A 57671-nucleotide genomic window follows, 5' to 3' on the forward strand; every position below is an offset into this window, starting at 1 on the left:
CTGTCATGGAAAACCAACTGGGATAACCTGACCAGCTATTTTGATTTTCCCATGGAGATCAGGAAAATCATTTATACCACCAATACCATCGAAAATGTGAACCGGGGCATCAGGAAGTACATCAAAACTAAAGTTCAGTTTACTGATGATATGGCCGCCCAAAAAGCGGTTTACCTGGCGCTCATGAATATCGAAAAGAAATGGAATGCGACCCTTCACAACTGGGGGCTTATTCTTCATCAGTTCTTAACTATCTTTGAAAACAGATGCCGGCTCTAAGCAGTTACTTGCGCCTATTTACACAAAGTATTTTATACTCTCTTAATAAATTCATCGATAGAATCTTCATAGTACTCTCTTATACATCGAACCACAGTGGCATTCGTTCTTTTCCCCATCTCCAGTTGTTGAATATCCGCTTTTAGCTTTGCATTCATCTCTTTGTAAGCAAAGCCTTCATATTTAATTTCCCGGCTGGCGCTTTTCAAATCCTGCCGACCGAATGAAAATATTGCGGAATAAGCTGGATTCATATATAACATTTGAAGTTCCATTTCCAGCTCTTTTGCCTGGTCTATCAACAAATGGATATATGCGTTCAATGTAGTTGCATCAAGGTTATTGAAATGATCATCGTGCTTTGTAATCCACACTATTTGAAGTTGCAATAATTGCATCAGATCTTTATTTTCATATGCAACCGTAACCAGCTTCATCATTTCTTCTTTTTCCATTTTCAATGTTACATTCTGCTCAGTATCTGGATGCAATATTTTCGCCAATGCAATATAAATGCTTCGAATATTTTTATGTTTCAACGCAGCCTTTTGCGTTTCTAATTCCTCTTTTGCAAGTTGCTTTTTAGTTTTGGGCTTTGCCTTTTTTCCACTTTCTTTTTGTTGCCACTGCTTTTTTAATTCTTCTTCAATTTTATCAAAATCAGGACTTCCGGTAAGTAGTGAGGGATCAAGCTTTAGTCCAAAACGATTATAAAGCATATCTCTAAGCTCTTCCTGCATAGCCTGCTCCTGATTTAATAGCTCTTCTTCATAATTGGAGCTGCTATATTTAGAATAAAGATCTTTTGTTGCATCATCAGGTTCTACCACACCAAAAGCATCGTCTAAGAAATCAAACAGCAAGTCATCCAACTTTTTGTTCTGACTAGCCGACAACTTTATTTCCTGTCTTTTATTATGCAGCAGGTGGCACAACTGTATTTTCAATTTGGCCTGTTCCAACACGTTTGGATAAACTTCAACGCTATATAAGCGATTCAACTGTTCCAACTTATCTGTTTCGCTTAGTAATTGCGTTTTCAATTTTTCAATACGCTTCACGAACCTGTTGAAATTTTGCTGCTCCTTTGATAAAGGAATTTTACCAGGTTTAATATATACAGGCTTATTCTGCATAAGATATATTAAAGTGAATTTAAATTATGATACCTAAAAAAACGCCAAAAGCCCTCCGATAAATCGAAGGGCTTCTAACCTTAATCTGTACCCGGGATGGGAGTTGAACCCACACTAGCATTGCTGCCAACAGGATTTTAAGTCCTGCGTGTCTACCAGTTCCACCACCCGGGTAACTTATTTAAATCTACACCAAATACCTGATCCCGGTACATCACCTTAGGACCTTAGTGAAACAAAAAATTCCACCTTATGGATGGAATTTTGAGCGGAAGACGAGGCTCGAACCCGCGACCTCAACCTTGGCAAGGTTGCGCTCTACCAACTGAGCTACTTCCGCATGTCGTCCTGATTTTTCAACCAAGACGATAAGTATTTTAAAAAGAACTTTTCCTATTTTACTTCGCAGCTTTCGTTTTCGTTAGCCGCTTTCGTTATTGGGAGTGCAAAGATAGGAATTACTTAATACTGACCAAATTTTTCTTGAAAAACTTTTTATTTATACTGCGGAGTGTACTGGGTATTCGCAGGAATTTCCACTTTGGGTTTTCCTTTATAACGATGGGTGTACAGGCTATAGCAGCCACCCAATACGAATGCCAGGATACAAAATACTTGCAGGTAAAACAGAAATACGGATGAATTCACCCAACTTCTTTTAAAGTCTTTATCGCGGGGGTCTTTTTCCAGTTGTTCCATAACTCTAATTGATTGCGGTGCAAAAATAATAGTTCAAACTAAAAGTTCACGCTTTATTATCAACAATTTCTGTAAAAGTCTTTTTCCCTTTAACAAAATAGCTCCACACAACGCTTTTATGCAAATATCCGTGCAGCTCATTTTTCTTTTTTGGCGGAAAAAGACCTTTCTTCCGGATCACGAACAGCCATTTCAAAAAAGCGCCATGCGCTTTCATCACCGACCGGTAATATGTTTTCTCGCCTGCCAGTAAAGATTTAAAGGCAGAAACATAATCAAGCACAAAACGATAACTGATCTTCCATATTGCCTCATACCTCGGAAGATTCTTTGCCATCATCACCAGGTTGTTCCTGAAATTCAGTAAAACCTTTCTTGCATTCCCCTTTGGCAGGGTTCCGCCGCCAACGTGATAAACAATTGACTGCGGACAGGCAAATACCTTATATCCGGCCAGTTGCAGGCGCCAGCAAAAATCTATCTCTTCCTGATGGGCAAAAAAGTATTCATCCAGTCCACCCAGGGCATGATACAAATTGGCGCGCACAAACATGGCCGCCCCACTCGCCCAGAAAATGGGTTCCGCAGTATCATATTGCCCTTCATCTTTTTCGCACACATCAAAGATGCGGCCGCGGGCAAAGGGATAACCGAGGTGATCAAGCCAGCCGCCAGCGCCACCGGCATATTCAAACAGTGTTCTATTGTCGTATTGTAACAATTTGGGCTGACAGGCACCGATGGTCCTGTCCTTTTCCATTAACTCCACCATTGCATTCAGCCAGTTGGGGGTTACTTCCACATCAGAGTTCAGCAGCACATAGTAGTCGGCCTGAATATGCTTCAACCCTTCATTATACCCTTGTGCAAATCCAAAATTGGCTTCGTTTTGCACTATACGCACCGTTGGCCAGTGCTGTTGCAAATAGGCGATGGAGTCGTCGGTAGACGCATTGTCTACCACCACTACCTCTTTATTATTATAGGTAGTAGCCACCACGAACGGCAGAAATTTTTGCAGGAAATTTCTCCCATTCCAGTTCAGGATCACTATCGATACGAGTGGTGTTGACATACTGGTGTAAAAATAATCAACCAAATAAAGGATGCAAAGGAACGGTTTTTATAAATTAGTTGAATGATTCAACCGCTTTTTAACTGGAGAACCGGATTAGCCCTCATTGCCATCGCAATTGTAAGCGGTACTGTCTTTTATTCCCAATACCTGGCCCGTAAAATTGGCCGCGAAGAAAGGCAAAAAGTAGAAGAATGGGTAGAAGCTACCAAATTATTACTGCACGACACTACCGGGCTCAGCGATAAACTGGTAGGCATCATCATTGCTGAAAATAATACCGTACCCATTATTGTTACTGACGAAAAGGGACATATCCTCGATCATGTGAACCTCGATTCGGCCAGTGTAGTCAGTGATAGCAATTACATCCGTAAAAAATTAATCGAATTCAGGTCGCAAAACCCCACTTTTGAATGGATTGATCCGTTGAATCCGAAAGAAAGAAACCTGTATTATTATGGACATACCTCGCTGTTAATCCAGGTACGATACTACCCGCTGGTGCAATTGTTTATCGTGAGCATGTTTATTATAATTACCCTGCTGGCGCTTACTACCAGTTTCCGGTCATCGCAAAACCAGGTTTGGGCGGGCATGGCCAAGGAAACGGCCCATCAGTTGGGCACGCCTTTAACGTCATTGCAGGGTTGGGTGGAAATCATGAAGGAAAATTACAGTGGCGAAAAGATAGTGCAGGAGATGGAGAAAGATGTGAACCGGCTAAAACTGGTAAGCGACCGCTTTGGCAAGATCGGCAGTACACCCCACCTCGAAAAGCATAATGTTGTGGCCCAGGTATCGAGCATGGTAGAATACATTCGCAAGCGCGCCCCGGGTAAAGTACAGTTTGTGCTGAACACCCGTAATATAAATGAGATCTTTACGATGCTCTCCCCTCCCCTGTTCGACTGGGTTATTGAAAACCTGCTGAAGAACGCCCTCGATGCCATGGAAGGAAAGGGCATGATCACCGTAAACATCTGGCAACAGGATGGACAAACTTTTATCGATGTTACCGATACAGGCAAAGGCATAGCCAAACAAAACATCAGCAAGGTGTTTAAACCCGGCTTTACTACCAAAAAACGCGGCTGGGGACTGGGCTTAAGCCTGTCGAAACGCATTATAGAACAATATCACAAGGGACAGCTGTTTGTAAAAAGCTCTGAACCGGGTAAAGGGACGACTTTCCGAATTGTTTTGAAATAGCTTGGGCAAACCACTATCTAAATAATATAGCCCCGACGTTACAGTCGGGGCTTTTGTGCCCAGGACATGAATCTCAATATCCTGAGTATCAATTATTTTACGCTTTTTGCCGCATGCTGTCTGTCAAGGCAAATATAGCACTCCTGAGAATACTATAACAAGTAGCAAAATTCTGTCTGTTGTTATGGTCTCAACCTTTAGATAATTATCAGTATTCGCGGAGTTTGGCGAAATGATTATTTGGGTCTACATAATAGTAACCCAATTTAGCGACAGAGTCCACGCCATAAGGCCTCTCATCTGTTATTAGCAATTCATTCTTTTTGATTGTCAGAAATACCCAGTTATTTATAAACTGACTTAAAAAGTGATGCGCTTGAGCGTCGGTTCCTCTGTAAAGAACGCAATTGGTGGATGAATCTTTATTGTACCATTGTTGTACTTCACTGACTGTATAGCTTTTTTGAATCGGACTGGAAACTTTGCAGCTTGCAATAATAGACATGATGAGGAGCACGATAATAGTGTTTCGTTTCATTGGTAATGGATTAAATGATGAATACCTTATTCAAAAGGATTTCCATCTTAGGGCAAAAGGAATGCCAGACATTTGAAATAATGATATGTGTTTATTCGCGATTCTGGTGTGATAATACTACTTCGTATAACCACAGCCATTGCCAAGGAATAATCACGAAAGATGAAAATTGTTTCCAGTTCAAATATGCGATCAGTCATTGATGTCAACTATAAATAGGCCATTTTTTATGACTCCTACAATAAGCCTCCAAAAAGCAAAAACAGTCCCCAAAGGGACTGCTTTACTACATTTGTTAAACAGTGCTAGTACTATTTGTTATGAGCTGGAGAAAAATATGCCGCAAATATAATATTTTAAATACATGCGACAATAAGGGCTAACACTTATAACATTTTTTTGTTATTAGTTGGTTTAGTTTTTGATATTGTTGCTGACATGCATCATACTTACCAGCAATTAGATTTGCAAACGTTAATTGACTTGCTGGCGGAGGAAACAGAAAAATATACAAAGGCTTTTATTATTGGCGGTTTAAAAGAAAGTAGCCAACAACGAGATATCATCAATGCTCTTGTTGAGGAAATTAACATTCGCAAACGCGAAATTATAGCTGTTAAAGCAGATCAAGATGGTTCAAGAATGGCAAATGATTTTCCGTGCTGCTAATAACTCATGTTTCCTATGCCTGTGAACAGGCACCACAGCTCTGATTAGGTTAAAAAAAGTCAACAGAAAAAGGGGAATGCCCCTTTTTTCTGTTTGGAAATGGTTTTAAGGGAATCTACTTGAGTTTTTAAAAACAGGTAGCAACTTGCCATCCCTGATAGTTTAGTGGTAGGGTAACCAGCTGTTGAAAGAATAGATATGGCTTACAAGGCTGGCGCTTTCAAATATTATCATAAACCCGGCTCCATTGATGAATTTCGGAAAATTATCAGGGAGATCCTCACAACTCCAATTAAAGGCCTCTGACCTAAGGGGTTACATTTATTTATATATAAGTAATAAATGTTTTATGATTGGCGTCATTTTTGTTCCATTAGATTAAATCATAATTTAAGTACTGTTTACAAAAATTCTATATCCTATGTGGAAACCTCTTATCTCAATGCAAAGAGTTAATAGCGGAGATAAAATAAGATATCTGCATCCTGACGTTAAAAAAGCGGAAACTTTATTTAAAGTAGTAAAGACCGATGAACATTATTTTGAACTTCTTCCGGCAGTAGACGAGGCTGATCTTCCTCGAAGTCTTTTTGCAACAAAAATAGTTAGGTACTTCGATATTGGCTATACTATCCAAATTGAAGTTTGGGATGACTGTGTATAAGTTTTGCAGTCTTTATTTATTAAAATGACGGTAACCATTCTTAGGTACCAGTTTCTCCCCTCTGGTTATAGGTAGCGGTCAATGCCATTTCTATTGCATTGAAAAGCCTTATGCGTCGCATTCTGCGGTGTATTTATTTTTATAACCTGAATACATATTTCCAAAATTGTCGATTACAAAAACAGTGTATGATCCATTAGGTAATGCGATTATACTTTCAAGCGATTTGTTACAGTTAATTTGTATACCAAATTCAGATCTATGCATTGATGCAACTTTGGTGATTACACATCCTGCAATGATATTTGAAAGTACTGATGGCAGCTTAGAAAAATACTATTTGCGAACCGTTGAATGGGATAACTTCATTTTGATTGCAGTAAAAAAAGTAGGTGAAAATTTTATTTCGGATTATTTCCAAGTTAATCCGCCCCGTGAACGAATACTAGGCCTAATTAAAAATTGCCGACAAATTAAATAACGGTAAAAGGCATACTTAGTTAAGACATTAGTTCCTCCTGTTTCCCTTTAAAGGAGAAGTATTTCTTGTATTATTTTTCGGAACTCCTCAATTGTAAATGGTTTGACAAAATATCTATGTGCCCCATCCTCATAGGCCGTTTTTATTGCAGTCGGACTGTCTCCTGTAGATAAAATAGCCACCGGAATATGGCACCAGTACACCTCTTTCTTGAGGATTCTTAAACAAGTTGGACCGTCTATTTTCGGCATGTTCATATCCAAAACAATAATGTCAGGCAATTCATTACCAGTTTTCAGATATTGCAATAAGTCTTCTCCTGTTTTGAACCAGGTTAGTTTATTGGAGTCACTAATTTCTCCCAATATTCTTGAAAATAGGTAATAATCATCTTGATCATCTTCGGCTAAGCAAATATGTCGTTTCATTGAAGACATGCGGAAACTAATTTGCAAATTATGTTCCAATTGCATATCGCAACTATCAAAGAGATGAAGGAACTGTATCAGAAGGAGAGTTGTGTGAAACTTCAATCCTGATGTGGATTAAATCGTTCTTTCCGCTGATTAATTTCTGCAATGATGGTATTAACCTTTGTACGGTAATATGCAGTCTCGGTTGAATCCCCCCTTATAAAAGCCTTTGTATATTTTTCCGTTTCCTCTGCCAGCAAATCAAGTAGTGACTGTAAATCTAATTGCTGGTAATAGACATCCATGTAACCGTTAATGCAAATTTGCTTCCATTATTAATTAAATTTTATGCAACCTTACTTATTGAATATTAAAGCTTTAATTAGCATTGTAAATTACATGTATCTATTGATTTGATAATAAGTGTTGTGGAAAAAAATCCACACCTCATTTCTATTTTGATCTCGTAATAGTTTTTGACAGTCCGGTGAGTAAATTACTTACATTACACCCGGAACATTAATATTTCCCCTTGACTAGAAAATTTCTACTGGTAGACGATGATATTGATGATGCGAATATATTTTGTGAAGCTATTAATCAAATAAGATGCATTGAATGTATTACTACAGAAAATGGAATGGAATTATTTGACCTGCTATCAAAGCATAATTTCGTTAACTCGGACGTGATCTTTTTGGATATAAATATGCCTAAGATAGATGGTTGGGAATGTCTGAAACAATTAAAGAATAACCCTGATTACAATAGCATACCTGTTATCATTTACTCAACGTCTTCCGCCAAAAAAGATATCGAAACGGCTTATAATTTAGGTGCGCAATTATTTCTATCAAAACCAGAGGACTTTAGAGAGTTAACCAAAATTCTTGAGGTTGTGGCGACAAGTTCACAAGATTCTCTTCTACGTAATCTCAAGGGATATAAGTGCGTAAAAATTATTTAGATGTAAAGCATTGCTCTGTTAAATTTCCATACAGTTATTAAATTCTGGTTTATGGATGATAATCAAAAAGTTGCCTATACAAGTGATGAGTATAATAGCAAACTATTCCCGAGCAAAGAGCAACTGGAAGTAGAATTGGCTGATGCCCAGCTTTTACATAGACTTAGTATCGAACTGATCCAGGAAGATGGAATAACCGGTCTATATAAAAAAATTGTTGAGGCTGCAGTTGCAATAATGCGTTCGCAATATGCAACCATGCAGTTACTTTATCCGGAAACAGGAAGCATCGGAAAACTTCGGTTACTTGCTTGTAGCGGATTTACGCCGGAAGCAGAAAAATACTGGGAATGGGTACATAGTTATACGGGCAGTTCGTGCGGCCAGGTTCTAAGAACGGGTAAACGTGAAGTTGTTCCGGATTACCGGATATGTGAGTTTGTGCAAAACGAACCGACCCTACCTGTTTTTTTGGAAGGCGGAATTTTCGCAGCCCAAAGTACTCCACTTTACTCCAGGACAGGAAAACTGCTTGGTATGATCTCGACCCACTGGAATTATCCCTACAATCCTCCGCAAAGCCACCTGGATTTACTCGATATCCTCGCACGTCAGGCCGCTGATCTCATTGAACGTACACAAAATGCCGAATCATTGAGAGAAAGTGAAGAACGTTTGCGTGCGCTTACCGCTGCTTCAAATGAGGTGATATATAGAATGAATTCCGATTGGACAAAAATGTATCATCTTGACGGTAGAAATTTCCTTGATAGTACAGATGAACCCAATACAAATTGGCTACAAAAATATATTATCCCGGAAGATCAGGAACAGGTATTGTTAGCAATCGAGCAGGCTATTGCATCCAAAACTGTATTTCATTTGGAACATCGGGTATTAAAGATCGATGGCACCATAGGATGGACAAGTTCGCGTGCAATACCAGTGATTGATCCCGATGGTAGTATTTCCGAATGGTTTGGCGCAGCAAGTGATATAACTGAGAAGAAATCACTTTGGATGCAATTAGAAAGGATGGTAGATGAAAGAACGAAGGAACTCCAACGTTCAAATGAAGATCTTCAAAAGTTTGCTCATGTTGCAAGTCACGATCTTAAAGAACCAGTACGAAAGATCAGGACCTTCGGACTTAGATTAAAGAATGAGCTAAGCGATATTTTAAATGAGGATTCCAGAATATATACTGAAAAGATCCTGGAATCGGCCGGCCGGATGTCAACAATGATAGATGGTGTTTTGAATTATTCGTCGCTGAATGGCATTGAGCAAAAAATGGAGATTTTGGACATTAATAAAATATTGTCTGATATTAGACAAGATTTGGAAGTGCTGATAGAAGACAAAGGAGCTATATTTCAATATGACAAACTGCCTGCAATTGAAGGTGTTCAGGTTTTAATTTATCAACTGTTTTATAATCTAATCAATAACTCTCTTAAGTTTTCAAAGGTATCTGTGCCCCCGGTAATTACTATTAGCGCCGATACTATTTCTAACGATAAGATCACTTATTTAAAGATTGAGGTATCAGACAATGGAATAGGGTTTCCTTCCGAGTACAATGAAAAGATATTTGATACATTTACGCGCCTTAATTCAAAAAGCAGGTATGATGGTACCGGTCTGGGACTTTCATTGTCGAAGCAAATTGTAGAACGACACAAAGGGCTTATTCGAGCCCATGGCGCGGAAAATGAGGGTACTATTATCACTATAAATCTCCCTTTACAACAATATTGAATTTTAAAATAGGGAAAAAGCAAAAAAACTGACAAGCACTAAATAAAAAAGCCTTGTAAATCAGAGACTTACAAGGCTATAATGTGCCCAGGACAAGATTCGAACTTGCACGCCGTTTCCAGCACCACCACCTCAAAGTGGCTTGTCTACCAGTTTCAACACCTGGGCACTTCAATTGGGGTGCAAATTTAATTGATTTACTGATATGTAGAAATTTTTTCTACTCCTGGTTGTAGAGAAGTTGGATTTTTTTTGATTTGTTGGCTACAGCCCTTAGTCCGGCATTGATGAAATAGTCAAAACATCAGAAAACACGGTTTCAGATTCATCATTAATAATATCTGTTGTAATCCTCAGTTTTACCGGTATTCCTTTTCGCAGCGGTATTCCTTTCACTATAAATGTCAGCAATCTTTCAGAGTAGCCTTCCAACTCATAGGTTCTAAGTTTATAATCCGGAAGTACGTAGGGAAGCTTTTCCTTTTTTGAAAGCTTTTTCGATGCTTCCAGCTTTTGGAAAAACGAGTTATCGTTATTAAAGAAAGCAGAATAGACAGCGCTCTCGTAACCGGGCTCTTTATTCATCGAAACGGCTTCAATGGTAAACCCACGACTAGCCGATGACAAATTCCTAACCTTCATCAGGATGGTATCCCCTGCCGTAATTGTCCTCTTTGTTAAAAAATCGACAGCTAATATGTTCGTCCTTCCGCCATTTGAGGCTTGTCCGTAAAAGATGCTATGCAGAGACAGCAAAGCAATTGTTACAGCTATTCTGATCATCTTATACTGTTTGTTTCAAGGTACAACCAAGTTCGCGCATTTAACGCTTTAAGATAGATATGCTTAATATATATTATAAAAGGCAAACCTGTTTCAATATGTTACATCATAATCACATCTTTGTTACCCTGTTATTTGCCGTGAGTTCAGGCATTTGAACGTTTAACAAGCATTTATTACATACATCTACTTAATCCTGTCCTTTCAATATTATCTTTAATACAGAACCCTCGTTTAATCAATTAATAAATAAAAGAACAGGCCGTGAAATCTACTTTTATATTTCTCATTCTATTAATTGCTGGTCAGTTTTGCAAAGCCCAGGAATTAGCCGAAATAAATGTCAGGATCAAACCAGTAAGCTTCACCATTCATTCTATTGTTTTTACGTTGACCGGGATTGATTTTCGTATCAGTTCTACTGGCAATATTTATCCTGTAAATACCAATGGTAAGAGGAAAGGATGGCAGGATTATAACCAGGATTCATCAACTGATGAATATTATGACCACTTCGATGGTGATGAAAAAGCTGGTAAGATAAAATCCATAAACGGAGTTGCCATTGATTACTTTGACAGATTTAGTAATAAGACGAAAATTGGCAAGATCAAATCCATTGGGAATATAGCCATTGATTACTATGACAACTTTGACAATGAGCAAAAAACAGGAAAGATAAAGTCGATAGGAAATATTTCCATTGATTACTATGATACGTTTGACCGTGATGAAAAGAAAGGAAAAATGAAGTCATTCGGTAATTATACTATTGATTACTACGATACTTTTGCCGGTGCTGAAAAAAAGGGTAAAATGAGTATGTTTGGACCAGTCAATATTGAATATTACGACAGGTTTAATAATGAAAGTAAGATAGGCAGGATCAAGTCTGTTAATGGAAATACACAAGATCTTTACGTTACTGTGATTGGAAACTTTTATTGATCCAGCCGCCGGGGCTGGAATGAAAATTGTCATTATGGAATAAAAAAGTCCTTATGGAATTACGTATTCAACAGTTCTCTGCAGCCCAGCTTAAGACCTTAATTGTTCATGAAATGCGCAAGTTCGCTTCAGCGCTGGAATATGGCTCCACTATCAGCGATCTACATGAAATAAAAGAACACCTGAGGTCGCTTTTAGATACGCTTACTCTTAAAGAAGAAGAAGACATACACAAAATTGCTGCGGAATTTATTCCACAATCAAAAAGGTAGTCGTAAATATACCAGTCACATATATTGAGATAAATAATTATAGGAATTCACCCTCGTTTTTAATGTTCAATGTTTATCTTAGTGTCGTTTCGCCAGGCGAATGACTCCTTTGGTTAGGCCGCATTGTTTCATTACAAGACCGGATAAACATGGATTTTCCAAAAAAAGTGTTACTTATCGATGACGACTATGATGAATTCGATATATTAAATTCTGCCCTGAATGAATGCTGTAAAGAAGTAGATTTAATATACGAGAAAAACGCAAACTCCGCACTCACCAGAATGGCAAATGACAATGCCGATACCGTTGCAGAAATTGTGTTTCTTGACTGGCGTATGCCACGGATCAGCGGCAAAGATGTATTGATCAGCATTCGAAAGCTGCCCCAATACATGCAAATCCCCGTTGTTATTTTTACCGGCAATCTTGATCCCGCTTATCTTAATGAAGCAAAAGAATTGGGCGCCACCTTTCTCATGGAAAAACCTTTTGACCTATCGGATTTATACCAGAAACTGGAGTACCTCTTTTCTCTTGACTGGCGGCATATAAAATCTCCCGGCCAACGGATTTAGAAACGGCGGAATACTACATTTGCATTTATCTTAAATAAGCTTAGATGGAAATAACAAGAGTTGGCTCACAGGCTTCTGCCAAAGGACCGGAAGAATGGTTTACAGGTGCTGTACGCATTGATCCCTTATTTCAGCCAAACGAAACCCGGCGTGGTGCCGCCGCCAGCGTTACCTTTGAACCAGGTGCAAGAACTGCCTGGCATACCCATCCGCTGGGTCAAACATTGATCATTACAGCAGGTTCCGGCTGGGCTCAAAAAGAAGGCGGACCAATTATGGAAATACATCCAGGTGACGTAATTTGGTTTGAACCAAACGAAAGACACTGGCATGGCGCCACCGCAACAACCGGCATGACGCATATTGCGATCCAGGAAAATTTGAATGGAAAGGTCGTTGACTGGATGGAAAAGGTAACCGAGGAAGAGTATCTTAAGACTGGCCGTTAACCATTTTTCACCCAGGCTATAATACGCAATGGACCCCCACTCCCGTTTTTTATTTTCATGGGTAATGCTATTATATAGGCTCCCGTCACTGGCAACTGATCCAGATTGGCTACGTTCTCAAAGGCGGGGATGTCCTTAGCCAACAGTATCTGATGTGTTTTAAAATCCTTCGATTGACCATAATCGATGCTCGGCGTATCCAGCCCGACTGCTTTTATTTTACGCCGGGAGCTTAGCCATTCCGCAGCAGCCGGATCAATACCGGGAAAATGCAAATTCGCTATCGCGCCTGCGCCTTTTTCATTGGTACCAAAATACGTTTTCGCATCAGGATAATACTTCCCATATCCGGTTCGAAATAAAATAATGGCACTATCGGGTAGTGTACCATTTATTTTTTCCCATGCTTCTATATCCTGAACCGAGATGAGATAATCCACATTCTTTAACGCCCGCTCACTCACGTCTATAACTACTGCCTGGCCGGTTAGGTGTTCCAGTGGTACCTGATCGGTTGTTTGATGCCCCTGGGCAAAATGCACAGGTGCATCAAGGTGCGTACCTCCATGCTCCGGAGCGGAAAAAGCATTGGAAGCATAATAAAAACCAGCTGGGGTAATACCATTCACCTGTGTATCCAATTTAAAACCGGTGGGATTATTGGGCCAGTACAAAGTTTGTTCGCTGAAACTGTAAGTAAGGTCAATCCATTTGCCAGATGAAAATATTTGAGCAATACGATTATCATGCTGAACTGGCTTACATGCCCCCATAATGAGAAAATAGGCAACAGTAACCATGAGACACCCTTTCATGAACGTAGTTTTAAGTACCAAAAGATACAAAAAACCATTTTCACCAAAAAATCGCGTTGTTTTTTACGTAACCACACAAAAAAGCGGCACCCCATTACAGGATGCCGCTCCGTTACTCAACCCATTTCTATGGTTTAGAAAACATTCACCTTTACACCGATCTGTGCTGTTGTACCGGTGACAAGGTTATAATATGTGTATTGCGGTTGCCACATATACCGGCGCTGGGATTGATTCAGCAGGTTATTGGCATTGGCAAAGATCACCCAACGCTTCGACAGGAAATAGTTCGCATTGGCATCCAGGTAGTATACCTTATCGTAATAAATATCTCCCTTTCCATCTGGTAAAGCACCAGTAACAGTTGAGAAATCGGAGGTATTGTTAAATGATACGCGGGCATTGAACTTTGGTACTTCGTAGGCAAGCGACAGGTTCACAATGCTGTTAGCAGTTCCTGGCAATGCTGGTTCTCCTTTTTTGGTAAAGATCCAGTTGTGGGTATAGTTGGCGTACACGTTTAAATTACCGAGCATACCAGGCAGGAAAGACAACTTGCGCTGGAAACCGATTTCTACCCCTATCAAATTGGCCACACCCGCATTCATTGGTTTAGTACGTGCCAGGATATCATCTTTTGACTTCAGTGGATCGTAGTACTTTTTATAATCCGTGATAGTTGCAGGCAGCGCTCCTTCAGCGACCAGTTCATCCGGCGTTGTAACATATTTTTCTACATCAGAAAATCGCACCTCGTCTTTTTTGATGATGGAGTAACTGGTAATATTCTTGTAAAACACCCCTGCAGAGATCAAACCGGTACCACCGGTATAGTATTCACCCAGCAGGTCGAGGTTATTCGACAAGGTTGGTTTCAGATTGGGGTTACCTTCTGAAACAGTTTTATCTTTTATGCTCACATTCATGCGGGGTGCAATATCGCCATAAGCCGGGCGGCTGATGGTACGCGTAAAGGCAAAACGGTATACCATCTTGCTGGTAGGCGTGTACTTGATATGAAACGCCGGCATCAGGTTCAGGAAATCGGAATTAGAAACTACTTTATCACCCAGGGCATTCAACTTTTTATTGTAGTTGTTGCCTTCATAGTGCAGCGTGCTGTGCTCAAGGCGAAGGCCGCCTATCAAGGTCCATTTATCACCAAGGTTCTGCGTGCTCATTACATAAGCGGCTGTAATAGTTTCCTTACCGGTGTAATTGGCAGCGATGGCATCTGTTTTATCTTCTACCTTTGAAAACTCATCGGTATTGTTGTTGTAGCTCACATTCCGGGTACTCACCCATTCTGTAGTTGTTGTATTACCTACCTGGTAACGGGAATTATGAAAGAGCTGTTCGCTTACGTTTTCCATATTATTACCGAAACCTGTCCAATAACCACCCCAGTCCATATAATCATCCGGGTTCACCGTTTGCCCATTGGCAATTTTCTGATTGTATTCATCACGACGGGCAGGATCTATGCCTGGTTTCCAAACTGTGCTGTTCAGGGTGAGGTTCTCTTTCTTCATGCCACGATACTTACCACCGAACTTAATGGTATTTCCAAACTTGCCACCCCACAAGGGAACGGTAAGGTCAAGTTGAGCCAGGTATTGACGGGTATAAGCTACCTTGTCATTACCATTGTAACTGTCAACATACCAGGTATCAACAGTATCGCTGTTGCTTGTTCTGCGGCCTTTCAGGTTTTCCAGTACATTGTCGATACCGGTACCTCCTACTGCTTTAATGTAACGTGGATCGGTATAATCCATCTGTGCCGATTTTTCCATTTCGCTTTCCAGCTCCAGGTTTCTGGCGTTGGGATTATCGCCCCGGTTTTTCATGAACGACGCTTTCCATTCCACTTTCACTTTTCCAAAAATGTGCTGGCCATCCAACCCAAGGTTGATGATCTTTTGTGCAATCTCGGCGCCATTGCGTTTATTTACCCCGCCTTCAACATGGCGCTCCAGTTCCGGATCATATTGGGGATGCAACGGATCATTATCCAGGTCTACATAGTATTCTCCGGTTACATCATCTTTAAGGTCTTTATTAGCATCTTTAACGGCTTTACCTTTCGCTGATGTTCTTTCATACCCTTTTGCCCGTTTCCAGTTGGTAGGATAATCCGGACCAATATCATCTACTTTCAACGTATAGCGTTCGCGCCAATCCTTATAGTTATTGTAAATACCAGTAAGGGTTATGGTGTGCTTTTCATTGAATTTATAGTCGAGACCAATCGTATAACTCTGCCTGATGCGCTCAAGAAAGATCTGTTCCATACTCAAATACTTAGGCATGTAGTACGTATTGCCGTCTACCCATTTGGTATCACCCCAGTCGCTGCTGTGTACATTGGAACCCAGGAACTGACGGTAATAGGAAGCTGATGCCATCACGCCTAGTTTTTTGTCTTTACCATAGCGATCGCCAAATACAATATTGCCGTTCACCATAGGCTTCTGCACCATAAAGGAATAACCTGTTCCCACCGTTACCGACAACAGTTTGGTATAAGGGGCTTTACGGGTTACCAGGTTCACAACACCACCAATAGCGTCGCCATCCATATCGGGGGTAATGGCTTTCGTTACTTCTACCATTTGAACCATGTCTGATGGTACCGCATTGATCCCTACCTGCCGTGCATCACCCGTGCCCGACATATTGGTACCGTTGATATTAATAGTGCTTTTTGAAGGATCAGTTCCGCGGATACTTACCAACGATGCTTCCCCCTGGTCTAATTGCACGTAAATACCAGGCACCCGTTTTAACGCGTCGCCAATATTGGGATCAGGAAAACGGCCAATCTGATCGGCAGAGATTACGTTTACAATACGGTTGGAATTCTTCTGCTGGTTCAATGCTTTGAGTGCAGAACCGGTACTGCCTGTCACAATCACACGCTGCATGCCTTTATGGGCTTCGGGACTCATAACAATGTCCAGTTGCTGGGTTTTGCCTCCTGAAATGGTTATGGTTTTATGCACCAGCTTAAATCCAATATAAGTAAAATCAATTTCGTGTGTCCCATCGGGTATTCCCAGCAGTTTATAGTGCCCGGTTTCATCGGATACTGCCTTCTTTGAAAGCGCTTTTATCTCGATGGTGGCGCCCGGTAAACTCAGGCTGTTCGAGTCAATGATGCGCCCCGACAGCAAACCCTGCGCCAGCGCCCCAAACGGGATGACCAGGAATAGCAATAATGTGGTGATGGTTGTTCTCATAACGTTTATGTTTTTTGGTATTTCAAGCTCCAAACTATGGAGGTAACTTTATCAAATCTTTTCGATCGTATTAACTAAACAACAATTCGGTTTACGTACACACAACGACATACCTTCCCCGTTCAGTCCTGCCTTGTTTTTTGAAACGGCATAACTGTTCTGCATAGCGGCACAAGTGATTTTGCCGCTATGTCCGCTTTATTTTATAATTGACTGTTATTGGGTGACTACTTCAAAAACATCTTTCACACAGCTGTACGCATCTCTAACTTCATAATTGGTTTTACCGCCTCCTGCTTTTACCGTGATGCTACGGGTGCTTTCCTTGCTTTTGTTCCAGCGGTAATCGCCCACAAAGGAAGCGGTGAGGGTTACGAGCTCTCCTTTCTTTGCCTGCACACGCGTGGTTTTGTTTACATCTTTCATCATAGTGAACTGGTCCCTGATCACGCCATCGGAACAGATCCATTTCAGATCGAGGCGATTGCCACGCACTTCAATAATGGAGGCACCGCCTACTGAATCGTTGGCGTATTGCATGGCGTTGTGCGGGAAACCGGCAGACCGGCCACCAAGTTGTCCGGCAGATCCACTTACTACATATACAGTTCCCTGGTTACTGCCTGACTGTTTAATATACGGGCAGTTGCCAGCACCATCGTAACGGCCTGATGAATTGCTAAGGTTATGTTCGGCCGCATTAAAGCTTGCTTCCGGCCCGTAATGACCTTTCATCAGGCTGCTTCGTTCATAATCATGACTATGGCCGCATAGTACCAGGTCAACTCCATATCTTTCCAGTATCTGAATAAAATTCTGTCTGATCTTAGCCAGCTCACCCACTCCATCTGAATTATGTGATCCCATTGTATAGGGCGGATGGTGCCAGTATGCAACCACCCATTGTTTGTTCCTGTTTGCTTCCAGGTCTTTTTTTACCCATTGCACCTGTGGGCCAAGCGTATCATACATGCGAAAGTCACCACCTTCTTTGCCATAAGAATCGAGGGAAAGAAAATGTACGTTTCCTATATCATATGAATAAAAGGCCTTGGTGTGTGAAGGCACTCCACCGGCCTCTCCTTCCTGTGGCATAGAGAAATTCTGGTAATAAGCAACTTCATGGGTGCGTTGCGCTACTTCTGCTGAAAATTCTATATCATGGTAATCATGATTGCCAGGCGCGGGGAACAAGGGATATTTTTTCAACAGATCATCTTTATAGATATTGAAGAACTTGGCCTGTAATTCTGCGTCGGCCCCATCGGGATAGGAATTGTCGCCTAATAAGATCCAGGCATTCAGGTACTGATCGCCCAGGTATTTTATAAATGCGTTGCGCACATTGCGCTGGTTCACCGAATTATTGCCGCAATCGCCAAACGCCCCGATCCGATATACACCTTCTGTACCCGGCACAGGCAGGGTATAAAAGTAATTGCTGCTATCGCCCTGCAATACATCTTTCATTCCACCAATTGAATAAAAATACCGGGTGTTTGGAGTAAGCCCGGTAAGCTTTACCTGATGTTCTGTAGTCAATGCAGAATCAGCCGCAGTCATATCAAGCCGGGCGGGTGCAGCGCCATAACGAACACGGCTGCGTGCAAATGCATCGGTCCGCCAGCGGATGACGATGCTGTTGGTAGTGGCTACCTGTAAATAAGGACCGCGGATCAATTGGGGCGCCACGTTTATCTTACCAGCCGGGTCTTTTTTAACCAATCGGTTGTTATCGCCCTGCGCATTAATATGGAAACCTGCAAGCATGATGCAGGCACATAGCATCCCTGCTTTCACATTCAATGAAAGAAATGGCATTGTTATTTTATTATTTTAGTTGGGAATTTTGTCTTCCAGGGTATGCAGGAAGCTCACAATATCTTTTACTTCTTCTTTGGAAAGGTTCAATGGCTGAGCGGATAAAGTTTGGTTCGGCAATGGCAAGCCCATACCAACAGCGCCACCCTTATTGTAGAATTCGATCACCGCTTCCAGTGTTTTAAAAGCGCCGTTGTGCATATACGGTGCAGTGGCCGATACATTGCGCACCGTTGGTGTTTTAAATGCTTTGTCGTAAAAGGCTATTGGAAATATTTTGAGGCGGCCTTCATCACTGTCCAGTGCTGGTTTTTCCAGGTTATCGGAACTGGTAGTGCCCAACACTTCCAGTTCTGACAGGTTATATAAAGGCGGGGTCAATCCATTGAAAAGCGGCGCAAAATGACAGGTACCGCATTGGGCTTTGCCCATGAATAAATTGAAACCATTGATCTCCTGCGTAGTCATTACGGTAGTATTGCCCTGCAGGTACTGGTCGAAACGGGCATTGCGCGGATTCAGGCTGCGCACATACGCTGCCACAGCCATGGCTACTTCTTCAGTAACAGTAACACTGTCATGTGTAAAGGCGCTGAGTTGGGTTTTATAAGATGGTTTGCGCGTAAGCAAACTCGTAATAGTAGTTTCTCCCCCATTCATTTCCTCTTTATTGTTCATCACTGTTTTCACCTGTTCTTCAAGACTTTTGGCCCTGCCATCCCAAAACTGACCATACTGGTAACCTGCATACAGCAGAGAGGAAGCATTACGTTGTACATGAGAATGGCCATCGAAGGCAACACTCTGCGCCAAACCATCGGTAAAATGTTTGGCAGGGTTGTGACAGGTGGCACAACTCACTTTGTTATTGCCCGACAGTCCGGGTTCAAAAAACAGTTGTTTGCCCAACTGTACCCATGCTGCACCTGAATGCCCTTCACCACCGGGAAAGGCCTGCAGGTTCAACGCATCGGGGCTAAAAAGATCAGCGGCCTTGTAATTAAGTACACCACTGGTTGTATTCAATTCCAGTTGAGCATCGCTTACCAGTTTGCCAAAATACCGTTGTAGTGGCAACGCCCATTGCGACAAAAAGTTCAGCCGGTTGAACCGGTCAAAATCAGGATGCTGGTGCAGGTAAGCGATGCTGCCCGACAGGTATTTTGCTACACTATCGCCCTGCGCAGCCGTATTATTGACGAAAGGATTGATTGTTTCCTGTATCGCTTCCAGTGCTGCCGCCGCTTCTGCAATCCCCGATTTCAGAAACGGTGCATCGTAACCACTGATATGCAGGGTGATCACGCGGATCAACTCCAGCCGCATACTTTCCAGCAATTGCCTGTCTGTAGCCTTAAACCCATATAATAATGCCCCGAGGTCTGCCGCAGAAGATTGCACGGCATCCGCCTGTTGCAGCAGTTCCGTTTTCTTTTCAGCCACCTCTTTTTCATACAAGAGGCTTTCTATCACCTGCAGCCCAACCGGTTCCTGGTACTCCATATAAGGTTCTTCGATCTCGTATTTGGGGGCCCGGTTGTAGATCATAGCCGAGCTGGTAAAGAAATACTCCAGGAAATATTCTATCCGTTTATAATCGATGCGGCATTGAATAAGTGTATTGCGTGCTTTTATCACCGACAGGGAGTCGTTGGGCCTGATGGCAGTAACAGCCGACTGCAATTGTGCGGCGGATAAGGCAAACAGGCGGGATTGTTCCCTGAAGTAAGCCACGGCAGGCTCCACTCCTTTATCGCGGGCTCCGGGGTTTATTAAACCCTGCAGCACCGCCAAACAAAAACAAATACCCAATATGCCGCGTACCAACCTCATATATTTTTTACTGATTAACTGATTGCGAAACAAAATTGCGTTTATGCCGTTACATTCAGCCATCCGGGCCTGTAATAAAAAGGAAACAAAGCTGTAACGGGTATATACAAAAGGTATACAGGATTAACAAAACACCTTCAACTCGTTGATTTACAAATGTACTTATGGAAACAACCTGTCCATTAACAAAATATTAAGCACCGGTGCGCCTCACAACGATTGAATGAACATCGACAGGTTTTCCCCCTGCTGCAGGTTGAGTTTTTTGCGTAACCGGTACCGCATAACCCGTACACTATCCTGCGAAATGCCGAGAATAGCAGCAATTTCTTCAGAACCCCGGTTCATTTTCAACAAAGCTACCAGCCTCAGGTCACTGCGGGTAAGCGCATCGCCACACAACTCTTTTAATTTTTGAACAAAGGTTTCATGCACCTGGTCAAAAATGCCGTTGAATTTTTCCCAGTGCTGATCGTGGTTAAAATTCTGGTTGATCTGTAGTTGCAATTGCTTGAGTTGTTTGCGCTGGTCGCGGCGATCGTCCTTTAGCATTTCATCCAGCTGGTTATGCAATTTTTCAAGGAATTGATTTTTCTGCATTATGTGTAGCATATGGGCACTTAGTTCCCGCGATTTTGATTCCAGTTCCTGCTTCAGGTTCTCTTCCTGTAATTCCATCAGCGCTTTCTGAGCTCCTGCTGTTTGCTTCTCCTGTTCTACCAGTAACCCCGCATTCCTGATCCGCAATCGCTGGCGGCTGATCACCAGGGCACCCAGTAATAGCAAAAGGATACCGATAACAACAAAGGCCGCAACGGTTTTACGGGCGGCCTGCAGTTTTTCGATCTCTGCATTTTTCTTTTCCACGTCGTACATGGTTTTTAGTACGGCCAGCTGGGTACCATTTTCACGCCAGTAAAGGTCCTGGGCATACGCCTGCCCCGTGCGTTGGTAAAAATAAGCGCTGTCGTTATCGCCCATTAAATGGAAAGTTTTGGCAAGATCACGGTAAGCACTGCCCAGGTGAAACAATTCGTTTGTGCGCAGTGCTAATACCAGCGCCTGTCGGGTGAGGGGTAAGGCTTCTTTATAGTTACCGGTTTTTCTGAACACATCGCCCATATTGTTGAGGGCTTCAATAAAAGCTGTGGTATCCTTTGTTTCGCGACTCAGCTCCAGGGAGCGGCTAAAATAAAATCGGGCTGAATCGTAATTTTTCAGGTCTTCATAGATGTTACCAATTTGTCCGCTTACGCGGGCAATGCCCTGCTTATCTTCCAATCGAAGGAACTCATGCAGTGCGATCCGCTGGTAAAAGAAACCACTGTCATAATGATGCAGGCTCATATGCCATTGACCTATTTTGCCATGGGTGAAAGCAATGCCGGGTTCGTTGTGAGAAATTGCATAGATCGCAAAGGCTTCATCGTATTGCTGTTTGGCCAACTCTGTTTGTTTATATGCCTGAAACACCATACCGATGTCGTTGAGGTTTTCGGCCCGCATCAGGTCCTGCTTTTGCTGGCGTAACAATTTATCGGCCTGCAAATAATATTCGAGCGATTGAGGGAAATTGGTGAGGTGAAAACAGATCCTACCCATTTGCCGCAAGCAGCTGGCGGCCTTCACCTTATCTCTATCAGCCAGCGCTTGGGTGAATGTTTTCTTCAGCATAAGAAAAGCCGTGTCGGAATACAGCCGTTGAAAGGCGGCTGTACGTTTGGTAGTGCCTGGCATGTCTGTATTGCCCTGCTGCGCATATATTGCTGTTGATAATAAACCTGCATAAACACATAAAAGAAGCCGGAATGCTAACATAGATACCATATAAGGCTCCAAAGAAACAGATACAGTGTTATGTTTTTATTACCGGAATTATATTTATGTGAAATCATTCATTAAATGAAAAGCCTCCCCTCAACTGTGCCGGGGGAGGCTTTTTGAAATGAAGTCCGGGAAACTTATTTTTTAATGAATTTATAATGGGCACCATCTACAGTCAGTACATACATACCCTTTGATAAAGCACTTACATCAATACTGCCGGTACTTTTTATGGTCCCTTGTTTCAGCACTTGCCCACTCATCGTTTTCACCTGGAAGGCACTGCCACCAGTCGCACCTTTTACAAACAATTGCTCAGTTACGGGATTGGGATAAATTGACAGGCTGTTTCTTTCTTCCACTTTTAAGGTTGCTATTTTCGAGTATTCGGTATAACCATTCAGGTCAACCATTTTCAACCGGTAAGGGTTAGGGAATTTGTTTTCCGGCACAAGATACTTGCTTAAGTAAAACAATGCAATACACTATGGTTATTAAGTAGTTCAATGGGATATTTTTTTCAGAAGCGAGTATCCCGCACTCAATACAGTACCGGGATAGCAGGATTTTTTCATTTCCCCATACAAGAAAAAAAAATTATTTTTGTACCTGGTAAGCATCACATATCCCTGAAAAATCCGACTTTATGAAAAAACCTGGTATCCTTGACAAAACAGATACTACTACGCCTAAACGTTCCCTCCGCTGGATCATTCTCATTCCATTTATTATTGTACTGGGTGTGTTAGCCGCCGTTGTAAGAGGTGGTGAATCTACCGATACCATTAATACCATCCGATCTACCAAACCAGGCATTTCAGCCGCCAGCGACGCCAAGCTAAAAAAGATGGTGCACGATAATATTATGGAATTGGTGAAAGTTGAAAGTAATGACTACGAATACAAGAATCTTGGTGGAATTTCGGGCCTGAAGATCACCGTGATCAATTCAACCGATTTTATGCTTAACCGCGTACGGGTAAAAGTCACCTACATAAAAGCCAATGGCAGTGTTTGGGATACAAAAATGAAGGACTTCTATGGTATAAGACCCAAATCTGCCGAAACCCTTAAAATGCCCGACAGCAAACGGGGTACCAGCATTAAGTACGAGATCGTAACTATTAAGTCGAAAGACCTGGACTTATAAAAAGAGAGTGTATCAGACCTTGATACACCCTCCGATTGCTCTTGCGGTTTCCACCGCTTTCATCTATGGTCCCGTTATAATCAACATGCGTTTTAATTCAACATTGTCTTTAGTTTACTTTCATTGATAATGGTTATGTACCCTTCGGTAATATCGATCAGCTTTTCCTGCCTGAACTCACCCAGGGTCCTTATCAATGATTCCGTAGCCGTACCGGCAATAGCGGCCAGATTATCCCGGCTGATCTTTATAGCATCTTTGTATTTACGGCTTAATAAGATCAATGCCTCTGCCACCTTTTTACGAAGGGAATTATAGGCCAGTCCCAACAACAGCTGTTCTTTCTCGGTAATATCTTTTGCCAGCAGATTTATGAATTTACGGGCCACCTGCCGGTCGGTTTCCATCATCCCTTCAAACTCATCTTTTGGGATCACCGCCAGCTCGGCATATTCAACGGCTACTGCTATATCTTTATAAACTGTTTCTTCGAGCAACGCCACATAACCCAGGTACTCTCCTTCGCTATAAATGCCGGTAATCAGTTCTTTCCCTTCTGAATTACATTTATAGGTTTTTACAATTCCTTTCTTTATATAGTATAACTGCACGGGGTGATTGCCTTCGGCATAGATCACCTCTTTCTTTTTATACTTGTTTACATTGGTGTTTAGGTTAAATAATGTGGTTAGCCTGTCGGCAGACTTTCGGGCGAAAGTGGTAGTTCCACTTTCGAAAATGGGCATAGCTTCCATTAGCTTATGGCTTTGGTTATTGTTGTTAACAACAAGCAATCTTTTCATTGTTAGTAAGTTTTATAATGGTCATGGCGGTATATACCGGCAACAAACGGGACAATGCGTACCAAGAACGGAATAAAATGTTTTCAGAGAATTTCGAACGTCAATGCTCACGCTGCATTGAGAGACCAGGACATTGATTAACGATTGGTTTTCAGGTAAATCAGAATCAGAGTGGATCAGAGGAAATTACTGTTCATTCGTTAGCGTTAGTTGCATATTCAGTCAACTTCTAAACAAATATAATATTTATTTCAATTAATAATTATTTTCTGAATTTTCTAAAAATGAATTTCCTGAAAGCTTTATGTAAAAATTTATAAGAAGAAACCGTTACAGGCCCCGTTTTAGCGGGACCCCTTACTTGTTTATAGAGACAAGGTCATTAGCATCTTTTCATTGTATCCATCAACATTTTAAATGCCGCCTTTTCTTCTGTTGTTGCACGTCCAAACTCAGCAGGGCAAAGCGATATGCCCAGTGATGGGTCATACTTCAACACGGCAATACCTTCGCCAAAACAAAACTGCCAATAGATCATTTCATTCTGCTTTTCTTTATTGCAAAACGATATCCCTATCTCATGCCGGAGCCAGTCTGCTGTAGTATAGAAAAAAGAAGTCTCACATTTTGAAGCCAACACTACCTCGGGATATCCATTTTTCGTTTGCAATCTCATACGTAATTATAATTTGGAGTTATAAGAGGCCAATGGAATTCGAAGGATATATGGGAGGAAGTGATATGAAAGAGTAAGGTATGTTTTTTATACATAAAAAACCATGACCATCGTCATGCTTTACATACAATTATTGAATTCAAGCAACAATTGACATTGATCAAAATAATCTCAACTAAAGTGAGTGTCACAGCGCCTTGTATAACTTCTTCGTATATTAGTATCTGTTCGGTCGGGTGAAATTTCGCAGCTCACCTGATGTAATTTGGTATTTCAAGCATAGTTTTTATTCCGGTCGTAGCATAGCTGGCCGGATTAGTTTTTTTAAAGCATCAACGACACAGGAAACGTTCTTATCCTCTGTAGTTTTTTGTGTTGGAAATAGATCCGGCAGTTTCTGTCCGGATCTATTTTTTTGTTACGACACCTGGTTCAGGCTATAAGCCTCCATTCCCTCCCCATAACGCTGGTCTGTTCCCCACCTCAAATTCCCATTCCCGGAAAAACAGATCAGAAAAGGGAATATTCCCACGCGAATCATATACATAAGCCATTTATAATCAACATATTTCAGAAATGGCAAGGGTATTGTCCCCTGGTACCTGATTATACCTTTAATGAATCCGTAAAACCCAGCGCCCGTTATGAAAACTGTTTACTTCAAAAACCCGCAGGCCTTATTGTGTCTTTTCGTGTTCCTTTTTATAACCCTGGGCGCTTCGGCTCAATGGACTTCTTTAACAAGCGGCACCGGCAATTCACTCCATGATGTCCATTTTGAAGATGCCAATACTGGCTGGGCTGTAGGAGCCTCCGGTACCGTTTTAAAAACCGTTAATGGTGGTTCAACCTGGACAGATCAATCAACCGGTTCTACACAATGGAATAGCGTATTTTTTACTTCTTCGGCTACCGGCTGGATTGCCGGCAATGGCGGAGCCATCAGCAAAACCATCAATGGCGGCACAAGCTGGAGTACGCAGATCAGCAATACAAGCGAAAATATCAACAGCATTTTCTTTATAGATGACAACAATGGCTGGGCAGTTACAGACAAAGGTGATATTCAAAGAACCAGCAATGGCGGCGCGAACTGGGTCGATCAAAATAGCAATACAAACAAGGATCTATTCGATGTTACATTTGTGAATACTACTATCGGCTGGGCAGTTGGAGCCAATGGTGAAATACATAAAACAATCGATGGCGGAAACACCTGGAGTGCGCAAAACAGCAATATCACTCAAAAATTATTAAGCGCATTTTTTCTGGACGCCAATACCGCCTGGGTATCGGGCAACAATGGAGTGATACTGAAAACAACTGATGGCGGTACCACCTGGACTGCAGGGACCACGCCCACTAACGATGATTTTTACAGTATCTGGTTTACCAACGCCAATACCGGTATTGCTGTAGGTCAAAACGGAAAAGTGGTGGTAAGCGTTGATGGGGGCGTCAACTGGGGAATTCAAACCAGCAACACCAGCTCAAAATTGTGGGGTGTTTTCTTTGTCAATAAGAGCACCGGCTGGGCAGTTGGTGATAACGGTACTATTATTAAAACAATTGTTTCGGGCGGACATACCTGGACAGAACAAAACAGCAACAGTAACCAACCCCTGCGGGATGTTTTCTTTATAAATAAAACCAATGGCTGGCTGGTAGGCGATAATGGCACCGTTCGCACAACCACCAACGGGGGTAATAGCTGGACCACTGTAACAAGCGGAATTAGCCAGAACCTGCAAAGCGTGTTTTTTGCCAATGCCACTACTGGCTGGGCGGTTGGTTCAGGGCATACCATTTATAAATCAACGGATGGGGGTGCTACCTGGACAAATCAAACCAACCCTGGTTCCGGTACTTACAGAAGCGTATATTTTACCAGCGCCACCACCGGCTACGTAGCCGGCGATAACGGCACCATTCTTTATACAAATGATGGCGGTGCCAATTGGACTGCTTTAAACAGCGGCATCAACAACCGCGATTTCTACGACATCCAATTTATAAATGCAACAACCGGCTGGGTGGTCGGCACCAGCGGTAGTATTCGTAAAACAACCGATGGGGGCATCACCTGGTCGCCCCAAAACAGCGGTTCAAAGGAACTGGACGGTGTTTATTTCGTTGATGCCAATACCGGGTATGCAGTGGGCAATAATGGCACCATTAAAAAAACAATTGATGGCGGCGCCATCTGGACAGATCAAACCAGCCCTGGTAATGATAATTTGAATGAGGTGTTCTTTACCTCAGCTTCCACCGGCTGGGCCGTTGGTGCAGGAGGTACCATACTTTTTACGGCTAATGGCGGCGCCTCCTGGAATCCTGAAACCAGCGCTACCACCAGGGAGATCAGAAGTGTGCATTTTGTAGCAGGTGGTTTTGGCTGGTCTGTAGGAAACAACGGTGATGTGCAAACCTATATCAGTTCGCCATTACCTGTAAACATCATTGCTTTCAATGCCACCAGCATCGATTGCAGTTCCGTCCGTTTACAATGGGAAACTGCCGGTGAAACCAACAACAACCATTTTGATGTTCAATGGTCTACCGATGCCATTAACTGGGTTTCTATAGGCACCCTGCAAAGCCACGGCAATTCAATAGCCACTCTGTCTTACTCGTTCACGTATAACAACCTGGCACACGGCAACAACTTTTTCAGGCTTATGCAAATCGATAACGATGGCCGTTTTGCTTATTCAAAACAGCTCACGGTATCCAAAACATGTGATGTAGCTGGCAGCGGGTTACGGGTTTATCCCAATCCCGCACGCTCAACAGTAACCTTGCAATTAAACAGCACCTCATTGATTGGCACCACTGCCCGGCTGGTTAACCTGCAGGGATATGTGCTGCGCCAGTTCACCATCACACAGGTAAAAGAATCTTTGCAACTGAACAGTTTGCCTGCAGGTACTTACTTTGTGATAACAGCCAACAAACAATCGTACAAGATCGTTAAACAATAACTTGCTAATAACCACGGATTGAGTAAACAGGGAGAGCGTCTGTAAACCAGATGCTCTCCGTTTTTTTACTCCCTTCCAAACTCCTGCACCCAATACGTATCCACGTTCCCGGCCCCCAGGTGGGTTTGCAAAGGGTCCATCATGGCCTTACAATGGTCCTCGCTTTCTTTCCACGCCTCCATCACCGGATCCAGCGAAGAAAAACCACGGGCAATATTTTCTGTTACATAATTTCCTGAGTAACCCAATGCCATGGTGCGTTGTATGGGCGACGTACCGCCCGGTGAAATATGGCTGAAATAATTATGGGCATCCATATCGCGGGCATGTTCCAGAGCAGCCATTGCCAGGGTATCATTCCACAGCAATGGTTCTACCGGTGGCATAAAGGTATCGCCACAGGTACACCCTGTTTGTCGAAGGGTGTTCACTGCTGTCAGCATCTCTGTTTTGATGTCCCGGGTAATACCCCCCTCCTTATGGCACGCCGCCAACAACGCCAATAAAATAATCAGTTGGCTCAACCTGATCATACAACTTAATTAAAGCTTACGGAATAGCTATTGGTGGTCCATTGTAAACCAGCCCCATTGGCACCGTAGCTGGAAGTGATCTCATAACCGAACTGCACATCGCCAACGGTGATATTGCCAAACCAGCCCTGGTTCCTGATCCAGTTGGCAATGGCCCTGATGTCGACCGTAGTGTTGTTGGTTTTGGCAGTACGTAGAAATGAATACACATTGTTGGCTCCATTGCTGCCACGGAAAACATTCCAGGTAGCGCCGCCAACTGATAAATTGGTAAATACAGGTACAGGATTGCCTGCTGAATTCCAGGTAGCGGAAATGGGTTTGATATTGCCTGATCCATCGCTGTTGCTGGTATAATTCATCCACAGCATAATTTCATGCTGGTGATTGTTATCCCATACATCGTAACAGGAGGTCCAGGCGCCACCTGAAGGGGAGCTAATACTGATGCTGCTGGTGAGGGCATTCAATGAACCAAGCGCCCGGTTTACATTGCGCGTACTATTGGGATATGCTTTTACCCCACCGGTATTGGGGTGATTGGCCCAGATGCCCCAGTTGCTGTAACTGTTTGCCCAAATGGTTTGTGAACCGGCCCCACTGCCCCAGATGTTGTTATAGAGTGTATAGCCACCGTTAGTCCAGGTACCCCATTGGGCGCTTGACGACCAGGCTGCTTCCACTTCAGGCTCCGGAGCAGATTTGTCTTTTTTGCAATAGGTAAGGCTAATGGCCATACAGGCCAGCGCAATCGTTAGTTTCAATTTCATGGTGATAAAATTTATGGTTTTAAAAATGGAAAGACATTCTCAGGTGCTCTTATGAATGTACTTTCCCCATGGCACAATGGGGGTAGTGGAATGTTTATAAAAAGGGGCGCTATTGTTATATTTGAGTTTTTTATACTCATACCGATCGCACATGGGAATATTTGCAGCCTACTCGACCACCAGTTTAATATTGATAGCCTTGTCGGCCTTTATTATCGGGCTTTCCAAAGCGGGGCTCAAGGGCATCGACATGTTGAATGTGACTATCATGACCATTGTGTTTGGAGGGAAAGCTTCAACTGGTATTGTACTGCCTTTGTTATGTATTGCAGATGTTATGGCCGTAAAGTATTACCACCGGCATGCGCAATGGCCGCATGTAATTAAACTAATGCCCTGGATGGTGATTGGCATTCTGGTAGGGGTATTTGTGGGGAAAGACCTGAATGAGGCCATTTTCAGAAAAGTAATGGCCACCATAATTGTGTTTACCGTGATCATTATGCTGGTGATAGAATTTCGTAAGGCCATGGTAATGCCCAATAACAAATTATTTGTATCTGGTATGGGTTTGGTTTCAGGCTTTACTACCATGCTGGGTAACCTGGCGGGCGCGTTCTCGAATATCTATTTTTTGGCCATGCGTTTGCCTAAAAATGATTTTATTGGAACCGGAGCCTGGATCTTTCTGCTTATCAACTGGTTTAAACTTCCCTTCCAGATCTTTTACTGGAAGAATATCAATACCAACTCACTCCTGACCGATCTGGCACTGGTGCCTTCCCTGATATTAGGTTTCTGGTGCGGTTTAAAGCTGGTGGCACGCATCAAAGACGACCTTTATCGCAAGGTGGTGATCGTGCTCACGCTGATTGGTGCCATCTTTATCTTTTTAAAAAGATAGCCGTCAAAACTGGTTAAGCCTTCAATAGTTTCCGCAGGATCTCCACACAACATTCCAGTTCTTCCGGTGTGGAGGAAGCAAAACCCAGCCGGGTGGCATTCAACATCGGCTTTCCCGCTTCATTCCTGTAACCTGTAGAAAAATACAGTTCATGCTGAATGGCTTTTTGGGTAAGGGTGTTTAAATTGATAGCTGCATCAAAATGCGTCCATACCGCCATGCCACCCACCGGCACCTGAAATTGTACATACTCGCTCAGGTGGGTTTTCAACAGTTCACAAAACACATCGCGCCGTTGCCGGTATGTACGCACCGCTTTGCGCAGGTACCGGTGTATAATACCGTTCTGTAGTAATTCTGCAATGGCATTCTCCAGCAGAATATCACCCTGCCGGTCAACAATGCGCCGCAACATAGCCAGGTGGCGGATCACATTTTCCGATGCCACCACATACCCTACCCGGAATGCAGGCGAGATTGTTTTTGTAAAAGAACCGCAATAGATCACCATCCCGGCCTTATCGGCGCTTGCCAATGGCAAAAGCGGTTTGCTCAGATAATGAAAGTCATAATCATAGTCATCTTCAAAAATGATAAAGCCATACTGCTCTGCGAGACGAAGCAATTCAATGCGCCGGTCGGCCCGTAAGGCGGTTGTGGTGGGATAAAAATGATGTGAGGTAACATATACCATCCGTACTTTTTGTTTGCGGCAAATAGCAGCCAGTTCCTCTACCACAATACCGTTTTCATCCACCGGTATTTTCAACAGGTTGGCGCCCCTTTGCAAGAAACTCATATTGGCACCATTGTAGTTCAACTCGCCCACTACTACCGTATCACCCGGATTTACAAAAGCAGTGCAGGAAAGGTACAACCCCATTACCGTGCCCCGGGTGATCAACACATTTTCGGGCGTTACTTTCAACCCGCGGGTGTCATTTAAATAATCTGCGAGCACCTTTCTTAACCACAGGGCTCCCATGGTATCGCCATACCCTAAGCGCTCATAAGGATTGCCCGTAAGCAATTGGGTCCTGTACGCCCGTGCCAGCTCTTCCAACGGTGCCAGGCGCGAATCGGGAAAACCATCATCGAGGTGGTATTTATGTTTCGACCATATGGCTGGCCTGTCGAGGTGCGGGGTTGGTTCAAATTCAAAGCCCGCCGTATGGGCCGGGTTAAAATGGCTGGATGAACCATTCAATAAACTGCGTGGATGGATTTCCGGTAAATGTTTGGCCACAAAAGTGCCGCTGCCAGTGCGGCTTTCGAGCCAGCCCTGCGCCAGCAATTCATCATAAGCCTGAACTACTGTTTTACGGTGCACCTGTAACCAGTCGGCCATTTGCCGGGTACTGGGCAGGCGATGCCCAGCCTGCAGGTTGCCTTCTTTTATAAAAAGCATGAGCTGGTTGGCAATCTGCAGATACACAGGTTGCGAACTGTCTTTTTCGATCGAAATAAGGGTTGAAAGTGCCTGCATAATAAAATTGGACTACTTACTTTAAACAAACCGGATGAGTACACCCATCCAATAAAGGTACAATTTTGTAAAAAATTCAACCAAACATGGCTCCACAGTCACATCTTATTCCTAGCAGAGGTGCTAAACGGGCGCATTATGACAAAGAAATGATCCATTCCATTTTAGACGAAGCGCTTTTCTGTACAATCAGTTACGTATTTGAAAACAAACCATTTTCCATCCCCACTGCTTTTGTGCGACGCGAAAATAAATTGTACATCCATGGATCTGTAGGCAGTCATTTTATTTGGGAACTGGAAAAAGGAGTACCGGTTTGTATTTCGGTTATGCTCGTAGATGCCCTGGTGGTGGCTAAATCAGCTTTCTCACACTCCGTGAATTACCGCTCAGTAGTGCTTTTTTCCCAGGGAGAAAAGATTGAAGACCCTGCCCTTAAATGGAACATGCTGGAATGGCTTACCAATAAAATTGTGCCCAACAGCTGGGATTACCTGCGGCCAATGAAGGAAAATGAAGTGCGCAAAACAACGGTGCTGGCGTTTGACATCGATGAAGTTTCTGCCAAAGCACGCACAGGCATGCCGAACGATGAGGAAGAAGATAAACCCCTGCCTGTTTGGTCGGGTATTATTCCCATTGAAACCAGCCGCCGTGATCCGGTTCCGGATGAGCTAAGCCGTAATATTCCTTTGCCGGAACATTTGATGCCCGGAAGTAAATAACGACATCATTCCGTTTTAATACTGATCACCGGATTCAATAAAGCGGCTTTGATTGCCTGGTAACTTACTGTTATCAGTGCTCCTAATAACGACAATACACCTGAAAGGGTAAAGACCCAGCCGTCGATGGGGATGCGATAAGCAAAACCTTCGAGCCATTGGTTCATGGCCCACCAGGCAAATGGCCAGGAGATTATTATACCGGCCATCACCAGGAGCATAAAATCTTTCAACAGCAATACAGTCAGGTTCGAAACAGAAGCGCCGAGCACTTTTCGAATGCCTACTTCCCGGGTACGTAGTTGCGTGTTATAAGCAGAAAGACCAAACAACCCAAGACAGGCAATGAAAATAACGAATACCGCAAACACTTTAAAAACCCGGCTCAGCTGATTTTCGGTTTCATACAACCGGTTCATTTTTTCATCTATGAATGTATAGGTGAAATTGCTTTCAGGTGAAAGTTTTTTGAGATCCGATTCCAGGAATTGCAAGGTGGATTGCATTTGCTGTGGCTGCACCTTTACAAGCAGGTAGAGGGCCTGATAGGGATCATATTTTATTACAAGTGGTTCAACGGCCGAGTGCAAAGAGGCAAAGTTGAAATCCTTTACCATACCCACTACTTCACCGGTATCCCTGTCCAGAACAAACTTTTGTCCAATGGCATTGGGAAGTTTGAAAATTTTAGCCGCGGCTTCATTGATAATAAACTCCGGGTGTTTTATTTCGGGGAACTGGTTAAAAAAATTACGGCCTGCCTTTAATTCGATCTTTAAAGTAGGCAGTAACCGTTCATCTGCATGCATGGTGCGGCAGCCAGGCTGATCTTCTTCTTTGGTTACACTGACCGGGTAAAATGGCTGCATCGAGAACCGGTCGCCCGGCAAGGCATCTACAACGGAAAACTGACTGATGGCCGGTTCTTTTTTTATATCATTAATCAGAGTTCCGAAATGTTGCCACATGGAGCCATACATGGTGATTGCTACTACCTGCTCTTTATCGAAACCCATGTCTTTATTATGAAAGAACTTCATTTGTTTATATACTATGATGGTACTGAAGATCATAAACACAGAAACGGCAAACTGAAAAACGATCAAGCCCTTGCGCACAAAGTTTAAAGAAAACCGGTTGCTCTTCTTTCCTTTCAAAGAATTGACCGGGTTAAACTTCGCTACAAACCAGGCCGGATAAACTCCTGCCAATAAACCGCAACAAAGTAGAAGCAAGAGCAGCATGCCTATATTAACTCCGCTAAACAACTCACTAAACTGTATGTTCCGCGATGAGAGCCAGGTATACAATGGCATGGCCATTTTTACAAAACACAATGCCACTACCCCTGAAAGCATCGTTGTCAGGAACGATTCCCCTAAAAACTGTCCGATCAGTTGCTGTTTGGAAGCTCCCGCCACCTTACGCATGCCTATTTCTTTCATGCGATTAAAAGCAAGCGCCGTAGAAATATTAATAAAATTAACGGCAGCCACCAGCAGTATAAAAATGGCAACGATGGAGAATATATAAACATACCTGATGTCGCTGTTTGCATACATTTCCTTCTCCAGTTTCGAGTGCAGGTGAATAGCAGTAACCGGTTGTAAATGCAGTTTGCGGTAAGAAAGTATCCGCTGCGGGGTTTCTCCTGTTGATTTGTAATAACTCAGCATAAAACCAGGGAAACCGGTTTCAATGGCTGGTTTTAAACTTTTTTCCTTCAGCAACACATACGTATAAAAAGCTGACCAGGTTTTGTTTGCCAGCGACTGGTCATCGTGATACCGGTGAATGGTAGGCATGGAAAGCAGGTAATCAAATTGCAGGTGCGAGGGAAACTGAAATGATTTAACAACACCAGTCACTGTAAGCGGCACTTTGTTCAGGTCTTCCTGAATAACCCTGCCTATTGGGTCATCATTGCCAAAATATTTCTTCGCCAGCGTTTCTGTAAGAATAATGCTATTGGGTTCATCTAACGCCGTTTGTGCATTGCCCCGGCTAAATTGAAGATCAAATACGTCGATGGCGGCAGCGTCGGTAAAGAAGCCGTTTTTTTCCTCAAACCTTTTTACCGAACCCTGTGCCGATGCATAACTGAAGACCTGATAAGGAGGGCGCCGGTAAAACCGGACTACCTTGTCAACCTGCGGAAAATATTGTTGCATCGCTGCTCCGGTGAGAAATGAAATAGGCGCCCAGTGACGTTCCCCCTCTCCTATGTTTTCTAAAGTAACCCTGAAAATACGGTCAGATCTTGAAAACCCTTTATCATAATTAAGCTCGTTTTTAATATGCAGCAGGATGAACACGGCACCGGCAATACTTATAGAAAGACCGGCGATATTAATAGCAGAAAACGTTTTGTTTTTCCACAAATGACGAAAGGCGATCTTTAGATAATTCAGCAGCATACCCGTGATTTAACTATCACCAACACCAATAAAATGCCGGAATACCGGTCATATGCAAATCAATTTATTATATGTATGGGCTAATTATACCTGTCCGGTTATGATACAATAACTGTTCAGTATTGGCGCTGATTATGCCTTTTCGGGGATCTGCTTTGTCTGTTGTTTTTTATCGGCAGAGGTGAGCGGCATTTTATTCCGTTGCCGGTATAAGATAAAACCATACGTGAACATGGAGATAGCAATAATGGCTATCAAAACACTCCATTTTTTGTTGCTGTTATCCAGGGAGTGTTTGCTTTCATTGTAAGTATCCACCGTTAATACAGGCTCGCTGTTTACCGTAAGGCTATAGGTGTAAATGGTTGCCCATTGGTAATGCGTTTCAAAATACCCCGGGGCTTCGGTTTTCTTGATCTTAACGGCGTATTCATGTTTCAGGATAGACAGTTCCACTGGTGTTCCCTTGCCGGCGCTCTGCAATTGTCTGGCATTGATAGAATTAAAACCCACTGCATCTATTAGAAAATTGATACCCGGGTATTCGACCAAATACAATTGAATAGCTCCATATGCATTTTTTCCCGAAGGCATTTTTACTTCAGGGGCCATACTGAGCTGTCCGCTTAAGGTAATGAGTTTGCTTCCGTCGACCGAAAACTCGGGTGAGATCACCGACTTGATGGTAAAGCCCAACAGGAATGAACCCACGATCATCAGGATCGTTCCGGTGCCGCGGTTCTCGAAGCGGGAATCGCGGGTAATGGGCAACTCAGACTTTTGTTTTATGCGCCAGTGCTGCAATTGATGGATCAGCTCCTCGTGGTTATTGAGTAACAGTTCGGGCAGTACCACATCATCGCCCGTTGTTTTCATAATGATATAATTGATCTGTTTGCGGGTGGTGATGCCATAGGCCGTGATCTCCGACTTATTAACTATGCGGGAGGTGAAACGCCATTTTACGGTAAGCTGATCTTCGTAAATATCCACCGCTTTGAAACCCTGCATAGTTATCAGCAATATAAAAAAGAAGAAAATCGTGAGACTGGTTGCAGACACCAGTACATCTACCTGCACATACTGGTACGCGAAAGCATGTTGAAATATGTAGAACGAAATAACCGACATCATGGCAAACAGGATCAGGATTAAAAGCCACTGCCGGTTGTTGAATTTTCCTTTTGATATTGGCACCATGGTTGTAATGTATGTTATCCCCCTTGTATTACATAGACAAGATAGCCAAAAAATTGTATTGGTGGATAAAATACATGAAGTAGGAGGTATGAAGCAGGAAGAAAGAAGAACCCTGACTTTTCGAGCCTTCCTATTTCCCGCTTCTTACCTCCTATTTCAGCCTCATTCGCAAACCAGAGCTATTTTATAAACCGCTGCGTCACCTGTTTCCCCTGCATCGTATACACCAGCACATAAGTACCAGGCAACAATGAGGAAATATTGATCCGGTTCGAGGCCGGCCGCACCAGCATTACCTGTCGGCCCGTAATATCGTATATGCGCACCAGAATACCGGCCAGGTTAGGCGCATTAAACAGCTTCAGTTCCTGTTCACCGGGTTGGTTGGTGATAGACTGCGTTTCCGCTCTTGCTGCTGCCGTCGCTGCAATGACCAGGGAGGAAACCTTATCGTTCCAGCCGTCATCAACCAAACAAGCATCATTGGCGGTTTTAACCAGGGTAGTACCGGCGTAATTGTCGTCCCAATACAGGGTAACCCGGTACCCGCTTTGCAGCTGCAGGGACGAGATATCGTCATTTGCAATGCCAAACGATTGTAACCTGCTTAAATTATAACTGCCAGCGGCCAGCCCCACAGCTGTTCCACCATAAGTGCAATCCTTATAAAAGGTGGCTACCGAAGTGCCGCCGCTCCCATTAAATACATTGTTGATGGCTGCGGCATAGGCTTCCGTTCCGGTCGTATTATCAAAATCATCATACAACCACATAAAACCACCTTTAATATTGCAACTGTTCTTCCAGGTTGTTAACTGGCTTTGTACCTGGCTGGTTGTTTTTTCTGCATCCCACAAACCGGCATACAGCGGAATACTCCCAAAGTTCCAGTTACAGGGATTGTTACCGGCACCACCTGAATAACATTGCAGGTCAACCCGGTCAACCGTACCGGGACGTTGGCTATTGGTATTGGAGGCAACACTCGTCCAGAAAGCGGCTTGAGTATACGGAACCAGCGATACCTTAAACCCTAACCCACCCAACATCACGGCAAATGCAGTGGCTGACCCTGCATCGTAAGTGCTTTCATCATCAAAGCCAATAGCATCCACGGTGGGGAAAGTATTTCTTATTGCCTGAAAATTACGGTACAGGATACTGGTTGAACCAGTGCCTTGCGATGCAATCAGGTTTTTGATATTGGTAAAGGTGCCGGACCCCCAGGCAGCTAAACAAAACTCAACCCGGTTAATGGTAGTAGGCGCCGTTTTTAACGACGCAATATCACCGGCAAAATTGGGATAAGTGGATGCCCCAATATAGGAGCCATTTTGTACCAACGGGAACTCTGCATTAAAATTCAGGTTACCGCTGGCATCGATGTGAATGGTCCATACCACCACACAAGTATAACCGGAGCCTTTTAATTCGCTGATTGAATAATTGCGGTTTTTATAAACCGGTCCTCCAGCATAAATACCGGAGTTGGCAACCGTAATTTGAACAAGGCATATCAAAATGCATATAGCAAGCAATTGTTTCATGATTAATGGCTTTTTACGAACCGTTGACTTATAGTATTACCCTTGTTTAGAATGACCAGTGTATATACACCGACAGCTAATTTCGAAACATCGATCCGGTTACTGGTCAACCGGCCGCTGATCACTTCTTTCCCCATCACATCTATTATTCTTATAACTGACCCGCTAATAGATTGAATGCTATTGAACCGCAACTCATCCACAACCGGATTGGGATAAATGGCCAACCGGTTATCAATGGGCTGTTCTGTTGTTGTTCTGGCTGTAGTTAAACTGGCAGTGGTCACTTTAAGCGATGAAGCCAGGTCGTTGAAATTGTTTGGCACCAGACAACTGGCATCGGCCGTAAGGGTAACGGAGGTGCCGGTGAAATTATCGTTCTGAAAAAGCTGCAACTGATAACCGCTGTTTACTTTAACTGAAGAAATATCGTCATTCAGCACACCCATATCTTGTAACTGGCTCAGAGTATAATTGCCTACGCCCAGCGTGGTTACATAACCGCCATAATTACAATGCTTGTATACGTTCACAACTCCGGTTCCATAAGCAAAAGGAAAATCATTGCGGGCCTGGTTGAACTGCGTTTCAAAAGTTGCCGTCCAGCCGAAAGCAGCAGTAGCCAAGGGTTTCAGACTTAACCCGGCTGCACCGCTCCAGAAATGAATGAACTCGCCCCAGTTCATATCGCGCGAATAACTATTTCCGCTCTTGGGGAAGTATTGCGCCAGCAACGTAAAGAAGCGGTTCAGTACCTGGGTACCACCATAGTTATGATAAATGGGATAGAACCAATCACGGAACCAATGTGTGCCAGCTACCGGAAAGTTATCGGTTGAGCTTTGCATCTGGTTGTACCAGCGCGTGGCTTCACTGCTTTTACCTAAACCCAGGTAAACATCATAGATAAAGATCTCCGCCCATTTGCTGTCGCCCCAAATGGGAAATGCAGGGGAACCTTTCACACCCTTGCTGGCACCTTCTACAATATGCGCCACTTCGTGGGTAGAAATATCCAGATCACCGCCGGTGCCGCCGCTTGTCCAGGGACCAGCACCTACATCGATCACATTGCGGTTATCGTGACTGGCATCGAAATACGTGGAGGGATGACCGCCGCTGTATTTACCGGTGTGATAAACAGCAAACAGGTGCGGGTCATTGCCAAACGAACCATACACATTTTTTACATAGCGCCATACATCGCCCATATAAGTATAGGGCCATGTAACGGAACTGCTTACATCGTTGTCGTAATAAACCGCTACATCATTGTCGTAAAATTTCCGATTGAGTAACTGGTTGTGTTCAAACCAATGCTCCTGCCAGGTGGCCGGCGGCGTTTGTGCCATTATGGTTTGTGCAATACAGGTAAAAATGAAAGCGTAAATGATCTGTTTCATAGTATTGAGGTTTGGTTTATTAAATACAGCTACAAGCTGCCACCGCCAATTGGCCGAGCAGGCGAAATCAGTTAGTACTTAAAACTCAAAAGAATGTTCTGCCACTCCCGTGTCAACAGGTGGCATTTAATAAGAGGTACACCAAATGGGCAAATGAAAATGATACGGTAGGTCTACGGATATTAACCCGCGGATATAATGTAGACCTAAGTTATCTTGTTTAGCAGGTATGAGCCAATATATCTACTGGCTGGAAGGGAAAATTATTTATTCACATAACGGAGTTCGTATATATCAAAAAGAACGGTTCAATGATCATTCAAGGGCATTCCACGTTCCTGAAACTCTTTCCAGTTTACATAATCAACACCCTTTCTTTGTTCAACCATAGTAATACAATCATCAACCGGACATATCAACTTACACAAATTACAACCAACGCATTCCTCTTCTTTAATTGTATAAGTATTATATGGGTTTCCATATTGCAGATTGATCGACTGATGCGATCCATCTTCACAGGCAATATAACAAAGCCCGCAGTGGATACATTTATTCTGATCTATATTGGCAACGATATGGTAATTAATATCCAGCTCTTCCCATTGGGTAAGATGCGGAACCGATTTACCAATGAAATCATTAATTGTGTTGAACCCTTTTTCATCCATCCAGTTATTGAGTCCTTCACACAGATCTTCCACAATACGAAAACCATGTTTCATTACGGCCGTACACACTTGTACAGTAGTAGCTCCTAACAACATAAATTCAACGGCGTCTTTCCAGGTGCTTACACCCCCAATGCCCGAGATGGGGACCCGGGCAGTTACCGGATCCTGACTGATGGTAGCCAGCATTTTGAGCGCAATGGGTTTTACGGCAGGACCGCAATAACCGCCAAAAACAGATTTACCCGCTACATAAGGATTGGGCACAAAGGTATCCAGGTCGATACCCGTAACGGATTGTATGGTATTTATAAGAGATAAGGCATTGGTGCCTGCTTCAACGGATGCCTTTCCTGTTGGCACAACCGAATGCACATTGGGCGTTAGTTTGGTGATCACCGGAATGGTTGCTTTTTCCATTACCCATTCTACCACCAGTCTTGCAATTTCGGGGTCTTGTCCTACCACCGCGCCCATGCCGCGTTCCGTCATTCCATGCGGACAACCAAAGTTCAGCTCAAGTCCATGCGCACCCGTATCTTCTACCTGGGCAATCAGTTCATGCCATTTCTCGCGGGTATTATCGGCCATCAGCGAAACGATCATGGCCCGGTCGGGAAATAATTTAATGCACTCTTTTATTTCGCGCAGGTTTAATTCCAACGGACGATCACTGATCAACTCGATATTATTAAATCCCATTATTTTACTGCCATTGTAATTCACGGCAGAATAACGGCTCGATACATTCTTTACCTGGCTACCCAGCGTTTTCCAAACTACACCACCCCAGCCCGCTTCAAAAGCCCGCAGCACATTTATCTTTTTATCAGTCGGTGGTGCACTCGCTAACCAGAATGGATTGGGTGACCTGACCCCCAAAAAGTTTGCTGATATATCTGCCATAATAAATTATAGTTTGAATTCCGTAACTTAATAACCTACAAACCTGCCACATATTCCAAAATTGCCGCAGCTCCCAATTTCCCTGCCTGAACGGCATCTACCACCTCTTTACCGCCGTTCACACAATCGCCGCCTGCATATACGCCAGGGATATTGGTAGCGCCATTCATTTGCGTTACGATCTTTCCATGCGTATGTTGTAATTGTTTGCCACTGACCAACGCTTCAAATGGCATTTGTCCCGCTGCTTTAATGATCATGTCTACTTCCAATGTACATGTTTCGCCCATTTCAAAGGGTGAACGGCGGCCACTGGCATCCGGCTCGCCCAGCTGCATCAGGTTACACACCAGTTGGGTTGCATGACCGTGCTCACCTTTTATCATGGCCGGTGCTGCCAGCCATATAATGCGACAACCATCCAGTTTGGCAATATCCAGCTCCACTTCTGTACAAGGCATCTCTTCCTGCGTTCTGCGATATACCAGGATCACCTCTTTCGCCCCCAGGCGTTTTGCCTGTGTAGCGGCATCGATGGCCGTCATCCCCATACCGATCACTGCCACACGATCACCCACTGGCACCTGATCATATGCACCAGCCCTGATGTCGTAGATAAATTTTATGGCGTCCACCACACCTTCCAGTTCTTCACCGGGAATATTTAATTGACGGGCAAGGCCTACACCAAAACCCAGATAAACGGCATCATAGTTTTGTTGCAGATCAGCAAGCGTAAAATGAACGCCCAGTTCCTGGTTGTATTCTATAGTAATGCCACCAAGTGAGGTGATATACTTTACCTCTGCTTCACAAAATTCCGGTGTTACTTTATAGGCGGCAATACCATAGGTCATTAAGCCACCGCCTTTACTTTCCTTTTCATAAATAGTTACGGCTATGCCTTCCCGGCTTAATACATGCGCGCAACTCAAACCCGCCGGTCCCGCTCCTACAATCGCAACCCTTTTTCCGGTAGTAGGTTTCCGTTCAAACAGTTTCCATTTCTTTTCCAGCGCCTGCTCGGTGGCATACCGTTGTAAACGGGCAATTGAAATAGGGGTTTCTTCCAGTAAATTATATACACAGGAGCCTTCGCACAACTTTTCAACCGGACAAACACGCGCGCATCCTGCGCCCATAATGTTTGAAACAAAGATGGTATGCGCAGAACCTTTTACGTTATCTGTAGTAATTTGTTTGATAAACTTCGGAATGTCGATCCCGGTAGGACAACTCTTGGTACAGGGTGCGTCATAACAGAACAAACACCGGTTGGCTTCCACCAGCGCCGACTCCCTGCTGTCGAATGGCGGGTGAATATCACTGAAGTTTTGTTCGTACTCCTCAGCCGTTAACCGGTTACTCTTGATAGTCATGTTAAAATTCTATTACTAGGTTCATTTTCCGTTTATAAGATCAAGGTTCCAGGTTTCAAGTTGTTGGTTACAGGGTCCCATGAAACCTGAAACCTGAAACCTGGAACTTGTAACATAATCATAATTCCACCAGTTTACCATACGTCTCCGGACGCCTGTCCCTATAAAACTGCCATATATTCCGTACTTCTTCAATCATCTCCAGATCAAATTCGGCTACCAGTAATTCATCTTTATCTTCCGAGGCAATCGCGAATATTTGTCCGCGTGGATCAACAAAATAAGAGGAACCATAAAACTTACCCAGGTTCCAGGGCTTCTCCTGTCCAACCCGGTTTATACACCCCATGAAATAGCCATTGGCCGCCGCATGCGCCGGTTGTTCCAGCTTCCACAGGTATTGTGATAAACCTGCAACCGTGGCTGATGGATTGTAAACGATCTCCGCGCCATTCAAACCCAGTACCCGTGCCCCATCGGGGAAGTGCCGGTCATAACAGATATACACACCTATTTTTGCATACCGGGTTTGAAAAACGGGATAACCAAGGTTACCTGGTTTAAAAAAGAACTTTTCCCAAAAACCGGATGTATGCGGAATATGGTTCTTTCGATATTTACCTAAATACGTTCCATCCGCATCTATCACCGCAGCTGTATTGTACAACACACCGGCCTGTTCTTTTTCATACACCGGCACTATCATCACCATATTATATTTCTTTGCATAGACGGCCATGCGTTCTGTGGTTGGCCCCGGTACTGTTTCAGCAGATTCATACCAGGCCCTGTCCTGGCCCGGACAGAAATACGGCGTGTTGAAGATCTCCTGCAAACAAAGGATCTGCACGCCCTGTTCTCCGGCTCTTTCTATATAAGGTATATGTTTTTGCACCATCGCCTCCTTGATCTCTTCAATAGTTCCCTCCCCTTCCGTTTTCGGCAAGCTCATTTGAATTAAACCCGATTTTATGATCCGAGCCATAGTTTTTTGTTATTAATGGTTAATGATCAGATTTTCTGTTCAACTTTATTCCGCTTAATAAACTTTCCATATCCTTTCTCTACCAAACATTGCTCGTTATCAATTGCCACTTTTCCCCGCAGGATCACTGTTTTTACTTTCCCGGTGATGGGCCAGCCTTCATACGCCGAGTAATCAACATTCATGTGATGAGTGCTGGCAGAGAGTTCATGCGTTTCATTGGGATCAAAGATCACTATATCGGCATCACTACCCGGTGCCAGCGTACCCTTCCGGGGAAACATGCCAAAGATCTTCGCCGGGTTGGTACAGGCCACTTCCACAAATTTATTCAGGGTGATCTTTCCATTATGCACTCCTTCGCTGTATAACAATTCCATCCGGTTCTCGATGGCAGGATGGCCATTGGGGATCTTTGAAAAATCATCCCTGCCCATTAATTTTTGCTCCCACTTAAACGGACAATGGTCCGTTGCCACCACCTGCACCAGCCCCTGATTAATGCCAGCCCACAAGGTAGCCTGGTCCTTTGGTTGGCGCAACGGCGGGCTCATCACCCATTTGGCGCCTTCAAAATCATTCTCATATAAGGAAGCATCCAGTATCAGGTACTGGATACAGGTTTCTACAAATACTTTCTGGTTGCGCCGGGTAGCATTTCGAACGGCATTCAACGCCCCTTCACAGGTAAGATGAACAATATAACCCGGGCAACCGGTATAATAGGTCATATCGGCAAACCGCTCTGAGGCCTCGGCTTCGGTTATCTCCGGCTGTGATAAGTAATGATATAGGGGCGATAACTTCTTTTCTGCGCGGTGTTTGGCTACCAGGTAATCGATCATATCGCCATTGGTGGCATGTACATTTATCAAACCACCATATTTCTTTACTTCTTCCATAAGCCCGATCATTTGCCGGTCATCGATCATAAGGGCACCTTTATAAGCCATAAAGGTTTTGAAAGATGTGATGCCCTCCTGCTCTATCATCTTCTGAATTTCGGTGCGCGTATTATCATTGAAATCAGTGACCGCCATATGGAAACTGTAGTCGCCTACGCAATTATTGTCAGAACGCGAGCGCCATTCATCGAGTGCCGCCTGTAACGAATTCCCTTGCTTTTGCAGTATAAAATCAATGACCATGGTAGTGCCGCCAAATAAAGCGGCCCGCGTACCGGTTTCATAATTATCGCTCGAAAAGGTGCCCATAAAGGGCATATCGAGGTGTACATGCGGATCGATGCCGCCCGGGAAAACCAATTTACCTGTTGCATCGATTTCCTTGTCCGCTTTTATATCCAGGTCCTTGCCGATAGTTTGTATGGTTTCTCCCGCTACAAAAATATCGGCGGTAAAATCCGCGTCTGCAGTAATGATCCGTCCGTTTTTAATCAATAGCGACATGAAATGTTTCTTCTTTAGCGGTGAAAGAATCTGATACCAGGGGTTTATAATTACGCATCATAAACAAATAAACAAGCCCCGAAATAAAGAATCCAACAAACCAGGCATAATTATATAAGTGCGAGATCCAGGCAGGCACACTGTCTGGTGTTATTACTTTTATAGTTGTCAGAAAACCGGGAATGTTAGGAATGATACCAAGCAGCAAAGCAATAATAGCGCGGTAATTAAATCCGTTCCTGAATGTGTATTGTCCGTTTACTTTATACAGATCGGCCGTGGTCAGTTGTTGCTTCCGAATAAAATAATAATCAGCGATCATAATACCACCTACAGGTCCCAACAGACTGGAATAGGCAATAAGCCACGTAAAAATATAACCCGTAGGATCGGCAATCAGCTTCCAGGGAAAGATCAGGATACCCAGTACACCGGTGATATAACCGCCCCTGCGAAAAGTTATTTTTGAAGGTGCGAGGTTGGCAAAATCATTGGCCGGACTAACAATGTTTGCGGCAATATTGGTAGCCAGGGTAGAAATGGCTACTGCGATCATGGCCACACTCACCAGCAGTTTGTTTTCGAATTTACCAGCCAGAATTACCGGATCCCAAATGGTAGTGCCATAAATAATGGCAGTAGCTGATGTTACTACAACGCCAATAAAAGCAAACAACGTCATGGATGGCGGCAGGCCAATCGCCTGTCCCTTTATTTGCGCCTGCTGACTTTTAGCATAGCGGGTAAAATCGGGAATATTGAGCGAAAGGGTTGCCCAGAACCCAACCATGCCCGTTAGTGCAGGGAAGAAATAATCAAGGAACGAGGACGTAGTGGCAAATTTTGATGGCTGATGCAAAATTGGCCCCAGGCCATGAGAAGCATTGATGGCCCAGAATAATAAGGCCAATGCCGCTATGGGCAGAAAGATGGCTTTAAACACCAGCAGTTTTCTAATGCTTTCAACACCCAGGTATACGATAAACATATTGAGCGCCCAGAAACATAAAAAGCAAATAAAGGGAGCAGCCTTCGGAAATAAAGAAGTATGATCGATCTCAGCCAGCCCTGGGTTCCATACCCTGATCATTTGATAGATGGCAGCGCCGCCTATCCAGGTTTGAATGCCAAACCAGCCACAGGCTACAATAGCCCGCAGCATGGCGGGAATGTTTGCACCCCGAACCCCAAAGCTGGCCCGGGCAAAAACCGGAAAGGGAATGCCATATTTCGCACCGGCATGTCCGTTAAGGATCATGGGTATTAAGACAATGGTATTTCCGAGGAAAATAGTAAGGATGGCCTGCCACCAGTTCATTCCTCCACCAATCAATGAACTTGCCAGCATATACGTAGGAATACAAAGGCTCATGCTGATCCACAAGGCGGCGTAGTTCCAGGTATTCCATTTGCGGTTGGTTACCGGAACGGGTGCAAGGTCTTCACTGTATAGTGATTCATTTTTCATCGTATGGTGGTTAATGCCCCTGACGCCCTTCCTCAATTTACAAATTCATCCGCAATTTTGATCGCTTCGCTGATCATGGTCAATCCTTCATCCACCTGTTCTTTTGTAATACACAACGGGGGGGCGATAAAAATATAGTTCCAGCGAACAAAGGTGTACATACCCTGTTCTTTCAGTTTGGCAGCCACTTTATTCATGATGACCATTTCATCGGGTTTGGCGTTAAATGGCGCCATAGGTTCTTTAGTCGTCCGGTTTTTCACCAACTCTATGCAACCTAATAAACCGGTATTCCTGAAATCACCAATACTGGGATGTTTTTGTTTTAACAGCTCAACCTGTTCATCGATATAATGTCCCATGTTAGCGGCATTCTCCAACAGGTTTTCGTCTTCATATATTTTTAAGGTTTCCAGTCCGGCCGCACAACTTACCGGGTGGGCCGAATAGGTTAGCCCCAGCCACAAAACGCGATCGTTAAAGTATTCAGCTATTGTATCGCTTACGATCAGGGCGCCCAGGGGGAGATAGCCTGCTGTTATTCCTTTTGCGGTGGCGATGATATCGGGCACTACGCCATGATAATCTACCCCAAACCATTTGCCGGTTCGGCCAAAACCACTCATCACTTCATCGGCGACCAATAGAATATTGTGTTTATCGCACAGGGCACGCACTTTTTGTAAATAATCGGGCGGGTATTTTATACAGCCTGAGGAACCACTTTCCCCTTCCATAAGAACCGCAGCAACATTTCCCGGCCCTTCAAACTCGATGACTCTTTCCAAATGACTTACACATTCACGACTACAGGTAGTGATCTCTTTTCCCCAGGGACAGCGATAACAATAAGGATCTTCCACATGCACAAAATTCGGCACCTGTTGTACATCGGAAGCCAGTTTCCGCGGATCACCACCGGCTGTCATAGCACCATAGGAAGCCCCATGAAATGCACGGTACCGTGCAATGATCTTATGCCTGCCGGTATATAACCTGGCCAGCTTGATGGCATTTTCTATGGCCGAAGCCCCACAAACCGTGAATAGGGTTTTAGTTAATCCAGGTGGGGTTACCGACGCCAGCTTCTTACCCAGCTCTCCCCGTACTTTGGTAACGCAACCGGGCGTTACATAACTTACCTGTTGCATTTGTTCCATAACGGCCTGAGTTACCCGCTGGTTACCATGTCCAATATTTACATTCATCAGACCGGAAGAAAAATCGATGTACCGTTTGCCATCGTAATCATAGAGGTAAACGCCCCGGGCAGATTTCACTGCAATAGGCGCAATGCCCTTTTGTTTGCTCCAGGAAAAGAGCGTGTAATCCATGTTATCCCGAATTATTTCTTGTGCTTCAGATATATTTAAAATGTTTGACATGATTTTATAGTTTAAAGGCAAAGGGCAGAGGGCAGAAGGCAAAGGGCAGAAAGAAATACACCGCTGCGCCGCAACCCCATCTTTAACAAAAAACGAAGAACTCAATAACCTATAAACCCAATAACTTAATCTTAGAACTAAGAATATAGAACTTAAACTTTCAACTCTAAACTTTCAACTCTAAACTTTCAACTCTAAACTTTCAACTCTAAACTTTCAACTCTAAACTTTCAACTTTAAACTTTCAACTCTAAACTTTCAACTTTAAACTTTAAACCGAATCAACTCATCCAATTAACTCCCGCTTCCGGATCCCATTTCACCGTAGACTTCTTCAGTTTTGTCCAGAATTCAATAGAGCTTTTACCGGTAATATCGCCCACTCCGAATTTGCTTTCATTCCAGCCGCCAAAAGAGAAAGGTTCGCGGGGCACAGGTACTCCTACATTCACCCCGATCATTCCAGCACTGGCTTTGTCGATCACATAGCGCGCCAGTCCGCCATTTTGTGTAAATACCGAGGCTGCATTGCCATAATGATTGGCATTTTCGATAGCCAGGGCTTCATCCAACGTTTTGGTGCGCATGATACTGATCACCGGACCAAAGATCTCTTCCTGGGCCACAGCCATGTCGGGTTTCACATAATCAATAACGGTAGGTCCCACATAGGTTCCCTTTTCTTTACCGGGAACCGTTGCATTGCGCCCATCCAGGAGAATACGCGCACCCTGTGTTTCCGCCTCCGTTATATAATGTTCGATCCTTTCTTTTGATTCTTTACTAATTACGGCGCCCAAATTCTGGCCCGGCACTATCTTTCTGGCTTCTTCACATATTTTTTGAATGATGTGATCAACATCGCCCACGGCAACCATGGCCGATGCAGCCATACAACGTTGTCCCGCGCAGCCGCTCATGGAGGCCGCAACATTTTGTGCGGTCATGTCGGCTTTGGCATCAGGCAGTACCAACAAGTGATTTTTGGCACCACCCAATGCCAGACACCGTTTATAATGATGGGTAGCACGCTGGTAAACTATCTTCGCGACTTTAGTGCTGCCAACAAATGATATCGCTGAAATTCCCGGATGGTCACAAATAGCATTCACAATGGTGCTGTCACCATTTACTACATTGAAAACGCCATCGGGCAAACCAGCCTCTTTTAATAGTTGCGCCAGGCGGCCCACACTCAGCGGTACTTTTTCAGAAGGTTTTACGATCATACAATTACCCAGCGCAAGTGCATTGGGAATCGTCCAGTTAGGCACCATGCTGGGAAAGTTGAATGGGACAATAGATGCCACCACACCCAGCGGCACATGCTCGGTACGGCACTCCACGCCTTTGCTTACTTCCAGCACTTCACCGGTAACCAGTTGAGGCAATGAGGTAGCAAACTCAGTGAGCTCGATGCACTTCTCAATTTCAGCAATGGCTTCGCCAACTGTTTTTCCATTCTCTTCACTAACGAGTGCAGCCAGTTCTTTCAAATGGGTCTCCAACAAGTGCCGGTAACGGAACAGCACCTGCACCCTTTCTTTTATGGGTGTATGGCTCCAGGCGGGGAATACGATCTTCGCAGCCCGCACAGCTGCATCCAGATCTTTTGGCGTTGATAAAGGAACCGTTGACAACAACGTTCCATCGAGCGGAGAAATAATGGGCAGTGTCTGGTCTGTTGACGCATTGACAAACTGTCCATTTATGTAGTTCTGAACAGGTAAGTACTTCATGATGAGACATTTTTTCGTACTACAGAATTTGCAGAAACAGGTAGAGTAATTTAAAATTAATTTAGTACGTGGCCAAAATTTAGATAGTATTTTTATTTTTGTTGCATCTTTGTCATATGGAGAAGAACGGTTACCCACTCGATGAGCTCGATTTTTCAATTCTGTCGTTTTTACAAAAAGACGGCCGGATGTCGTTTACCGTTATTGCCGAAAAACTCAATGTGTCAATCGGCACCATTCGTACCCGGGTAAATAAGTTAATTGAAGAAGGCACCATTAATATTATTGGGCGGGTAAATCCCGACAAGGTTGGCTTCAGGGCATATGCACACATTGCGGTTTTTGTGCGGCCGGCCACCTTTAAAGAAAAAGTAGCGCAAAAGATCTCCAAACTGCCGGAAGTGAGTTTCCTTGCCATGACCTCCGGTGACTATGATCTGGAAGTAGACGTCATGTGCCGCGACAATGATCACCTGGTACAGTTTATCAACGAGATCTCGAAGTTTGAAGGCGTATACCAAACAAAGACCACGCTGTATTTTAAAGTATACAAATACGCCCAGCCCGATCTGAACTTATTAAAATAAGCTGCCGGGATTTTGGTAACTTTAAAGAAACCAGCCTTACCATTGATCAAATTCATTCTCAATAACAATGAAGTATCAACCAGTTTGCCGGCCGGCATGGTGTTGCTTGATTTTGTGCGGTATCACCAGCATTTAACCGGTACTAAAGTGGGTTGTAATGAAGGCGACTGCGGGGCCTGTACCATGCTGGTGGGCGAATTGAGGGACAATGCTTTGCGTTACCGGTCCCTCACCAGCTGCCTGACACCTTTAGGTAATGTGCATGGCAAACACGTTGTAACCATCGAAGGGTTGAATATGGAAGGGCTCAATCCCATTCAACAGGCCATGTTCGATGAATCGGCCACCCAATGCGGTTTTTGCACACCCGGTTTTGTTGTTTCACTGGCCGGCTTCTGCTTAAGCGAAAAGAATGCCACTACCCAAAATGCGATTGCCGCAGTTGATGGAAATATCTGCCGCTGTACCGGTTATAAATCCATTGAACGGGCTGCAGCGAAAGTTGCACAACTGATGCAGGCAAGACAAAATACAGAGCCAGTGGCCTTTGTTTCGGAGAATCGTATTTTGCCAGACTGGTTTTCCGGCATCAAACAACGATTACAAATTTTACGAACAGCATTAAATGGACAGCTTCATCCAACCGACGCTGTGGAATGGGTGGGCGGCGGTACAGACGTCTATGTGCAAAAGCATGATACCTTGAAAGATGCACCCATTCGTTTTTTGTTTGACGATACCAACCTGAAAGGCATTAACCAACAAGGCAACCGCTGCATCATTGGTGCCGCAGCTACGGTAACTGATCTTGCTGAATCCCCCATCATGCAGCAGCACTTCCCTCATCTGGCAGACCATATCAAATTGATCTCCTCTACCCCTATCCGTAATATTGCCACCATTGGTGGTAATCTGATCAACGCCTCCCCTATCGGTGACCTGACAATTTTCTTACTGGCGCTGGATGCTGCATTGATCTTACGCAATAACGATCAACAACGGGAAATACCACTCCGGCAATTGTACAAAGGTTATAAGAAATTAGACCGGCAGGCAGACGAGCAACTGGCATCAGTTTCGTTTGAATTGCCCCGACACAACACTTACTTCAGTTTTGAAAAAGTAAGTAAACGAACGAACCTGGATATCGCCAGTGTAAATTCTGCCTGTTGTTGCACGTTGCAGGGCGACCACATTCATGACATTCGGATCTCAGCCGGTGGCGTTGCACCAATTCCCAGGCTGCTTGAACAAACAAACACTTTTTTAAAAGGACGGTCTGTTACAGATACAACCATCGGGCAGGCCATAGCAATTGCCCAAACAGAAATTGCGCCTATCAGCGATGCCCGGGGAACGGCCGACTATAAACGATTGTTATTGGCCCAGTTGATAAAAGCACATTTTATGACGGTCTTGCAACACGCCGAACATTAATCAAGTGTTATGAAAAACATCGATGCATATACACACGTGCGGGGCGAATCCATTTACCTGGATGATATTCCCCTTATACAAGGCACCTTGTTCGGCGCCTCTTTTGGATCGCCAATGGCACATGGCACCATCGTCAACCTGGATCTAAGCGAAGCAGCGGCGATGCCCGGTGTAGTACGCATCTTCACGTATAAAGACATAACCGGTGAAAACCAGATTGGCGGTATCGTTCCTGATGAACCGTTACTGTCCGATCAGGAGGTGCATTTTTGTGGTATGCCCGTTGCCTTTGTGGTAGCTGAATCAATTGATGCCGCCCGGGCAGCGGTAAAAAAAATAAAAGCAACTATTGAGCCATTGCGGGTGATCACCGATCCACGGGAAGCACAGGCATTGGGTGAACTCATCATTCCACCACGAACCTTTCAACTGGGCAACACCAATGAAGCCTGGTCACAATGCAAACATATTTTTGAAGGCCGGGCCGATACCAACGGGCAGGAGCATCTGTACATTGAAACACAAGGCGCCTATGCGGTTCCACAAGAGTACCAGGCTATCAAAATATATTCTTCTACACAAGGGCCCACCGCAGTTCAACGCGCTGTTAGCCGGGTAACCGGCTTGCCCATGCACCAGGTAGAAGTAGAAGTAAACCGCCTGGGTGGCGGTTTTGGCGGCAAGGAAGATCAGGCGAATACCTGGGCAGCCTTATGTGCACTGGCAGCTCATCTCCTGAAACGACCCGTTAAGTATTCATTGCATCGCATGGAAGACATGGCGATGACCGGAAAGCGCCATCCTTATTCCGCCGATTTCAGGATCGGACTGAATGAAGAACTGAAGATCGTTGCCTATGAAGTTACGTTTTACCAGAATGCCGGAGCCGCCGCTGACCTGTCGCCGGCCGTAATGGAACGCACCTTGTTCCATTGTACCAACTCGTATTTTATTCCTAATGTAAAAGCAACTGCCTATAGTTGTCGCACCCATTTACCACCTAATACCGCGTTCCGGGGTTTTGGCGGACCACAGGGCATGTTCATGATAGAATCGGCCATTGCCAAAGCCGCAGAAACATTAGGCATAGAAGCGTCTGTTATTCAGGAAAGAAACCTGTTGCAAACCGGTGATGAATTTCCTTACGGACAAAAAGCGCAAAGTGAAGCACCCGAATGCTGGCACAAAGCCACTGAATTGTATCATCTCACCGATTTGCGCAAGGAAACAACTGTATTTAATGCTGCCAATAAATGGTATAAAAAGGGATTGGCCTGCATGCCGGTTTGTTTTGGCATTTCATTTACCAAAACATTGATGAACCAGGCCCGGTCACTGGTGCATGTATATACAGACGGCAGCGTTGGTATTACCACCGGCGCTGTTGAAATGGGCCAGGGCGTAAACACCAAAATACTGCAGGTGGCTGCTAAGGTGTTCTCCATTCAGCCCGACAAAATCAAAATTCATACAACCAATACATTTAAGATCGCCAATACGTCTCCCTCTGCCGCCAGTGCCACTGCTGACCTGAATGGCAAAGCCACCTTACTGGCTTGTACCGCTATCGCCAACAGATTGAAAAAAATGGTGGCCGAAGAATTGAGTGTAGCCGAAGATGCCATCACCTTACAGGATGAATTTGTTTGGGTGAACGGCCAAAAAACCGACCGTGACTGGAAGTCACTTGTAATGGCCGGACATATAAAAAGAATAGGCCTGTCTGAACATGCCCATTATGCCACGCCTGAAATTCATTTTGATGCCACCAAAGAAAAAGGCCATCCGTTTGCCTATCATGTTTATGGCACAGCTATTCTTGGTGTAACGGTAGATTGTATCCGTGGAACGTATACAGTTGATACAGTTAAAGTGGTGCACGATTTTGGTTCCAGCATGAACACGGCGGTTGACCTTGGCCAAATAGAAGGCGGTATTGTTCAGGGCATCGGCTGGATGACCATGGAGGAAGTGGTTTATGACAAAGAAGGACGGCTGCGGTCCAATGCTTTGTCTACTTATAAAGTGCCGGATATTTATTCGGTACCGAAAGAAATAGCCATCGATTTCTTACAAACGCCGCATGATAACCTGGCCATCTTCCGGTCGAAGGCAGTGGGCGAACCTCCGCTGATGTACGGCATTGGCGCTTATTTCGCCTTACGCAATGCAGTACGCGCCTTTAATAACAAAGGGTATTTCCCCTTTGATGCCCCCATGACGCCCGAGAAAGTATTGATGGCTTTATACGCAACCCAACAAGAAGGAATTATTCAGCCGCATGAAGAAACAAGTAAACATCTGGCAGTTGATAAATAAAAGCCTGCAGCAACAGGTACCAGTTATGTTGTTGTATGTGCTGCAAAGTGAAGGGAGCAGTCCGGGCCGCCCGGGTTTCTTTATGGCGGTAAATGCAGCCGGGGAAACCGAAGGTTCTATTGGCGGTGGCATTATGGAACATAAGTTTATTGAAATGGCGAAGGATAAACTAAACACTACACAGAACATCCCACCCGATCTTAGAAAACAGGTCCATAATAAATCTGCACCTGCCCATCAAAGCGGCATGATCTGTTCCGGAGAACAAACCATTTGGTTATACCAGGTCCCCGCTGCTACTACCGACACCATTCAACAGATCATCACCAGCCTGGAACAAAATAAAAACGGCACCCTGCAATTTTCACCAGCCGGTTTGCAATTCACACCAGAGGCCCCCGATACTGATTTTTATTTTTCCATCACATCCGAAACAGACTGGCTGTACCGCGAGAAGACCGGTTATAAAAATCACTTACACGTAATCGGGGCAGGACATTGTGCCCTGGCGCTTTGCCGCCTCATGCAAAACATGGAATTTTACATTCACCTGTACGATGACCGTTCCAGCCTGAAAACATTTTTAGAGAATGAGTATGTGCACGAAAAGAGGATAATCGCAAATTATAAAGAACTCGATGAACTCATTGAGGCCGGAGATCATCAATATATTGTAGTGATGACGGTTGGTTATCGGACCGATGACATAGTGGTTAGAACCTTGTGGAAAAAGCAGTTCAGGTATCTTGGGTTATTAGGTAGTAAGAGTAAGATAGAAAAGATGTTTACTGACTACCAGGCGGAAGGTGTGCCCGATTCTTTATTGCAACAGATGCATGCCCCTATTGGTATTGCTATTCATAGTCAAACCCCGGAAGAGATTGCCATTAGTATTGCAGCGGAAATTATTCGGGAGAAGAATCTCTAGCGTGTTTAAGCATTTCTTCAATGCTCTTATACCCACTTTTTGCAAATCCTTCATTTACCTCTGCCAGTTTGCGCGCCAGTGATCCTGAAAGGGGCAACTCCTTCATATTTGGGTTAAGCGTTAAACTAAGCCCGTTAGTATATATTACTTTTGGCGTTTTCATTTTCTCTTTCATATTACAATCAAATACTTTCGTTTTAATTACAAATGATTTAGCAGCAGAGATTATTCGGGAGAAAAATCGTTAGCATGTCGCTTGAGAATTTCGTCGAGATTCTTAATTTTTGATAAGTGATCGTTTGCTTCTCTCAATTTACGGGCAACTAGGCCATCACCCGTTGTTGGCGAGGGCTCTATTGTATCGTCAACTATATATGTAAACTCTCTTTTAAACAGTTCACTGTATACCTTAATGATTTTATTTTTCATAAACCAAATTTAGTGAATTTTCTTTTAATTAAAAACGCCTTGATATTCAGCCCTTTTTGAAAAGGTATAAAATCCCACTCCCCATTAACATCTACATAAATCTCAAACTTTGAAGATAATTCTTCAAAATGCAGTCCTATTGCCATTCGATATAACCTAGTTCTATGCTCTGTACTTCCACTAAAAAACACAAATCTTTCAGGAAATCTATCTGTATAATCTTCAACAGCTTTTAGTATAGTAGCTAAGATCTTATTTCTATCGCCATTATTACTAATTGACAAATCATCGAGATCACCATTTTCTTTATTGTTCCCAAAAGCTAAATTATAAATACTAGGCCACGGGGTTTCTGTAAACTGAATCCTTTTGGGTATTTTTCCATTAAGGCCTACACTCATAAATTCAAATGTACTATAGTCAGATCTAATTATAATCCCTGAATATACCTCATACTTCATGCCCGCAAAAGTATGGCAGCCCGATGCTGCTAGCCGGTAGTTGGTCGTTTAATATTGCTATTTTTTATGCTGCACTAATAAAGTGCAAAGTTTTGCTCAGGGTGGTTCACTCCCGTACTACCGTCCCAGTTATATACCCATAAGGTTCATCCGTAGCAATAAATACCTCGTTCTTATTGTCCATTCCAAACTGTTCCAGGTTGAACAGGATATGGTGTTTATTGGGCATCTTCAAACTGATCTCATTAACAGATGCGAACTTGTTTAACACGGCCTCCCCCATGGCATATAAAGTATGCTGCACCGAAAGGCTTTGGTGATCAGCAAATGTTTGCAGCAAAGTGGTCCGTATGCCATTAAACAATTCTACAAAAAGGATTTTGGAAGAATTGTACACCCAGCTTGCTTCGCATTCCGTAGCGAAAATCCGGTCGCCGGTTTCTTTGAGGGTAGTGTATTGGTCCTTTATGTAATGCTCAAAACCCGAGTCGGTTGTTTTTAAGATCAACAGATCTGTGATCCCCGTTGTTACTTCTACCCCATTTTTGTTTTGCACAACGGTAGCCGTATGTTTCTCATTGCCACCGCTGCTATAGGCATGGGGATGCACGGTTCCATTAAAACGCATCCGCATCCAGCTGTGTTCCGTCAACTCAATTCGAACCTGGGAAATCTGGGGATTATTACTGGCAAAATAATTGGCCAGGTATAACCCAAAAGCCTCAATGGAAGAAACAAAGTGTTCCTTCGCCAACGCATACACTGTATTCTTTTGTGTATCAGTAGGCAGCAGTTTTGAATTGTCGCCAAGGAGATGGGCAGTTTCAAAATCACCTTCCAGTATTACATTCACTGAGATCTGCCTGAATTCATGGTAATCTGGATGGCGAATGATCTTTGAGAGGTTTACAGCATTCTTGCCATAGGTATTCTTACCCAGTTTAATTGACATAGCAGCGTAATTTGATGGAATGGTTCCTCAATTTAAACAATTAATTGTCTATTTTTAGTAGCCGACTTTTAAATATTCCGCCATGTTCGACCTTGCCATCAGTGGTAGAAACATTTGTACACCCGAAGGTATGCGGGAAGGGGTGGTTTTGGTCCACAAGGGCATTATCGTGGATATACTGCCTAACCTGCCGGCGGCAGCTATCAGCACGGAGATCGATATAGGCGAACTGGTGTTAATGCCAGGGATCATTGACCCGCATGTACACATCAATGAACCGGGCCGAACCGATTGGGAAGGGTTTGAAACCGCTACCCGTTCGGCCGCAGCGGGCGGCATTACCACGCTGGTGGAGATGCCGCTTAATGCAGACCCCGTTACCATTACAGCCGACGCCTTTGATAAGAAGGCCGCAGCTGCTGAAGGACAGTTACACGTGAACTGTGGTTTCTGGGGTGGTGTTGTTCCCGCCAATACACCGGAATTAGAAAAGCTGATCAGCAAAGGGGTGTTAGGGTTTAAAGCGTTTCTAACCCATTCCGGTATCGATGAATTCCCAAATGTTACCGGGTCCGATCTGCATCAGTCAATACCCATTATTGCCAGGCATCATTTGCCACTGTTGGTGCATGCTGAACTAACCACCAACGTACAACCGCCACCGGTAAACAATCCACAATCCTATAAAAGCTATCTGTTATCACGCCCCCGGCAATGGGAAGATGATGCTATTGCATTAATGATAAGGCTTTGTGAACAGTATCAGTGCCGGGTACATATTGTACACCTGTCATCGGCCGGTTCCATTGAACAAATAAAACAGGCCCGGCAAAAAGGACTGCCAGTTACAGTTGAAACAGCCCAGCATTACTTGTATTTTAATGCAGAAGAAATACCGGATGCACAAACTGCTTTCAAATGCGCGCCGCCCATCAGGGAAAAAGAGAACAACGAACAGCTGTGGCAGGCTTTACAGGAAGACACCATAGATTTCGTGGCAACAGATCATTCCCCGGCACCGCCTGCTATGAAAGAGATCAGTTCAGGCAACTTAATGAAAGCGTGGGGCGGTATTGCCTCGCTGCAGTTGGCATTGCCTGTACTTTGGACCGCAGCCCGCAAGCGGAATATACCGGTAACCCGCATGGCCCAATGGCTTTGTGAAAAACCAGCCCTATTACCGGGTCTGCAAAAAAGCAAAGGCAGGATCGCCAAAGGGTTCGATGCAGACTTTGTAGTATGGGATCCCAATAAACAATTCCGGGTTACAGCGGAAGCGCTACACCACAAACATAAAATAACACCATACATGAACCAGGAGCTGTATGGGGTAGTAGAACAAACCTGGCTGGCCGGACAATTAATTTTTGAACGGGGACGCTTTCCTGTTCTGAACAAAGGAAAAATCATCACACCTTGACGCCCGATAACCTACAACTGGCAAACACTATTCTGCAACGGATCAATGAACTGGCCTCCATCAGTGAAGAACCAGGCGTTGTTACCCGCACTTATGGCACCGAAGCCTTTATTAAAGGAAGGACCCTGGTTGCCCATTGGAT

53 protein-coding genes and 3 tRNA genes (1 of these 56 running past the window's edge) are annotated in these 57671 nt (G+C 43.9%); 21 read left to right on the top strand and 35 right to left on the bottom strand.

Annotated features, from left to right (window positions below; all coding sequences use genetic code 11):
* Positions 1-279, top strand: a 279-nt coding sequence (locus tag BMX95_RS26785; protein ID WP_177193725.1) for a transposase, incomplete at its 5' end; no start/stop codon positions are given.
* 32 nt (positions 280-311) lie between these two features.
* Here BMX95_RS26785 and BMX95_RS26790 read toward each other — a convergent pair.
* The 5 genes from BMX95_RS26790 to BMX95_RS26810 form a co-directional block, all read right to left on the bottom strand.
* Positions 312-1415 (bottom strand): hypothetical protein, encoded by a 1104-nt coding sequence (locus BMX95_RS26790; protein ID WP_081198148.1) that lies wholly within the window; start codon positions 1413-1415, stop codon positions 312-314.
* Positions 1416-1503: 88 nt separating this feature from the next.
* Positions 1504-1589 (bottom strand) — tRNA-Leu (locus tag BMX95_RS26795).
* Between the two features lie 93 nt (positions 1590-1682).
* Positions 1683-1755: transfer RNA gene (locus tag BMX95_RS26800), tRNA-Gly, on the bottom strand.
* 155 nt (positions 1756-1910) lie between these two features.
* Entirely contained in the window at positions 1911-2114 is a 204-nt protein-coding gene (locus tag BMX95_RS26805; RefSeq protein WP_081198149.1) for a hypothetical protein, read from the bottom strand.
* Between the two features lie 46 nt (positions 2115-2160).
* Positions 2161-3189, bottom strand: coding sequence for a glycosyltransferase family 2 protein (locus BMX95_RS26810; RefSeq protein WP_081198150.1), 1029 nt, complete (start codon positions 3187-3189; stop codon positions 2161-2163).
* Positions 3190-3252: 63 nt separating this feature from the next.
* Between BMX95_RS26810 and BMX95_RS26815 the strand changes: the two genes are divergently transcribed.
* A complete protein-coding gene (locus BMX95_RS26815) occupies positions 3253-4401 on the top strand; it encodes a sensor histidine kinase (RefSeq protein ID WP_081198151.1) in 1149 nt (382 codons plus the stop codon).
* A gap of 208 nt (positions 4402-4609) precedes the next feature.
* Here BMX95_RS26815 and BMX95_RS26820 read toward each other — a convergent pair whose 3' ends face one another.
* Positions 4610-4939, bottom strand: coding sequence for a hypothetical protein (locus BMX95_RS26820; protein WP_081198152.1), 330 nt, complete (start codon positions 4937-4939; stop codon positions 4610-4612).
* Between the two features lie 399 nt (positions 4940-5338).
* On the opposite strand from BMX95_RS26820, the gene BMX95_RS26825 reads away from it, so the two are divergent.
* From BMX95_RS26825 to BMX95_RS34665, 3 genes are all read left to right on the top strand, one after another.
* A complete protein-coding gene (locus BMX95_RS26825) occupies positions 5339-5608 on the top strand; it encodes a hypothetical protein (protein ID WP_081198153.1) in 270 nt (89 codons plus the stop codon).
* Between the two features lie 421 nt (positions 5609-6029).
* Positions 6030-6272: a hypothetical protein gene (locus tag BMX95_RS26830; protein WP_081198154.1), complete on the top strand. Its 243-nt coding sequence runs from the start codon at positions 6030-6032 to the stop codon at positions 6270-6272.
* Between the two features lie 166 nt (positions 6273-6438).
* Positions 6439-6753: a hypothetical protein gene (locus tag BMX95_RS34665; protein WP_133053865.1), complete on the top strand. Its 315-nt coding sequence runs from the start codon at positions 6439-6441 to the stop codon at positions 6751-6753.
* Positions 6754-6800: 47 nt separating this feature from the next.
* On the opposite strand, the gene BMX95_RS26840 is transcribed toward BMX95_RS34665, so the two are convergent.
* Positions 6801-7190: a response regulator gene (locus tag BMX95_RS26840; protein WP_081198299.1), complete on the bottom strand. Its 390-nt coding sequence runs from the start codon at positions 7188-7190 to the stop codon at positions 6801-6803.
* Positions 7191-7698: 508 nt separating this feature from the next.
* On the opposite strand from BMX95_RS26840, the gene BMX95_RS26850 reads away from it, so the two are divergent.
* Positions 7699-8133 carry a response regulator gene (locus BMX95_RS26850; protein ID WP_081198157.1) on the top strand — a complete coding sequence of 145 codons (435 nt, stop codon included), beginning with the start codon at positions 7699-7701 and terminating at the stop codon, positions 8131-8133.
* A 51-nt stretch (positions 8134-8184) separates the two neighbouring features.
* Positions 8185-9894: an ATP-binding protein gene (locus BMX95_RS26855; protein ID WP_081198158.1), complete on the top strand. Its 1710-nt coding sequence runs from the start codon at positions 8185-8187 to the stop codon at positions 9892-9894.
* Between the two features lie 84 nt (positions 9895-9978).
* On the opposite strand, the gene BMX95_RS26860 is transcribed toward BMX95_RS26855, so the two are convergent.
* Positions 9979-10062 (bottom strand) — tRNA-Leu (locus tag BMX95_RS26860).
* 105 nt (positions 10063-10167) lie between these two features.
* Positions 10168-10677, bottom strand: a complete 510-nt coding sequence (locus BMX95_RS26865) for a hypothetical protein (protein WP_081198159.1) — start codon at positions 10675-10677, stop codon at positions 10168-10170.
* A 264-nt stretch (positions 10678-10941) separates the two neighbouring features.
* Between BMX95_RS26865 and BMX95_RS26870 the strand changes: the two genes are divergently transcribed.
* From BMX95_RS26870 to BMX95_RS26885, 4 genes are all read left to right on the top strand, one after another.
* On the top strand, positions 10942-11625 hold the full coding sequence (locus tag BMX95_RS26870) for a hypothetical protein (protein WP_081198160.1): 684 nt from the start codon (positions 10942-10944) through the stop codon (positions 11623-11625).
* A gap of 53 nt (positions 11626-11678) precedes the next feature.
* Positions 11679-11897: a hypothetical protein gene (locus tag BMX95_RS26875; protein ID WP_081198161.1), complete on the top strand. Its 219-nt coding sequence runs from the start codon at positions 11679-11681 to the stop codon at positions 11895-11897.
* A 149-nt stretch (positions 11898-12046) separates the two neighbouring features.
* Entirely contained in the window at positions 12047-12475 is a 429-nt protein-coding gene (locus tag BMX95_RS26880; protein WP_081198162.1) for a response regulator, read from the top strand.
* Positions 12476-12519: 44 nt separating this feature from the next.
* Positions 12520-12924, top strand: coding sequence for a (R)-mandelonitrile lyase (locus BMX95_RS26885; protein ID WP_081198163.1), 405 nt, complete (start codon positions 12520-12522; stop codon positions 12922-12924).
* Here BMX95_RS26885 and BMX95_RS26890 read toward each other — a convergent pair.
* From BMX95_RS26890 to BMX95_RS26915, 6 genes are all read right to left on the bottom strand, one after another.
* Positions 12921-13739, bottom strand: coding sequence for a cyclase family protein (locus BMX95_RS26890; RefSeq protein ID WP_090519630.1), 819 nt, complete (start codon positions 13737-13739; stop codon positions 12921-12923). The genes BMX95_RS26885 and BMX95_RS26890 overlap by 4 nt on opposite strands.
* Positions 13740-13873: 134 nt before the next feature.
* Positions 13874-16981 (bottom strand): TonB-dependent receptor, encoded by a 3108-nt coding sequence (locus tag BMX95_RS26895; RefSeq protein WP_081198165.1) that lies wholly within the window; start codon positions 16979-16981, stop codon positions 13874-13876.
* A gap of 216 nt (positions 16982-17197) precedes the next feature.
* The gene (locus tag BMX95_RS26900; protein WP_242673015.1) at positions 17198-18802 is read right to left on the bottom strand and encodes a purple acid phosphatase family protein; all 1605 of its coding nucleotides are present in this window, start codon (positions 18800-18802) and stop codon (positions 17198-17200) included.
* A gap of 15 nt (positions 18803-18817) precedes the next feature.
* Positions 18818-20635: a cytochrome-c peroxidase gene (locus tag BMX95_RS26905; protein WP_207631509.1), complete on the bottom strand. Its 1818-nt coding sequence runs from the start codon at positions 20633-20635 to the stop codon at positions 18818-18820.
* Between the two features lie 210 nt (positions 20636-20845).
* Positions 20846-22453, bottom strand: a complete 1608-nt coding sequence (locus BMX95_RS26910) for a tetratricopeptide repeat protein (RefSeq protein WP_081198302.1) — start codon at positions 22451-22453, stop codon at positions 20846-20848.
* A 143-nt stretch (positions 22454-22596) separates the two neighbouring features.
* A complete protein-coding gene (locus BMX95_RS26915) occupies positions 22597-22911 on the bottom strand; it encodes a T9SS type A sorting domain-containing protein (RefSeq protein WP_133053866.1) in 315 nt (104 codons plus the stop codon).
* Positions 22912-23105: 194 nt separating this feature from the next.
* Between BMX95_RS26915 and BMX95_RS26920 the strand changes: the two genes are divergently transcribed.
* Positions 23106-23609 carry a hypothetical protein gene (locus BMX95_RS26920; RefSeq protein ID WP_081198167.1) on the top strand — a complete coding sequence of 168 codons (504 nt, stop codon included), beginning with the start codon at positions 23106-23108 and terminating at the stop codon, positions 23607-23609.
* Between the two features lie 92 nt (positions 23610-23701).
* Here BMX95_RS26920 and BMX95_RS26925 read toward each other — a convergent pair whose 3' ends face one another.
* Positions 23702-24412, bottom strand: a complete 711-nt coding sequence (locus BMX95_RS26925; protein WP_081198168.1) for a Crp/Fnr family transcriptional regulator — start codon at positions 24410-24412, stop codon at positions 23702-23704.
* 382 nt (positions 24413-24794) lie between these two features.
* Entirely contained in the window at positions 24795-25088 is a 294-nt protein-coding gene (locus BMX95_RS26930; RefSeq protein ID WP_081198169.1) for a hypothetical protein, read from the bottom strand.
* Positions 25089-25732: 644 nt separating this feature from the next.
* Here BMX95_RS26930 and BMX95_RS26935 point away from each other — a divergent pair.
* Entirely contained in the window at positions 25733-28069 is a 2337-nt protein-coding gene (locus BMX95_RS26935; protein WP_081198170.1) for a YCF48-related protein, read from the top strand.
* Positions 28070-28134: 65 nt separating this feature from the next.
* Here BMX95_RS26935 and BMX95_RS26940 read toward each other — a convergent pair whose 3' ends face one another.
* Positions 28135-28602 carry a CAP domain-containing protein gene (locus BMX95_RS26940; protein ID WP_081198171.1) on the bottom strand — a complete coding sequence of 156 codons (468 nt, stop codon included), beginning with the start codon at positions 28600-28602 and terminating at the stop codon, positions 28135-28137.
* Positions 28603-28607: 5 nt separating this feature from the next.
* A complete protein-coding gene (locus tag BMX95_RS26945) occupies positions 28608-29372 on the bottom strand; it encodes a GH12 family glycosyl hydrolase domain-containing protein (protein ID WP_207631511.1) in 765 nt (254 codons plus the stop codon).
* Positions 29373-29523: 151 nt separating this feature from the next.
* Here BMX95_RS26945 and BMX95_RS26950 point away from each other — a divergent pair, with 151 nt between their 5' ends.
* Positions 29524-30276 (top strand): sulfite exporter TauE/SafE family protein, encoded by a 753-nt coding sequence (locus tag BMX95_RS26950; RefSeq protein WP_081198172.1) that lies wholly within the window; start codon positions 29524-29526, stop codon positions 30274-30276.
* A gap of 13 nt (positions 30277-30289) precedes the next feature.
* Here BMX95_RS26950 and pdxR read toward each other — a convergent pair whose 3' ends face one another.
* The gene (gene pdxR / locus BMX95_RS26955; protein ID WP_081198173.1) at positions 30290-31762 is read right to left on the bottom strand and encodes a MocR-like pyridoxine biosynthesis transcription factor PdxR; all 1473 of its coding nucleotides are present in this window, start codon (positions 31760-31762) and stop codon (positions 30290-30292) included.
* 86 nt (positions 31763-31848) lie between these two features.
* Here pdxR and BMX95_RS26960 point away from each other — a divergent pair, with 86 nt between their 5' ends.
* A complete protein-coding gene (locus BMX95_RS26960; protein WP_081198174.1) occupies positions 31849-32487 on the top strand; it encodes a pyridoxamine 5'-phosphate oxidase family protein in 639 nt (212 codons plus the stop codon).
* A gap of 5 nt (positions 32488-32492) precedes the next feature.
* Here the strand turns inward: BMX95_RS26960 and BMX95_RS26965 are convergent, their stop codons facing one another.
* From BMX95_RS26965 to BMX95_RS27020, 11 genes are all read right to left on the bottom strand, one after another.
* On the bottom strand, positions 32493-34904 hold the full coding sequence (locus BMX95_RS26965; protein WP_081198175.1) for an ABC transporter permease: 2412 nt from the start codon (positions 34902-34904) through the stop codon (positions 32493-32495).
* A gap of 132 nt (positions 34905-35036) precedes the next feature.
* Entirely contained in the window at positions 35037-36104 is a 1068-nt protein-coding gene (locus tag BMX95_RS26970) for a hypothetical protein (RefSeq protein ID WP_081198176.1), read from the bottom strand.
* A gap of 179 nt (positions 36105-36283) precedes the next feature.
* On the bottom strand, positions 36284-37651 hold the full coding sequence (locus BMX95_RS26980) for a T9SS type A sorting domain-containing protein (protein ID WP_081198178.1): 1368 nt from the start codon (positions 37649-37651) through the stop codon (positions 36284-36286).
* Positions 37652-37653: 2 nt separating this feature from the next.
* Positions 37654-39054 (bottom strand): T9SS type A sorting domain-containing protein, encoded by a 1401-nt coding sequence (locus BMX95_RS26985; RefSeq protein WP_242673020.1) that lies wholly within the window; start codon positions 39052-39054, stop codon positions 37654-37656.
* A gap of 308 nt (positions 39055-39362) precedes the next feature.
* Positions 39363-40631 (bottom strand): NAD-dependent dihydropyrimidine dehydrogenase subunit PreA, encoded by a 1269-nt coding sequence (gene preA / locus BMX95_RS26990; protein ID WP_081198179.1) that lies wholly within the window; start codon positions 40629-40631, stop codon positions 39363-39365.
* A 35-nt stretch (positions 40632-40666) separates the two neighbouring features.
* Positions 40667-42010, bottom strand: a complete 1344-nt coding sequence (locus BMX95_RS26995) for an NAD(P)-dependent oxidoreductase (protein WP_081198180.1) — start codon at positions 42008-42010, stop codon at positions 40667-40669.
* A gap of 118 nt (positions 42011-42128) precedes the next feature.
* Entirely contained in the window at positions 42129-42962 is an 834-nt protein-coding gene (locus BMX95_RS27000; protein WP_081198305.1) for a nitrilase-related carbon-nitrogen hydrolase, read from the bottom strand.
* Positions 42963-43021: 59 nt separating this feature from the next.
* On the bottom strand, positions 43022-44404 hold the full coding sequence (gene hydA, locus BMX95_RS27005) for a dihydropyrimidinase (RefSeq protein WP_081198181.1): 1383 nt from the start codon (positions 44402-44404) through the stop codon (positions 43022-43024).
* Positions 44388-45872, bottom strand: a complete 1485-nt coding sequence (locus BMX95_RS27010; RefSeq protein WP_081198182.1) for an NCS1 family nucleobase:cation symporter-1 — start codon at positions 45870-45872, stop codon at positions 44388-44390. The genes hydA and BMX95_RS27010 overlap by 17 nt, the downstream gene beginning before the upstream one ends.
* A 32-nt stretch (positions 45873-45904) precedes the next feature.
* Entirely contained in the window at positions 45905-47257 is a 1353-nt protein-coding gene (locus BMX95_RS27015; RefSeq protein ID WP_081198183.1) for an aminotransferase class III-fold pyridoxal phosphate-dependent enzyme, read from the bottom strand.
* A 281-nt stretch (positions 47258-47538) separates the two neighbouring features.
* A complete protein-coding gene (locus BMX95_RS27020; RefSeq protein WP_081198184.1) occupies positions 47539-48996 on the bottom strand; it encodes a CoA-acylating methylmalonate-semialdehyde dehydrogenase in 1458 nt (485 codons plus the stop codon).
* Positions 48997-49112: 116 nt separating this feature from the next.
* On the opposite strand from BMX95_RS27020, the gene BMX95_RS27025 reads away from it, so the two are divergent.
* The 4 genes from BMX95_RS27025 to BMX95_RS27040 are packed head-to-tail and all read left to right on the top strand — an operon-like array spanning position 49113 to position 54267.
* Positions 49113-49583 carry an Lrp/AsnC family transcriptional regulator gene (locus BMX95_RS27025; RefSeq protein WP_081198185.1) on the top strand — a complete coding sequence of 157 codons (471 nt, stop codon included), beginning with the start codon at positions 49113-49115 and terminating at the stop codon, positions 49581-49583.
* A 12-nt stretch (positions 49584-49595) separates the two neighbouring features.
* The gene (locus BMX95_RS27030; RefSeq protein WP_244898125.1) at positions 49596-51020 is read left to right on the top strand and encodes an FAD binding domain-containing protein; all 1425 of its coding nucleotides are present in this window, start codon (positions 49596-49598) and stop codon (positions 51018-51020) included.
* Between the two features lie 9 nt (positions 51021-51029).
* Entirely contained in the window at positions 51030-53339 is a 2310-nt protein-coding gene (locus BMX95_RS27035; protein ID WP_081198186.1) for a xanthine dehydrogenase molybdopterin binding subunit, read from the top strand.
* Complete coding sequence (locus BMX95_RS27040; protein WP_081198187.1) at positions 53302-54267, top strand: XdhC family protein; 966 nt, start codon at positions 53302-53304, stop codon at positions 54265-54267. The genes BMX95_RS27035 and BMX95_RS27040 overlap by 38 nt, the downstream gene beginning before the upstream one ends.
* Here BMX95_RS27040 and BMX95_RS27045 read toward each other — a convergent pair.
* The 4 genes from BMX95_RS27045 to pucL all read right to left on the bottom strand — a co-directional run bounded on the left by BMX95_RS27045 (position 54245) and on the right by pucL (position 56109).
* A complete protein-coding gene (locus BMX95_RS27045; protein WP_081198188.1) occupies positions 54245-54442 on the bottom strand; it encodes a hypothetical protein in 198 nt (65 codons plus the stop codon). The two genes, BMX95_RS27040 and BMX95_RS27045, sit on opposite strands and share 23 nt — an antisense overlap.
* A 50-nt stretch (positions 54443-54492) precedes the next feature.
* Complete coding sequence (locus BMX95_RS27050) at positions 54493-54696, bottom strand: hypothetical protein (protein ID WP_081198189.1); 204 nt, start codon at positions 54694-54696, stop codon at positions 54493-54495.
* A complete protein-coding gene (locus BMX95_RS27055; RefSeq protein WP_081198190.1) occupies positions 54693-55157 on the bottom strand; it encodes a DUF6934 family protein in 465 nt (154 codons plus the stop codon). Before BMX95_RS27055 ends, BMX95_RS27050 begins: the two co-directional genes overlap by 4 nt.
* Positions 55158-55263: 106 nt before the next feature.
* The gene (gene pucL, locus BMX95_RS27060) at positions 55264-56109 is read right to left on the bottom strand and encodes a factor-independent urate hydroxylase (protein ID WP_081198191.1); all 846 of its coding nucleotides are present in this window, start codon (positions 56107-56109) and stop codon (positions 55264-55266) included.
* Positions 56110-56191: 82 nt separating this feature from the next.
* Between pucL and allB the strand changes: the two genes are divergently transcribed.
* Together allB and BMX95_RS27070 are read left to right on the top strand one after the other, a co-directional pair.
* Complete coding sequence (gene allB / locus BMX95_RS27065; RefSeq protein WP_081198192.1) at positions 56192-57529, top strand: allantoinase AllB; 1338 nt, start codon at positions 56192-56194, stop codon at positions 57527-57529.
* Positions 57526-57671, top strand: the 5' end (the start) of a protein-coding gene (locus tag BMX95_RS27070) for an allantoate amidohydrolase (protein ID WP_081198193.1). It continues 1108 nt past the right edge of the window; 146 of the gene's 1254 nt are visible here — the first part of the coding sequence; its start codon is at positions 57526-57528; its stop codon lies beyond the right edge, outside the window. Before allB ends, BMX95_RS27070 begins: the two co-directional genes overlap by 4 nt.

This window comes from Niastella yeongjuensis, from assembly GCF_900110245.1.
In the GTDB taxonomy this organism is placed as follows: Bacteria; Bacteroidota; Bacteroidia; order Chitinophagales; family Chitinophagaceae; genus Niastella; species Niastella yeongjuensis.

Bases quoted from the DNA above. Each gene is read 5' to 3' on its own strand.
- BMX95_RS26790 (WP_081198148.1), bottom strand. From the start codon at position 1,415: ATGCAGAATAAGCCTGTATATATTAAACCTGGTAAAATTCCTTTATCA.
- BMX95_RS26805 (WP_081198149.1), bottom strand. From the start codon at position 2,114: ATGGAACAACTGGAAAAAGACCCCCGCGATAAAGACTTTAAAAGAAGT.
- BMX95_RS26810 (WP_081198150.1), bottom strand. From the start codon at position 3,189: ATGTCAACACCACTCGTATCGATAGTGATCCTGAACTGGAATGGGAGA.
- BMX95_RS26815 (WP_081198151.1), top strand. From the start codon at position 3,253: ATGATTCAACCGCTTTTTAACTGGAGAACCGGATTAGCCCTCATTGCC.
- BMX95_RS26820 (WP_081198152.1), bottom strand. From the start codon at position 4,939: ATGAAACGAAACACTATTATCGTGCTCCTCATCATGTCTATTATTGCA.
- BMX95_RS26830 (WP_081198154.1), top strand. From the start codon at position 6,030: ATGTGGAAACCTCTTATCTCAATGCAAAGAGTTAATAGCGGAGATAAA.
- BMX95_RS26840 (WP_081198299.1), bottom strand. From the start codon at position 7,190: ATGTCTTCAATGAAACGACATATTTGCTTAGCCGAAGATGATCAAGAT.
- BMX95_RS26855 (WP_081198158.1), top strand. From the start codon at position 8,185: ATGGATGATAATCAAAAAGTTGCCTATACAAGTGATGAGTATAATAGC.
- BMX95_RS26865 (WP_081198159.1), bottom strand. From the start codon at position 10,677: ATGATCAGAATAGCTGTAACAATTGCTTTGCTGTCTCTGCATAGCATC.
- BMX95_RS26875 (WP_081198161.1), top strand. From the start codon at position 11,679: ATGGAATTACGTATTCAACAGTTCTCTGCAGCCCAGCTTAAGACCTTA.
- BMX95_RS26880 (WP_081198162.1), top strand. From the start codon at position 12,047: ATGGATTTTCCAAAAAAAGTGTTACTTATCGATGACGACTATGATGAA.
- BMX95_RS26885 (WP_081198163.1), top strand. From the start codon at position 12,520: ATGGAAATAACAAGAGTTGGCTCACAGGCTTCTGCCAAAGGACCGGAA.
- BMX95_RS26890 (WP_090519630.1), bottom strand. From the start codon at position 13,739: ATGAAAGGGTGTCTCATGGTTACTGTTGCCTATTTTCTCATTATGGGG.
- BMX95_RS26895 (WP_081198165.1), bottom strand. From the start codon at position 16,981: ATGAGAACAACCATCACCACATTATTGCTATTCCTGGTCATCCCGTTT.
- BMX95_RS26900 (WP_242673015.1), bottom strand. From the start codon at position 18,802: ATGCCATTTCTTTCATTGAATGTGAAAGCAGGGATGCTATGTGCCTGC.
- BMX95_RS26905 (WP_207631509.1), bottom strand. From the start codon at position 20,635: ATGAGGTTGGTACGCGGCATATTGGGTATTTGTTTTTGTTTGGCGGTG.
- BMX95_RS26910 (WP_081198302.1), bottom strand. From the start codon at position 22,453: ATGTTAGCATTCCGGCTTCTTTTATGTGTTTATGCAGGTTTATTATCA.
- BMX95_RS26920 (WP_081198167.1), top strand. From the start codon at position 23,106: ATGAAAAAACCTGGTATCCTTGACAAAACAGATACTACTACGCCTAAA.
- BMX95_RS26925 (WP_081198168.1), bottom strand. From the start codon at position 24,412: ATGAAAAGATTGCTTGTTGTTAACAACAATAACCAAAGCCATAAGCTA.
- BMX95_RS26930 (WP_081198169.1), bottom strand. From the start codon at position 25,088: ATGAGATTGCAAACGAAAAATGGATATCCCGAGGTAGTGTTGGCTTCA.
- BMX95_RS26935 (WP_081198170.1), top strand. From the start codon at position 25,733: ATGAAAACTGTTTACTTCAAAAACCCGCAGGCCTTATTGTGTCTTTTC.
- BMX95_RS26940 (WP_081198171.1), bottom strand. From the start codon at position 28,602: ATGATCAGGTTGAGCCAACTGATTATTTTATTGGCGTTGTTGGCGGCG.
- BMX95_RS26945 (WP_207631511.1), bottom strand. From the start codon at position 29,372: ATGAAATTGAAACTAACGATTGCGCTGGCCTGTATGGCCATTAGCCTT.
- BMX95_RS26950 (WP_081198172.1), top strand. From the start codon at position 29,524: ATGGGAATATTTGCAGCCTACTCGACCACCAGTTTAATATTGATAGCC.
- pdxR (WP_081198173.1), bottom strand. From the start codon at position 31,762: ATGCAGGCACTTTCAACCCTTATTTCGATCGAAAAAGACAGTTCGCAA.
- BMX95_RS26960 (WP_081198174.1), top strand. From the start codon at position 31,849: ATGGCTCCACAGTCACATCTTATTCCTAGCAGAGGTGCTAAACGGGCG.
- BMX95_RS26965 (WP_081198175.1), bottom strand. From the start codon at position 34,904: ATGCTGCTGAATTATCTAAAGATCGCCTTTCGTCATTTGTGGAAAAAC.
- BMX95_RS26970 (WP_081198176.1), bottom strand. From the start codon at position 36,104: ATGGTGCCAATATCAAAAGGAAAATTCAACAACCGGCAGTGGCTTTTA.
- BMX95_RS26980 (WP_081198178.1), bottom strand. From the start codon at position 37,651: ATGAAACAATTGCTTGCTATATGCATTTTGATATGCCTTGTTCAAATT.
- BMX95_RS26985 (WP_242673020.1), bottom strand. From the start codon at position 39,054: ATGAAACAGATCATTTACGCTTTCATTTTTACCTGTATTGCACAAACC.
- preA (WP_081198179.1), bottom strand. From the start codon at position 40,631: ATGGCAGATATATCAGCAAACTTTTTGGGGGTCAGGTCACCCAATCCA.
- BMX95_RS26995 (WP_081198180.1), bottom strand. From the start codon at position 42,010: ATGACTATCAAGAGTAACCGGTTAACGGCTGAGGAGTACGAACAAAAC.
- BMX95_RS27000 (WP_081198305.1), bottom strand. From the start codon at position 42,962: ATGAGCTTGCCGAAAACGGAAGGGGAGGGAACTATTGAAGAGATCAAG.
- hydA (WP_081198181.1), bottom strand. From the start codon at position 44,404: ATGTCGCTATTGATTAAAAACGGACGGATCATTACTGCAGACGCGGAT.
- BMX95_RS27010 (WP_081198182.1), bottom strand. From the start codon at position 45,872: ATGAAAAATGAATCACTATACAGTGAAGACCTTGCACCCGTTCCGGTA.
- BMX95_RS27015 (WP_081198183.1), bottom strand. From the start codon at position 47,257: ATGTCAAACATTTTAAATATATCTGAAGCACAAGAAATAATTCGGGAT.
- BMX95_RS27020 (WP_081198184.1), bottom strand. From the start codon at position 48,996: ATGAAGTACTTACCTGTTCAGAACTACATAAATGGACAGTTTGTCAAT.
- BMX95_RS27025 (WP_081198185.1), top strand. From the start codon at position 49,113: ATGGAGAAGAACGGTTACCCACTCGATGAGCTCGATTTTTCAATTCTG.
- BMX95_RS27035 (WP_081198186.1), top strand. From the start codon at position 51,030: ATGAAAAACATCGATGCATATACACACGTGCGGGGCGAATCCATTTAC.
- BMX95_RS27040 (WP_081198187.1), top strand. From the start codon at position 53,302: ATGAAGAAACAAGTAAACATCTGGCAGTTGATAAATAAAAGCCTGCAG.
- BMX95_RS27045 (WP_081198188.1), bottom strand. From the start codon at position 54,442: ATGAAAGAGAAAATGAAAACGCCAAAAGTAATATATACTAACGGGCTT.
- BMX95_RS27050 (WP_081198189.1), bottom strand. From the start codon at position 54,696: ATGAAAAATAAAATCATTAAGGTATACAGTGAACTGTTTAAAAGAGAG.
- BMX95_RS27055 (WP_081198190.1), bottom strand. From the start codon at position 55,157: ATGAAGTATGAGGTATATTCAGGGATTATAATTAGATCTGACTATAGT.
- pucL (WP_081198191.1), bottom strand. From the start codon at position 56,109: ATGTCAATTAAACTGGGTAAGAATACCTATGGCAAGAATGCTGTAAAC.
- allB (WP_081198192.1), top strand. From the start codon at position 56,192: ATGTTCGACCTTGCCATCAGTGGTAGAAACATTTGTACACCCGAAGGT.